Source organism: Acinetobacter sp. SWAC5 (assembly GCF_003419885.1).
Classification (GTDB): Bacteria; Pseudomonadota; Gammaproteobacteria; order Pseudomonadales; family Moraxellaceae; genus Acinetobacter; species Acinetobacter cumulans.
Genome location: NZ_QUWR01000010.1, coordinates 1 through 57,671 on the forward strand (window position 1 = coordinate 1; position 57,671 = coordinate 57,671).

Consider the following 57,671-nt stretch of genomic DNA (forward strand, 5'->3'; position numbering starts at 1 on the left):
GATAGTCTTTTTCAGATTCAATCAATAATTGAACCGCTCTTTCTCTGATTTCAGGGGTATATTTTAATTTGGTCATCGGAACATTCTCTCAGAATACTGAGTCTCCGACAAACCCGGTACGGTTCAAAATCACTTGAAACTGCTGATCATTAAAGTCAGTTTTTAGTAACTCAGCTGCATCTTTCTTGATGGCATGTGAAATATCTGTATCTCCTGTCGATTTTTCTTCTATATGAATCATGTTTTCGTCAGAAATATAATCAACAACATTCTCCAGCCACTTTATCTGTTTATTTTTATCTGTAGGCATATCTGAAGCTACAGAACGTATATGTTCAATATCCCACTTGTCTTGCTTGTATTTATTAAATTGAAAACGTGAGTTAGTTACAGGGTTAGCTAACAAGCTAGCAATATTGAACAGTAGCAAAATTGATCTTATCTTCTTGGGATCAGTCTCATAATTTAGCTCTGATAGTTCAGCTTCAATTAATACTTTAGATACCTCACTTAAGTTTTTACCAGGAAAGTTTTTTACAAATATTAGCTCTATAAGACTTTGGCGGAAAACATATTTACTTTTACAGGTTTCGCTTAAATCGAATATTGTTTCAATAGTTACCTTTTGTGCAACCAAATAGCCGATTAAATGGAACAGTGCTTTATCATTAAACCACTCTTCTAGAGTCATAAAACACATTTTTACCTTTAGCCATTCTTTGGCCACATCAACTTCACTATTTTTGCTCTGCAGCTGTTTATTAAACTGCAGAAAAACTTTGAGTTTGTCGTGTTCAAGAATCCCTTCACTATTTAGTCTTCTTGCTGCCAATGCCAATACAAACTCTATACGGTTCGAGGCGATTGGTTGATTACTCACAAAATACCAAAATGCATCATCCTGTAAGCGCTTTTCAATGGCATCCCACTCTTGAGCGATATTGAGCTGTTGCAGATGCCTTGCAGTTTGACCTTCGTGGAAGAAATTACTGGATTTTAAAAATAAGGCTTTAACTAGCTCAGCATTCACTAAAGGAATTTTTCCCATATTCAAACGGGTAAAAACATCCGTAACATTTTCTGCTTCAGCCAGTTGATACCAAATAATCTTAACTTTATTTAAGAATACCGATTCGATATCATTAATTCTATGCACCTTATCTTTAAACCATGCTCTGATATTAGAATAGGCTTCAAAGATAAAATGAAAGTCAATATTCTGATCTCTTTTATTTTCTTCTAATGAGAGCAAATATTCACGACTTTCTGGGCGTGTTTCGTATTCTAGTATATATAATTGTTTTCTAAAATCCTCGGCAAAACGGCTATTGAAATAACCCAAGATTAACAAAATTGTTGTTAATCTTTGCTGCCCATCCACAAGCTCCCATTGCTCACCTTTTTGTTTTACAACAACAGGCTGCAAACAATAAAAATCTTCCTCTACTTTAATTTTTCTATCACAAAACTCATAAACATCTTCTAATAGTTCAATAACCTGTCTTGCAGACCATCGATATCCTCTCTGATAAGCTGGAATAAAAAATGACATTGTCAACAAATCATTAATGGTTTTGAGGGTTAATTCATTATGATCAAGCATTTTTTCCCCATAAACTTCAGTTAGAAAAAGACGTTTTGTCATTATCAACAACTCACGCGTCATCATAATCTTATATGATTTTTTGCATAAACATTTAAAAATAAACTTAGTCCAAACCTTTCAAAGTTAAGGCACAATAAAAATTAGCATTTTAAAAGAAGTTCATGAATCGAGTTTTTAAAAAAAACTAAAAAACACATATAAGTGATTAAATAACATTAAAATATATTGTAATTTATTTATGAACTAGACTTTAGGTGAACATAAGTTAAATGATTTATACCTGACAATAACTTCATAACACAGTCATGGTTCAATCTTATAGTTCTACTGCAGCGATAAATACTTCCAGCGGTGCATTTCCTGCACCTGACGCCATACCTGTGCTGGCATTAATACAGGTACAGCCATGTTCTATAGAGCGCAATACTATTCGCCATGTCTAAACTTAGATTGTGGTGCGCATGCATGCCCGTTTCAGTCTTTGGCTTGATTACATCTTTCATGGATTTTTGCAGTTTTAGATTTGTAGGTTAGATCTCAGTTTTTATTCATAGTTCATGAACTTCAATTTTTAAAGCATATTGTATTTTAAATAAGTTTTTGAAAAAAAATATATTATTAAATTAATTGTGAAGTGTATTTCAAGTGAACATAAGTTAAATCTACACTTAAGGATAACTTGATCTCATTCTTACTGAAACGAAATTCAATAACTTATGAGATTTCTATTTTATGCCAATTTTTATTAAATTACATAAAATATATTAGCTATATAGCTAATAATTGATAAATAATATAATATGTTAGCTATATGGCTACTTTTGTGGTGAAATTTCTATGGCAAGTAGAGCAGAAATTGGGAAAAAAGTTCGTATCGAACGAAAAGCCCTCGGTCATACACAGCAAGAATTATCAGAATTGACTCGAATCAACAAAACCACAATCTCAGAGATTGAGAATGGTCGATTTACAGGTTCGTATGACATATTTGAGCGTGTACTTGATGCAGTAGGTTTACAGTTTGAAGTATTTCCAAAGCAACATTCACTCCCTCACTGGGATGAAATTGAAAATATGTTTGTGGATGATAGCGAATGAGTACGCCAACAAAACTTCCTGCCAAAATCACGAATATTAAGGTATGTGCTAATCAAGCTGAATTAGGCGTATTGACATATGGTTCAGTGCACCACTATCAGCCAACACAGGAAAAACAGCATGTATCACTCACGATGACTCGTAAAGGCATGGATGGTTTTTCTTCTGGTGCACTTCACCCAATATTTGCTCAGAACTTGCCTGAGGGTTTTAATCGACGATTCATTGCTGAAAAACTTGCCAGATATGCCAAAGTTAATGACATGTATTTATTGGCACTGCAAGGTAGTCAAGGAATTGGAATGCTCTCTTATAAAAGTGAGCTAGATTTACCCGAAACAGATTCTTTGAGTTTGAGTGAAATCCTATCTTACCAAAGTCATGAACCCCTTTTTCCACAGCTATTGGAAAAATATTATCTCAGAAATTCTCTGGCTGGTATGCAACCCAAGGTGAGCATACCAAATGCAAAAACTGTTCAAACAGATAGAACAGTTCAACAAAAGGATCTAATCGTAAAGTCGTTTGATTCAGAATTTCCATTACTAACCGTTAATGAATTTGTCTGTATGCAGGCTGCACGACAGTGTGGACTTAAGCCACCACACACTTACTTGTCTGAAAATTTAGAAACATATGTTGTAGAACGGTTTGATAAATCCAGTGATGGTACAAAACTAGGCTATGAAGATTTTACGACGCTCATGAAAAAGTCAAATGACCCAGATGCAAAATACTCAGGGAGCTATGAAACACTTTTGAAAGCGACATATCTTTATACTGGTAGTGTAGCTGAAGTTGAAAAAATGTATAAGTACATTGTATTTAATTGCTTAGTAGGAAATGGTGATGCGCATCTGAAAAACTTTGCTCTACAGTATTCCCCGGATATGAAAAACATTTTTGTTTCACCGCCATTTGATATTACGCATACACTTATATACGAATCAATTGATAATAAAATGGCGCTTAAACTCGCTGGAAGCAAAGCATTTCCTGAACTATCTCATCTCTTAAAATTAGCTGAAAGCGAGCATTTTAGAATTAGAAATCCAAGAGAAATCATAGAATCTTTTAGCGAAAATATATTAGATTATCTCCAAGTATCTAATGAGGTACAGCTATTTGATGGATTGCGGACATCTATAGAACAATCAATCTCAAATATTATGAAATCAAGCTCTGATTCAAAAAATTATCGACATGACAGAAAGAAGAAATTTGAATAGTTATATTAAATATGTAATTCATACACATCTATACAAGCAATGGGTCGTTGTTCTCATACGTCCATAAATACCTTCCTATCCATGGCACTTTCTGAGAAAAGTGAATTTTGAAATTGTGGTAATTTTTTTGAGTTTTATATTCTAAGCGTTAGGTCGTCATTGCCAATTCTTCTTAAAAAGTCAGCTCAACGTTATTAATTTAATATTGTTGAGCTCAGGTCATACATCTTCTTTGAAATAAAGATAAAAAAGAAAATTTAAATTTTATATGCTCGCATTAAAACATCAACTGCCCTTTCCGTTGCCGCTTCGATCCATTCTGCAGTGATGATATTTTCTAAATCAAAAGTAAAGATCTGACTAAATTCAGCATCCACTAATGCACGAAAATGTGCCTCAACGACACGTGGTTCAGCCTTCATCAAAATACCATCATTCATCGCTTTTTGAAAAACAGCGCACATCATACGTTCACCAAGCTTTGGGCCTTTTTCATAACACAACTGCCCAAGATTTTTATTCGATGCATTTGCTACCAGCATACGGCGTGTAGCAATAATATTTTTTGAATATGATACTGTAATCATTTGTTTTGCCATTATTTTTAATGCTACTGACAGTTCGTGCTTTTCAAATAAATCAAATAGTGGTGCGCCATGCTGCTGTTCCATTTCATACATCATAACATCTAAAAATAATTCTTCTTTAGATGGGAAATAATTATAAAGTGTGGCTTTGGATACGCCAGATTCATCACGGATCATATCCATGCTAGTCGAGCTATAACCTTGTTTTTTAAAGGCAGATAAAGCAGCTTTTAAAATTTTTTGCTTGGTTATTTCACTCTTTGCTCTAGCCATTCAGCCACCCCTTAAGTAATTTCAAAGCGTAGTCTAAGTTTGACAGTGTTAAACTGTCAAACTAAACTAAACCGTCTAGTTTAGTTATTGGTGCTATTTTGAATATTTCAAGTCAGACCAAGTTTGGCTGTCTGATGATTTTATTTCCTTTGCTGCATGGATGTATTGCTTCAGGAAGCTATCAAGCGCCTGCTGCAAAAGTATCGGCTCAGTGGAATTCATCACCTGATCCAACTTCAAACAGTGTTGAGTTCACTCAATTTTGGCAATCATTTCATGAGATTGCTTTAACACAATTGATTCGTACCACCCTTGAAAATAACCAAAGTTTAGTCAAGGCTTTAGCCAATATTGACGCAGCACGTGCAAATTTAACCACACAGCGTGCCAACTTATACCCTGCATTGTCTGGCAACGGCACTGTCAGCCGTGTGAAAGATACCAGCGGTCAATCTAATCAAAACTCGATTGGCTTAGATGCCAGTTGGGAAATTGATTTATGGGGAAAATATCGAAATCAAAGTGATGCAGCAGCTTCACGTTTACAAGCGCGTACCGCAGATATGCATAATATGCAGATTTCTCTGGCTGCTGAGATGGCGGATTACTATACGCAGTATTTAGCTTGTCGTTCGATACAGCGGGTGTACACAACAGAATTAAGTTCCATTCAAAAAACTGAAAAAGCCACTGCCCTTTTAGTTAAAGCGGGTTTTACAGCCCCTATGGATCACGCCCTTATTGTGGCAAATTTAGAAAACACACGCTCGAACAGCATAAATCAAAATAAACAGTGTGAAATCTTGATTAAATCAATGACGGCCTTAGCCAGTATTGATGAATCAGAATTACGTCAAATTCTTGCCCAATCATCACTTAAATTTCCGCTACAGCATGGAAGCTTTGGTATTAGCGAAGTTCCTGCCGATGTCATGCGCAACCGTCCAGATATTGCTGCTTTAGAGCGTGAAGTATTTGCAAGCTATGCCGAAATCAAAAGCGCTGAAGCAGACCGTTATCCAAATTTGAGTTTATCTGGTGTCATTAATGCTGCGTCATCTGGCGGAGCCAGCCTAAATACATGGTCAATTGGCGCAAATCTATTACAGCCGATTTTTGATGCAGGTAAACGTAAAGCTAGTGTTGAAAGCAATATTGCTAAATACAATGCTGCTGTTGCTGATTATCAGTCAGGTGTCATTAATGCTGCCGCTGAAATTGAAAAACAGCTGGTCACGATTCAAGCCCTGAAAAAACAAGAAAAAAGCGCACAAAGCAGTTATGTGCAATACCAAAAATATTTTAATGCACTTGAAATCAGTCAAAAAGCTGGCTCAGCCAACCTATTAGATTTAGAAGCTGCACGTCGTTCAGCTCTCAATGCGCAAATCAGTGTGGTGAACATTCAGCAGCAGCATACACAGAGCTGGATCAGCTTGTATAAAGCCTTAGGTGGCACATTCACGCCAAAAAAGTCAGTACATATCGCTCAAAATGGTGAAATTCAATGAAAATCTCTAAAAAAATGGCCATTTTGATCGGTGCCGTGATCATCATTTGCTTGGTCATTGCCTTAATGTTCAATAAAAAAGAAGACAAAAAATCAGAACAGAAAGCTGAAAATGCCGATCAGCAAGCATCCATGACAGTCAATATTGTCAATTTAAGTGAACAAATTTGGCCTCAAGAGTTTTTTGTGACCGGTTTAATTGCACCATACGAAGAAATTATTATCAGTCCCGAAATTAGTGGTTACCGCCTATCAGATTTGTAATACAAAGTTGGTACTTCAGTTAAACAAGGCCAGCTTTTAGCTAAACTTTCTGATCAAAATTTGAAGAAGGAATCAGCAAAACAAAAAGCAGCTGTGACACAAGCAGAAGTGAATTTAGAAAAAGCGGCTTCAGATGTACGCCGCGCAACGATTGTGGGTCAAAGTGGTGCCTTATCTGCACAGAAAATTGAAGAATATAAAATTAATCAAGAAGTTGCAAAAGCAAACTTAGATGCTGCTAAAGCTGAGTTAGATATGATTCAGCTTAAAATCAGTCAAACTTTTATTAAAGCACCTGCAAGCGGAATTATTTACAGCAAGCAAGGTGTGGTCGGCAATGTAGTGAGTGCTGGCACTGAACTGTATCACATGATTAAAAATGGCGTGATTGAATGGCGTGCAGAGGTAGATGCATCACAGTCGCATTTAATCAAAGCAGGAGATCTTGCAGAAGTGACACTGCCAGATCAAACCAAGTTAACTGGTACAGTTCGAACAGTCAGCCCTTCTGTATCCACTGATACGGCGCGCAGCATTGTATATGTAACTTTAAAAGGCAGTAAAACGGCCAATGTTGGCACTTTTGTCGACGGCAAAATTACTGTTGGTCAAAATAAAGCATACGTGCTACCTCAAACGGCAATTGTGATGCGTGACGGCCGTTCATATATCTATGTGGTCAATGATAAAAACATTGCCAATAGTCAAGTGGTTGAAACCGCACGCCGTAAGGATGGTTTTGTAGAAATTGTAAGCCCCTTGGCACTCAATTTAAAAATTGTTGAAACTGGCGGTGCATTTCTCACCAATGGTATGACCGTCAAAATTGCACAGAAAACGACCGCGCAAAATACGCAGCATGGAGTAAATGAATGAACATTTCCTCCCTGTCTATTAAAAACCCCATCCCAGCGATCGTCCTATTTATAATGTTGACGATTATGGGATTGTACGGGTTTATGAAGCTGGGCATTCAAGATATGCCCGACATGGATTTACCCACGATCACAGTCAGCGCAAGTTTAGAAGGTGCTGCACCTGAACAGCTTGAAACTGAAGTTGCACGTAAAATTGAAGACAAACTCACTTCACTGACCAAGCTTGATCACATCACCACAACCATTACTGACGGTTCTGTAAATATTTCCGTGAGTTTTGAACTGGAAAAAGACGTAGAAGTCGCTTTGTCTGAAGTCCGCAATGCGGTCGACGGAGCCAAAGCCGATTTGCCTTCAAGCATGAATTCGCCAACGGTGTCTAAAGTGACTGCGGCAGGCTCTAGCTTACTGACCTATAGCATTACTTCAGACAATCTAGATGAGCAAGACCTGTCTTGGTTTGTTGATAATGACGTCAGCAATGCCATAATGGCGGCCAATGGCGTTAATAGTGTTTCACGTGTTGGCGGTGTAGACCGAGAAGTACAAATTGACTTAAATCCGACGCTCATGGCGGGTTTAGGTGTAATGCCTTCAGATGTCTCTAAACAGCTTAAAGCTGTGCAGCAAGAAGCCTCTGGTGGTCAAGGACGCGTTGGCGGTGAACGTCAATCTATCCGTACCCTAGCAACAGTAAAAACAGCAGATGATATACGTGAAATTTCTATACCACTGCAAGATGGCCGTTATGTACGTTTAGATCAAATTGCACAAATTCACGATACTACAGCTGAACGTACTACTCGTGCTTATTTGAATGGCCAACCGATTATTGGTTTTCAGGTTGAACGCTCAAAAGGCTATTCAGATGTTGAAGTCGTCAAGCATGTCCGCGAAGCAGTCGTAGCATTTCAACAAAAAAATCCAGCCGTTAAAATTGAAGAAATCAGCAACAAAGTTGATTCCATTCAAGACAACTATGATGGCTCGATGACCATGCTGTATGAAGGTGCCTTGCTTGCAATCATCGTGGTCTTTATCTTCCTTAAGAACTGGCGCACTACGTTTATTTCGGCTGTGGCCTTGCCCTTATCGATTATTCCAGCCTTTGGGGTGATGTATTATCTCGGTTATTCGCTGAATGTCATTACCCTATTGGCGCTGTCTTTAGTTGTCGGGATTTTGGTCGATGATGCGATTGTAGAAGTCGAAAACATTGAACGGCATTTAGAGCAAGGCAAAACACCGTACCAAGCAGCTATGGAAGCTGCCGATGAAATTGGTCTTGCGGTGGTTGCAACAACACTGACACTTGTCGCGATTTTCCTGCCAACCGCATTTATGGGCGGTATTCCAGGCCTCGTGTTTAAGCAATTCGGTATTACTGCTTCGGTTGCGATTTTATTTTCTTTATTGGTTGCCCGACTGCTTACACCAATGATGGCAGCATATATGCTGAAACCAAAAAATAAGAAGGAAGAAACCAAAAAACAGCCAGATGGCTGGGTCATGCGACACTATAAAGCCATCGTAAAATTTACTTTAAATCATAGGAAAACCACGATACTCGGGGCATCTGCCTTCTTTTTTGTGACGCTATTTATTGGTATGCAAAACAGCGTCACCTTTATGCCCGCACAGGATAAATCACAGACCACGGTTACCGTTGAGCTACCTCCAGGCTCTACATTAGATCAAACATCGAAGGCTGCTGAAGAAGCCAGTAAAATCATCCAGCAAAATCCAAATGTAAAACAAGTTTTCAGTTCTGTCGGTACAGCTTCAAGCGGTTCTGGCATGGACAGCTCTTCTACTGCTGATGTGGCCTCAGCAACATTAACAGTGGAACTGACGCCGTATGATGAGCGCGATACCCGTCAAAGTGCAGTTGAGCAAGATATTCGTGAAAAATTAAAACCTTTGGCTGGCGTTAAAATCAGTGTTGGCGGCGGTAACACCGGTGAAAAACTTGATATTACCTTAGCCAGCGATAATGCAGATTTACTGACTGAAACAGCCAACAACCTTGAAGTGCAAATGCGTGGTTTAAAAGGCATTGGTAATGTCAGTTCTAGCGCTGCCATTGAACAGCCTGAAGTCCAAATCACGCCAGATTTTGCCAAGGCAGCACAGCTAGGCGTTACATCTGAAGCACTGTCTGATGCCATTCGTTATGCAACATACGGTGGCTACTCAACAACCTTGCCAAAACTGAACTTAGACCAGCGCCAAATTGCAATTCGCGTGCGTTTAGATCCATCTGTACGTAATGATTTATCATCAATTGCAGCAGTACGTGTGCAAGGAAGCAATGGTTCTGTCAGTTTAGGCAGTATCGCTGATATTCAAATTCAAGGTGGTCCTACTCAAATCAGCCGTATGGACCGTATGCGTAATGTCACATTGTCTATTGAACTAAATGGTTTAAGTATTGGTGAAGTACAAAACCAAGTGATGCAGCTTGAAGCAATGAAAAACTTACCTCAAGGCGTGAAACAGATTCAGCAAGGTGAGCTGCAAAACATGTCGGAAATGTTTAGTAGCTTTGGTTTAGCAATGTTTATTGGCATTGTCTGCGTTTATGCCGTGCTAGTGCTTCTATTCCATGACTTTTTACAGCCAGGAACGATCTTGTCTGCTTTGCCGTTGGCTTTGGGCGGTGCATTTGTTGCACTGTATATCTGCAGCATGCCGTATTCAATGCCAGTGGTCATCGGTATTCTGATGCTGATGGGGATTGTGACGAAAAACTCTATTCTCTTGGTGGATTACACCATTATTGCCCGTAATGAGCACGGTCTCAGTCGTTATGCTGCCGTAATGGATGCATGCACTAAACGTGCCCGCCCAATCATTATGACCACAATTGCAATGGCTGCCGGCATGATGCCGAATGCTTTGGGGCTTGGCGCTGAACCAAGCTTTAGACAGCCAACAGCCGTTGTTGTGATTGGCGGTTTAATTACCTCGACCGTGTTAAGCCTTGTGGTGATTCCAGTGATCTTTACTTATGTTGATGATTTACATCATTGGATTAAATCCAAGTTTAAATCTAAAGCACAAGTTTAACGATTCACTAAAAAAGGAGCTCTAGAGCTCCTTTTTTATGCATTTAAATACATCTAAATCTTAAAGTTTGGGCCATTAATATTTATAAAAATTTAACTCATCAATAAACTGCAATTTCCTATGTTCAAAAGGTTTAATTTGAAACCTTCTCATTTTTCAACTCGCTCAGGTTATAATAATGGTCTCCCAAAATATGATTGATCTAATATGAGCACCTCCAATGACCCTTTACACGGCAAAAAACTTGCTGACATTTTGGATGAATTATTGGATTACTACGGTGGTTTTGAAGGCTTAAGCCGAAAAATTGAAATTAGATGTTTTTGCATAGATCCAAGCGTTAAATCATCACTACGATTCTTACGTACTACACCTTGGGCACGTGAAAAAGTAGAAAGTTTATATTTGTATGTCTTACGCCAAAAAGCCAAACAGAAAGCGTAACGATTAATACCTACGCTCAAATAATCTTGTATAGCAGTTTATGTTTTAAGATAAAATGAAACTGCTGAATCCTTCTAGCTATTCCTTGCACGCAGTATTTTCGCCTCAGATTTAATTCGATCCATATTATGAGCAATACTTTTTCCCAGCATCCTCAAATTGGTGTAGTTACTACATTTTCTGAATTGATTCATCGTCATTTCGAAGGTCAAATGAATGCGCTCTGTTGGCAACGCAGCTTACAAGGCGACTTTAAAGAAATAGTCGAAAATCTCGAATTGATTGAAAATATAACCGAAATTTCTATAGATGATCTGATGGAATTAAAGCTCTCAGTGCAAGGTCATTTAGCTAGAGAAATCATTTTAAATGACATGCAACAATTAACAGCATTTGGTGCATCACCCTCGCTGAATTTGCTCAAATGTTATGAACGCGATGATGAATTCGATTTCATCTCAACCGATGTTTATTCTTTTCATGTCGATCGATCACCGATCGCTACCGATACCTTTTTATGTACATATTATGGTGCTTCCAGTGATATTGTGCCAAATGATCATGTCACACAAAAAATCTTAATTCCTGAAATACGAGAGCAACTCAAAGCTTTATACGATGGCCCAGAATCAAAATTTGATGATTTTTTAGCGGAATATTTTTTTGATTTACATTATCAGCTCAAAGAAAATGCTGTCCCTGTAAATCTAGGAAATGGTCATTTATGGCGTTTGGCGGTTGATCATCCTACACAGCCAGTTTTGCCTTGTGTGCACCGCGCACCTGTTGAAAATTCAGGTGAGTATCGGCTTATGCTGATTTGCTGATTTTAAATATTGATGGATCCTAAGTCCATACGATCCATTCTGTCTAATGAATGAACCGTATGGGTTAATGCAATATCGTTTTAATCTTGATTGATTAGTCTAGGTTATTTAGATCGAGCTGTATTAAGCCAGCGGTAAAGCACGGGCAATAGCACCAAGGTCAGCAAGGTGGAAGAAAGAATACCGCCAATCACCACAGTCGCTAAAGGCCGTTGTACTTCTGCACCTGTACCTGTTGCCAAAGCCATTGGTACAAAACCTAAAGAGGCAACACAGGCGGTCATGAGTACTGGGCGTAATCGAAGTACAGCGCCCTGCCATACGGCTTCATGTAATGGATATTTGTCCCTCAGCTCTTTAATAAAGGTCAGCATGACTAGACCATTTAGCACAGCAACGCCTGAGAGCGCAATAAAGCCAATACCCGCTGACATCGAAAGTGGAATATCCCTAAACCAAAGAAACAGTACACCGCCCGTTAAGGCAAAGGGTACGCCAGTAAAGACCAGCAGGCTTTCTTTCACATTATGAAATACTGCCATTAATAAAATAAAGATGGTCAGTAGTGCTAAAGGAATAACAATTTGCATTCTTGCTTTGGCAGATGCAAGGTTTTCAAATTGACCGCCATATTCAATCCAATAACCGCTTGGTAATGCATATTGTTTCAGCTGAGTCTGCATATCCGCCACAAAAGAACCTAAATCACGGCCTTCAACATTGGCAGTCACTACAATACGGCGTTTACCATTCTCACGGCTGACTTGATTGATCCCATCTACATTAGACACTGTGGCAACATTTGAGAGTACAATACTGCCACCATTTGGCAACTTTAACGGGAGTTGTGAAATCGTACTTACATTACGATCTTGATCATTTAAACGAATAACAAAATCAAAACGGCGATCGCCTTCTAAAATCTCCCCTACACTTTGTCCACCGACACTGGCTGCCACAGTATCCTGTATAGATTTAATGCTTAAACCATATTGCGCAGCCAAAGCCTTATCTATTTCAATATTTAATAAAGGTAAACCTGAAGTTTGTTCAACTTTTACGGCGCTGCTCCCCGCAACTTGCTGCATAATTTTGGCGATTTTAGTGGCTTCTGTATTGAGCACTTGCATATCATCGCCAAATATTTTAACGCCCACATCACTACGTACACCTGAGATCAGCTCATTAAAGCGCAGTTGAATCGGTTGAGAAAACTCACTGTTATTGCCAGGAATCGTAGCCACATAAGCCACCATACGGCCACGCAGTTCATCCACACTTTCTTTAGGGTTTGGCCATTCATTACGTGGCTTGAGCATAATATAACCATCGGAAATATTCGGAGGCATTACATCAGTTGCCACTTCTGCCGTACCTGTACGAGCAAATACAGCCTGAATCTCTGGAAATTTTTTCAACAGCAGTTTCTCAGCGTTTTCCTGCATTCTTAATGATTCTTCTAAACCAGTGCTAGGAGAGCGCATCAGTTGAACTGCAAAATCACCCTCACTCAGCTGAGGTGCAAACTCACTGCCAATTTTAGTGCTTAAAAGCCCAGTAATGAGCAGTAAACACAGTGCAAAAGTCATCACCACAGCCTTGTAATGAAAAGCTGTATTTAATATTCGAAGATACTGCTTTTTTAGCCAAGTCATCCAACTGCTTTCTGTTTCTTTAATTTCACCTTTTACCCAAAGCGCTACAGCAGCAGGTACAAATGTAATAGACAGAATGATCGCCGCCACAAGTGCCAATACCACAGTTAATGCCATCGGATGGAACATTTTTGCTTCTACTCCGCTTAAAGCAAAAATTGGCAAATACACCACTAAAATAATCAACTGACCAAATATCAGTGGACGGCGTGCCTGACGTGCAGCCAAAAAGACTTCTTTAAAGCGTTCATTTTGCGTTAATGGACGTTTCAAAATTTGCTGTGCATGGGCTAAACGTCGTATACAGTTTTCAACAATCACCACTGCACCATCAACAATAATACCGAAATCCAATGCGCCTAAGCTCATTAGGTTCGCGCTGATATTCTTTTGTGCCATGCCGGTTAAGGTAAACAGCATGGATAGTGGAATAACGCAGGCAGTAATTAAGGCGGCACGGATATTACCTAAAAAGATAAATAAAATGATGATGACTAGAATTGCGCCTTCAACCAAGTTCTTTTGAACGGTTTTAATCGCTTTCTCCACCAATGTGGTACGGTCATACACTGTTTCAATTTTTACCCCTTTGGGTAAGCTGGCTTGAATGTCTTTAATTTTGGAATCTACAGCTTTCGAGACAGTTCGGCTATTTTGTCCCATAGCCATCATGGCAATACCTAAAACCGTTTCTTCTCCGTTATAGGTTGCACCACCTGTGCGCAAATCATGCCCTATCGATACTTGTGCAATATCACCCACCCGAATTGGACTGCCATTAGGGCTGTCAATCATGGTGTTTTCAATATCTGAAATGGTGTTTAAGGTTCCCGGCACTCGAACTGTTAACTGCTGACCATTTTCTTCAATAAAACCTGCACCACGGTTTTCATTATTTTCCGTAAGCGCTTGCTGTAATTGTTCTAATGACAGATTCAGCTGTTGCATACGGTTTAAATCAGGTGAAACCACGTAGGTTTTATTAAAGCCACCAATGCTATTGATCTCGGCAACACCTTGTACACGCTGTAATTGCGGACGCACAATCCAATCTTGAATTTCACGCAAATCCATCGCGCTATATGCCGTGCCATCTGCTTTTTTGGCCTTGGGTTCAGCTTTAAGCACCCATTGATAAATTTCACCCAAACCTGTCGAAACGGGCGACATCGTCGGAGAAACCTGAGCAGGCAATGTCGACTGAACTTCCTGTACCCGCTGATTAATTTGCTGACGTGCCCAGTAAATATCCGTACCATCTTTAAAGACAATCGTGACTTGTGATAGCCCATAACGTGAAATTGAGCGGGTCAGCTCCAAATCTGGAATACCTGCCATTGCATTTTCAATCGGATAGGTAATCCGCTGTTCCACCTCTAATGCTGTAAAGCCATTGGCCTGCGTATTAATTTGCACTTGGGTATTGGTAATATCTGGAACTGCATCAATCGGCAGTTTTTGATAACTGTAAATCCCGACAGCAATCCATGTACAAACAAACAGCATCACCCAAATTGCATTTTGAATTGAAAACTGAATAATGCGTTCGAATAGACCTTCTGGCTTTGGCAAATTTGTGTTGGTATTCTCTGAATTAGTGTTCATGGCCAGCCTCGTCTTTTTCCAGTTCCGATTTCAGTAAAAAACTGCCTTGGGAAATATACTTTTGCCCTGCCTCAAGACCCGAAATCACTTCTAGCCATTGACCATCACTGGATGCTTGTCCAAGTTTTAGCGCTTGCGCTTTTAAATGCACTTGGCCTTTTTGCTCAGATTCAACAATAAAAATACTGTCTTTGCCCTCTATGCTTTGCACGGCGGACTTTTGCACCCGTAATGCATTCTTAGTACCTGAATCTGCCAATAGCACATTGACCATCACATTTGGGCGAAGCTCAGCAGATTGTTGTTTTAATTTGGCGCGTACCACCAAACGTCCAGTTTGTACATCTGCCTGTGAAGTCAGGCTTTGTACTTCTGCGCTATAGAGCTGATCTGAACTATTGATTTTGAAAGAGACGATTTGACCCGTTTGTAATTGTGCGGAATATTGATGAGCTAAGTTAAATTCCAGCCACAAATCTTTAAGCTGTTCGATGGTGAACAATTGGTCTGCCAATTGCACATTTTCACCCACCACAATATCTTTTTGACTAATCACGCCAGCAATGGGCGCGCGAATAATAAATCGCCCATTTTGACCGCTATTTGCGCCCAAAGCTTTCAAGCGCGATTGTGCTGACTGTACGCTAATTTGAGCCTGACGATAGGCATTTTCGGCACGCTGATAATCTTGCTTGGCAGAAATTCCTTGAGACCATAGCTTTTGCTCACGCTGATAATCTTGACGGGCTAAATCTAAATTGGCTTCAGCCATACGTAAATTGGCTTGCTGATCAATCAATTCAGGCACTGACAGCACAGCTAAGGTCTGCCCTTTTTGTACGGTTTGACCGAGTGCTACACTCACTTGTTCGACATGACCGCTGAAGTTTGGGGAAATATGTGCCTGTTGATCTGTATTCACGGCCAATTTACCTGGCAATTGAATAATATTTTCGACCAGACCATTTTCCGCAGTCGCCATTTTAATACCTTGTTCCACCATTTGTTGAGCGGTGAGTTGCAGTTCACCTTCTTCCGCATGTTCTGCTTCAGCATCATTCTTTTTGGCTTCGCTATTTTCACCTTCAGACTCAGTTTTATCGGCATTGGATTTATTTGTACTTAACCAAATAGCAGTACACAGCATCAACGTTAAGCCAATCAAAACTGCAATCATCAAAGGCTGTGAAATTTTTCCATCTTGTTTAATTTTCATGTGATTAACTGCCTTATTGTGCTGATGCGCTGTTGATGAGATTTTGGGATGCCTCAATGGCTTTTTTATTTAGTTGGCTATAAGCATCTGAACGGCTGATTTCTTCATAACTGGTTCCAATACTTAAGGCTTCAGCACTGAGTGCGCTCTGCCAAGCCTGCGCCAAAATTTGCATTTGGCTAAGTCGAAGGTCTTGGAGTTGTTTTGTGGTTTGCTGTACATCTGTAATGGCAAATTTACCTGCCTGAAAACCTTGCAAAGTTCGGTTTTGAACCTTTTCAGCCAAGCCAATCTGACTGCCTGTGGTATCAAACTGCGTACGCAGACCTTTAAGCTGGTGAACGTTGTTGGCAATATCCAAAACTTGCTGTTTTAACTCACGCTGTTGCTGATGATTTAATAAAATTTGCTGTTTTTGCGCCATTGGGATGGCATATTGCTGGCGGTTAAAAATATTGAGCGGAATATCCACACCAAGCACCAAGGCCGTATCATTGGCGTCAGTTGAAGACTTAGTACGTGACATGCCCATATTTAGGGTTGGGTTTGGACGTGCTTGAGCTTTTAAATGTTCAATTTGCTGATTTGCCTGCTGAATATTCAAGGCATACAATTTTTGTAACCAGCCTTCCGATAAATTACGCTCAACTAAACTTTGGCTCTGTTCAGGCCACGGTGTAACACTGTTATTCAACGCGATTTGCGAGGTGGTTTCACCCCATAAATTAGAAAGCTGACGCGCCGCAGTTTGCTGTTTTAAAACTGCCTGTTGATATAGACGTTGTATTTCCAAAGCTTCAATTTGAGCACGCTCCACATCCACCAAAGCTATACTGCCTGCTTGATAACGTTTTTGTGCACTGTCCAAATTAGATTTGCTGAGTTTGAGCTGTGTAGCGTAAATCGATTGCTCATTTTGAGCGATGGCTAGCTGTGACCATGCAAACTTCACAATCAGCTGACTTTGCGCATTCCAAATTTGCTGTTGCAACTGAATTTGCTGTGCAGAGGTACTCGCGAGTGCTTGATTGATTTTACGCTGACCGAATACATCCATTGGCTGGCTGATTCCGATACTGAGCTCTTGATCTTGATTTTTACCAAAACCATTTTGTTCAATCGATAGGCTTGGGTTCTGCCAGAGCTTGCTTTGGCGCATATTAAAATCAGAGATTTGCTGTTGTTGTTGCCAAATATCTGTTTGGGCTTGGTAGTTTTGTACTTTGGCAAATGCAGATTCAAAACTGCTGACATTTTCTGCAAAAGTACTTTGTAAGGCCGTCGAAATACCGACAGCTAAGCCTAGACGTATAAACGCCATAAAATATAAAGACATGATTTTTCCCACTCATTTATTAAAAAAAGTGGCGGGAATGTTTTAGGCTACCCCGCCATTAGCGGGGCATAAACAGGAGGAGGTGTTTGCAGTAATAAATCAGGGGCTTGATAAAGATTCTTCCAAACAAATTTTGGCGAATATTCAAAGGCCTGATGTGCAATAAAAAGAATCGATTGTTGATTTTGCACAATCAAATGCGTCATAGACGGCAAATGGTCTTGATGATCTTCACCGAGTTGCAAATCGTTAGCGGTATTTTTGACTGGTTTGCTACTGGATTCAGATGCTTGATGCAACGAATGCTGTAGATTTTTTTCACTGCTGACGCATAAGGTATTTTGATGATGACCAAAGTGATAGCTTTGTAAAACTGGGGTTTGCTCTTCATGCACACAGAAAGCAGCTGCCACGTTCCAAAGGCTTTGGAACATGAACAATCCGACTAAGACTGTTATCCATGTAGCAGAACGCATATTGCATCAATCAAGAAAATTTTAACGATTATAAAGCTTGGGCAAAGTCATAGGTTAAGTATTTCGTATTATTTATATTGCATTCCGCTTTGTAGTTCACTTAGACCTCCTTCAAATTAGGCAATTCAATATTAGCAATGTGCCGCGCTTCTGCTTGATCTAAGCCCAATGCACACAAAATTAGCTCGGCAGATTCAGAACCAATGTCCCGCCATGTTTTAAAGCCTTCTAGCACCAAAAACATAGATGAAAGTACCGTCCCAGCAATCATGCTCATGACTGCAAAAATTTGTTTGCCTTCTATGTTATAGCGTGCTGAATCTAAACCTTTTTGAACATCTGACAATGGCGATGATTCACCTGTCCAAAGTCCCATTAATGACTTAGAGCTAAAGGCAAATTTACATAAAAAACGCCCCCAATCAGGTTCTTCATGGGCACGGCGCATATACATACGAATACCAAAAGAAATTCGCTTGGCAGCATCTTCCTCTGCACCTAAGGTTTTGATGACACGGGCATTCATTTCATTTGAAAGCTGTGAGGCAATATCTTCAAATAAGCTGTCTGGACGTAGCCCATTATTATAAATTGTGCCACGTGCCACACCCGAAACTTCTGCCAATTCACTGACTGTAATTGCACTTGAACCTTTTTCTGCAAATAAACGTAATGCAGCACGATGGATTCTTTTTTGTGACGCAGAAATTGCCATATAGCAAACCTTTTGAACAAAAAGCTTAAATTTGAACAAATATTAGCATAGTTATTTAAAAATATATGGCATTCATACACTGAAGCGATGATTAATAAATCCATCATTTCCATGCGTGATTTCATTTATACATAGCTCTTTACCCAATGCTCACTATGTTCCCAAAGTTGTTCTGCCAATTGCATATCTTGTGCAACTGCTGAGGATTGAACCACTTTAGATTGTTCATAATACAAGCCTGATTCACCTGCGAGTTGTGCTTTAGTTGCACAGTGCAAAGAGGTTGCTGCACCTTGTTCAGGCGTCAATAAAAAGCGATTCATTACTTTATGCAAAGGTTTAGGCAAACTGCGCCATATATCTGTGGCTACAATCCCTGGGTGTACGGCGTAAACGGTTACCCCTGTACTGTATAAACGTCTAGAAAGCTCTTTCACAAATAAAACATTGGCAAGCTTAGCTGTACAATATTCTTGCATAGCACCGAGACTATTTGCAGGCTGTAATAGTTTTTCAAAATTAATATTTTTAGCATGTCGATGGGCTTTACTCGCCACCACAACCACTCGTGCAGGCGCAGATTGAATGAGTTTTTCAGTCAGTAATTTAACCAACAAAAAATGTCCGATGTGACATACACCGAAAGTATATTCAAAACCCGATTGGGTTAAACCCTTTTGCCCTGCAACACCTGCATTTGCAATCAATAGATGCAAATCTAAATTACGACTGAGAAAATTCTCAGCACAGGCTTTTACGGAGTTTAAATCACTCAGTTCTAATTGAATAAATTCCGCTTTGGCAGTTTGATCGGACAATTGATCAATTTCATCTAATACGGGTTTTGCTTTCGCAAAATTACGACAAGTGATAAAGACATGATAGCCCTGTAGTGCCAACTGTTTAGCCGTTTCTCTACCAATGCCTGAATTGGCGCCTGTAATCAATGCAACCTTGCCATTGAGTTTGACCTGACTCATTTTATTCTTCCTTTAATCTTTGATTTATGCGGTTTTATTTTTTAATAAATCCAATGCCACATCCACAATCATATCTTCTTGACCATCCACCATACGGCGTTTACCCAGTTCGACCAATATATCGACCGTATTCAGTTGATAGCGCTGCGCTGCTATTTCAGCATGACGTAAAAAACTTGAATATACGCCTGCATAGCCCAATGCCAAAGTTTCACGGTCAACACGAACAGGTCGATCTTGTAATGGACGAACCAAATCATCGGCTGCATTCATTAAAGTAAAGAGGTCTGTTCCGTGATACCAACCCATGCGTTCTGCTGCGGCAATAAACACTTCAAGCGGTGCATTCCCCGCACCTGCCCCCATGCCTGCCAAACTGGCATCAATACGGTCACAGCCTTCCTCTACTGCAACTATGGAGTTAGCTACGCCTAAACTTAAATTATGATGGGCATGAATACCCGTTTGCGTTTCAGGTTTAAGCACATCTTTGAGTGCTAAAGCGTTCACGGATGTCTTGCATGTTCATCGCACCACCAGAATCCACCACATAAATACATTCAGCCCCATAATTTTCCATCAATTTGGCTTGTTGTGCCAAAGCCTGAGGCGTAGTTAAGTGGCTCATCATTAGAAAACCCACGGTATCCATGCCTAAATGCCTTGCATATTCAATATGTTGCTTGGAAATATCAGCTTCTGTGCAATGTGTCGCGACACGTACAATTTTAGCCCCTGCTTGATGGGCGGCTTTTAAATCATGAATGGTGCCTATACCAGGTAGAAGTAAGGTTGCAATTTGTGCATGGGTTAAAACATCATGCGCAGCTTCAATCCACTCTAAATCGGTATGGGCAGCAAAACCATAATTAAAGCTCGAACCTTGTAAACCGTCGCCATGTGCTATTTCGATACTGTCGACTTTGGCATGATCTAAGGCCTTGGCAATGGCTTGCACTTGTGCAATAGAATATTGATGACGAATGGCATGACTGCCATCACGTAAGGTCACATCGGAAATATATAGCTTTTTCATGCCACTGCTCCTTGTTGCAAATGTTGTGCAATTTTTTCAGCGGTGGCCAAGGCTGCCGAGGTCATAATATCTAAATTGCCCGCGTATGTAGGTAAATAATGTGCAGCGCCTTCAACTTCTAAGAAGACTGTGGTTTTCATGCCTGAACGTAAACCTAGCCCTGCAATATTTAAAGGTCGATCTATAGGAATAATTTCAAATTGAATTTCTTGTTTTAAGCGATAACCAGGAACGTATGCGTTGACAGTCGCTACCATATCTTCAACGGCACGTTGAATTAAATCTTGATGTCTATATTCAGATAAAATATAGACTGTATCTCGCATTAACAAAGGTGGTTCAGCAGGATTCAATACAATAATTGCTTTGCCTTTTTCAGCGCCACCAATCACTTCAATGGCTTTAGATGTTGTCTCTGTAAATTCATCAATATTGGCGCGTGTACCTGGCCCTGCCGATTTACTCGAAATCGAGGCGATAATTTCCGCATAGTGCACTTTAGCAATTTTTGAAACTGCGGCAACAATTGGTATCGTGGCTTGACCGCCACAAGTGACCATATTGACATTGGTTTGTTCTAAATGCTGATCGAGATTCACTACGGGCACACATACGGCCCGATGGCTGCAGGTGTTAAATCTACCATACGAATATTGGGTTTATGCTGCCGTAAGAATGCATCATTTTGAATATGTGCCTGAGCAGAAGTCGCATCAAAAATCAGGTCAATATCTGCAAATTCAGGTAGTTGAACCAAACCCTCAATACCTTCATGTGTAGTTGCAACACCCAATCGCTGCGCACGTGCCAAACCATCGGATGCGGGATCAATCCCGACAACAGCACTGATTTCGACATGCTGGGCTTGGCGCAGAATTTTGATCATTAAATCACTGCCAATATTGCCACTGCCGATGATGGCGCTTTTAATTTTTTTCATCTTCTTGCTCTTATCGATATGTATTTTGATAGATGTTTAGTTCTGCGTTTTAGATCAATTCACAACGAACCGTGCCTAATGCACCGATCTGTGCTTCAAGCACATCGCCTTTTTGTATGCTAACCATTGGCCCTAAAGCACCCGAGAGAATCACTTCACCTGCTTTCAGGCTTTGTCCTTGTTCAGCCATGGTACAGGCCAACCACCAAGCAGCACGTAATGGATTGCCTAAACAAGCTGAACCTTGCCCAGTAGAAACTACTTCACCATTTTTAAGCAGCTGCATGGGTAATTCGACAAAATTGACATCCGTCAGTGCAATGGGTTGCTGAGACAAGACATACAACCCACAGGAAGCATTATCAGCAATGGTATCTGCCAAGCTGATATTCCAATTCTCAATCACACTGTCGACAATTTCGATGGCGGCTAAAGCATGCCCCATACAACTCAAAAATTCAGTCCATGATGGGCGATGTACTGGCAAGTCTTTGGCTACAATAAAGGCCACTTCTGCTTCTGCCTTGGGTTGAAGCAGCCGAGCACTTGGAATTTGGTCTTGATCCAGATATTTCATATCATCGAAAAGCATGCCGAAATCAGGTTGATCTACACCGAGTTGGGTCTGTACGGCTTTTGAAGTCAGACCAATTTTTTTGCCTACGATGCGTTTGCCATTGGCGATATTCGTTTCCGTATTCAGCCAAGCCACAGCATATGCTTCTTGCATATTTCGAATGTTAAAGTTTTCCGAAATACGGGCAATCGCTTGTCCTGTTTCACGTGCCTGTCGAATGGCTTGGGCAGCTACATAAAATTTATTGTCCGTCATGCCAATAACTCCTGCTTTGGCATTTGGGCTGCTTTTTGCGTCGGTATATCCAGCTGTAATTTCAACTGCTGAACCGCCATATTCAATTGTTCAGGTGATACCAGTGCAAAAACAAAATGATCAGGCCGGAGCAGCACAATACTTTGATCCTTGTGTGATGCTGATTTTTTCATCCACTGGGCAAAAGCTTGCTCAATATCTTCGACTTCCTGCAAATCTTGATTAAAATTACGCACAGTTAAGCCTTGTGGACGGGTGGCGTAGCTATAAATCAGTAGTGATTTGGTATTCAAATCTGCAAGGATTTTTTTCGCATCGGCAGACAGGCTTGCCGTTGGATCGCAATTGAGTCCAATCAAGGCATAACGATTATCTAAAATATCATCCAGCAAGACTCGCTTGCCGTGGGTATCTCGTACTGTAGGCTGTGGCGCTAAACTCCCTTCAGGTGAATAACGCTTCGGACGCGCCAAACCTAAATATTGACCTTTGGCATAGACAGGAGTTGGTTTAAACGCGCCATTGTCCATCCATTGCCTTAATGCAGGCACCGCTTGTACGGTTTTCATCACCGTATCACGCAGTTTAGATTTAATTGGATGGGTCATCGAGACGATATCTTTTAAAAATACCGATGAATCAATCATGGCTTTGGCATGCAAACGGCGTTCGCTTTCATAACTATCGAGTAAATGATCACTTGCATGACCATTTAACACTTCACTGAGTTTCCAACCCAAATTATGTGCATCTCGAATGCCTGAACTTGCGCCTTGTCCCATAAATTGTGGCGTCATGTGTGCAGCATCACCCGCAAGGAAGACACGTCCTGCACGCCATTGATTTGCCACCAAAGCATTGAAGGTATAAACCAGTTTACGCTTCACTTCAAAATCATCTGGATTGACATATTTCGTGAGCAATTCACGTACGGTTTCAGGCCGCTCCATATATTCAGCAGTTTGACCCTTTTTAAGCATAAATTCGAAGCGATGAAAACCGTCTGGCTGTACACAGCTCACCACAGGTAAATCTGGATCGACCACAAAATTAAAATAAGGCAAATGTCTGAGACCTTTATTGCGGTCTTTTTGCTGTAAATCGACCACCAACCACGGTTCAGGGAAATTCTTTCCAGTCATTTCAATGGCAAGTTTAGCGCGTACCGTACTGCGTCCACCATCAGCACCAATCAAATAGCGTGCTGTCAGTTCTTGCAGATCTAAATCACCTTCTGCTTCGGCTTTTCCGCCATGACTGTCACTAAAGCGATATTGCTGTGTGGCTTGGTGAGTCACACGCACATGATCTGCAGTTTGGCTAAAATTAATCAGTTCACGACCACGGCAAATTTGCACATTTGGATATTTTTCTAAACCTTTGGTCAGCGAAGTTTCCAAATAAGGCTGATAAAAAAAGTTAATGATCGGCCAACCATTTGGGCGCTGCAGCGGTTTATATTGCGACATCACCGTACCATCAGGGCGGGTTAACTGCACAGGTGTATCCACCAGCATGTCTTTATGCACTTCATCTGCCATGCCAATCGACTGGAAAATACGCATGCATTCATCATCGGTATAAACGGCACGAGCATTGCCGTAAAACACGGGCTCACGTTCTAGCACCAGCACTTGGTGACCACGTTGTCCTAAAATATGCGCCAAAACCAAACCTGTTGGGCCGAGTCCTGAAATCACCACATCAATCATTTTATCGGCTATTTTTTTTGTCGTTTTCATTGTATTTACCTTTTTTCAGGCGGAGTTTTCCTAGGAAAAGTCTTGTTCAAACTTTTCCGATTTTTTTGAAGCTCAGTTTTAAGACTTAAATCGGTGAATATTCGTCACGTTTTAAGGATTTTAAGCCACGTTGCACATTGCCAAATTCATGCAAAATGCCATGTATGGGCGTGGCTTTACGTGGTTTATGCCCCCACACACTAATCGAGGTGTGTTTGGTCGGTTTCCATGTTTGTTCATTAATCTTGATGGGGTTCCACCCCAGTTCAATTTCAAAGTCGGATGGACTTGCCACATAAAATGAAATTTCACGATCATTGGTATGTAGTCCGACATCCCAAACCACATTAAAGCCATAGTCCTTACAGCGTTGGTAAGATGCATTGACATCTTCTAATTCCAATACCTGAAAATTGACATGCTGAACACGGGTGCGGATTGGATCGAGCTGTACATTGCCTCGTGTACGTGCCACCGCCACAGAATGATGACGTTCATTTAAACGCAGGAAGCTGACATCTAAAATCACCCCATTGATTTTTTGTTCAACGCTGTCGGTTAAACGTGCATCAAAAAATTCCTGCCAAAACCGAATCATTTTTTCAGGCTTACGTGTGGTCAGTGCAACATGCCCCATTCCGCTGGCATCGGTATAAAAACCGCTGACTTTGGTGTCTAAAGGCGCATCACTACGAATTTCATCTACAAAAATTTCAAGTTGAATCTCTTTAGGGCCACGGATAAACCAATAGGCTTTGACACCACGAAATGCTGCATCCTCAGCACTGCCTTGCTGATAGCGAATGCCTCGCGTATCAAAACGCTGTAATACTTCATTCAGTACGGCGTCATCTGCAAGCTGTACACCCAAATGCGTCACATCTTCCTGTGCGCCTTTGACAATCATCAGGCGTTTTTGATAATCATCAATACGAAAACTCAAATGCTGTTCAGTACGTTCAGACAAGGCTAATCCTAAACATTTTTGAGCAAAATCAATCCACTCATCGAACTTATTCGATTCTGCAATCAAATAGCCAATTTTGACCTGACCAAAGATATTCATATCAAGCTCCTGAGAATGTGCTTGGGGTCTGTATTTGCAAATAACTACAGGTCACCGCATTAAACTGTTCGGCACGTTCCCACTGCACCCAATGTCCTGTTTGTGCAAAATAGTACAGATCACAATTTTTCATGGTTTGACGTAAAGTTTCGCCACCGCTTGGCCGATTCACTTTGTCATCTGAGCCCCACAGCACCAAGGTCGGTGTATTACAGCGTTTTAAACGTGGGTCACGGGTGAAATCCATACGGATTGCGCCTTTTAAACCATTCGGACGCTGTAAAGGTGGTGATGCAATCACTTCAGGGTCAATACTGGCTTGGTAGCGCAGTTCAATTAAGTCTTCCGATACTTGTGAACCGTCATAAACCAAATATTCACGAATAAAGGTTCTTAACTTTTCACGCGATGGTCCTTCACCACCGTAATAATTTAATAAGTGCTGTATACCTTTGGTGGGTAATCCACGTGTGGTATTAATGCCACCCGGCCCCATAAGAACCAAAGCAGTCACACGTTCAGGCGCTTCTAATGCCATGCGTAAAGCACATGCACCACCAAGTGAATTACCGATAATATGAATCTGCGGAATTTTCAGTTGATCGAGCAAACCCAGCATCACTTCGGCCAAATCACCAAAAGGATCTGAACGTTTTACGCCTTTCGTAGACTGACCATAACCTTGCATATCCGGCACAATGACACGGAAATGCTGAGCTAAATATTCAATATTTTTTGAATAATTAGATAAGCCTGTAGCACCTGCACCACCACCATGCAGCATCAAAATGGGGAAGCCTTCACCTACTTCACTGACAAACACTTTACGTGTGCCAAATTCCACAAAATAACTTTTAAGACCTTTTATTGTTTGTAAATCCATCTTGTTGTGACCTTGAATCGTTTAATTTACAAACATATTGAACAATAGTGTTCAATTTTTCAATAAGTGTTATTTAAAATATTTTGTAAATTTTAATTGATCGTTTGATTTATATTTTATACATTGGTGTTCAATAAGGATGCAAAAAGTATAAAAAATGGCTCTCAATATCGTTCGTTATATGCATAAAAATGTAAGCTTTTGGGGCGTGCAAGTAGACAGCGCTTACTTTGCCTTAAAGCCTGAATTACAACAAATCTCTAGCACAGGTGATTTAATCAAATTGGGTTTAGATCATATTCGTACTCACATCGACATGGCTGCACCAATTGACCCATCGGCTGTGCAATGGCTTAGTCCAATCACCTCCAATCAAAAAATTATTTGCCAAGGTGCAAACTACCGTCAGCACATGATTGATTCAGGCATGGACCCCGATGCCAAAAAATTTAATATGTTTTTCACCAAATCCAGTGCCTCAATTCATGTGCCTACAGGTGAAATTATTAAGCCCAAACATGTACAGCTTTTGGACTATGAAATCGAACTGTGCTTGGTGCTGAAACAAGACATCAGCACAGAAATTAACGTGAATGCGTATAACTTGCATGACTTTGTGGCAGGTATCTGTATTGGCAATGACATTTCTGCACGGGATGTGCAAATTCCAGAAACCCAATTTTACAAAGGCAAAAGCTATCGCACGTTCTGCCCGCTTGGGCCTGTGCTGTGCTTATTAGCGCCAGATGAAATGCATTACTTAGACCAGCTTGAGCTAAGTTTAAAAGTCAATCAGCAGACTCGTCAGCAGGATTCCACCCGCAATATGGTGTTCAAACCTGCTGAAACCTTGTCAGAAATGTCGCAGTTTGTGAACTTTAATGCCGGTGATGTGCTGATGACTGGTACGCCTTCAGGCTGTGCGCTGTCAATACCTTCACCGCTTTTAGTCAAAGTTTCTGCTCTTCTGCCTGAACAAAAGAAATGGCAAATTTTTATTCAAAAACAAAAAACTAATGGCCGATACCTGTGCATTGGCGATGAAGTTGAATCATCGATTCAAAGCGCAGATGGCAAGATTAATTTAGGACAGCAAAAGCATCGTATTGCCTAGAAAAACGCACAAGACTTTAAACATAACTCATTGAAAATTCGATGTTGAAATTTTAAGGAACTTTATTTTTTAACAGCATCACATCAAGGAAAACATAATGGATTATTTTTTCACAATTGAGTCTGAACTGCGTGATGTCGATATCACGCAGGCCAAGCAAAAATTTAAAAGCCCTGATTTTCACGAAGATATTTGTCAGCGCATTCCCTGTACTGAATTGGACATTCAGCTTTCAGAAATTTCTGGGCAAAACTATCGCTTAGAACGTGCTTACAATTTGGATTTAGACATCCCTGACATCATTCACAAGCTGTTAAAAGGTGCATTTCGTTTACAGCGCAATGACCTTTGGGATTTGGAAAAACTCAGTTCTGAGTCTTCACTCAAAGCCAATCTTCCAGGGATTGTCACTTTTAAGACCAAACTGCTTGAAGCACAGAACAACATCAAAATTCAGCAAGAATGGAAATTAGATATATCTGTGCCACTGATTCATAAAGTCATTGCGAAATTTGCCGAAACGGAAATTCGAAAATTTCATGCAATTGAGGTTGGCATCATCCAAAAACAATTAAGCGTTTGAAGATGGACTGAATACGCTCAAAAGCTCCATGAATAAAAAGATTTAAACAATAAGCAAAAAAATATGTATCACTCAACGGAAAGAGAATAAGGAAATAAAATGATGAAAAACATGAATAAAACATCGCTCTCGATTGCAATCTTATGTGCGGGTATTTCGACAGTACATGCGGCAGCGCTGGATCGTGCAGGACAATCTATCAGTGCCTTTTTACAAGACGGAAACTATGCAGAAGCCTCCATTGCTGTACTAGATGCAGATGTTTCAGGAAAAGTTCGCCCGATGTATGCCATTCCAGGGACAGATTCGGAGACAGGACAATTTACCAATTCAAGCACCTACTATAATGCGGCGCTGAAATTACAGCTCACTCCGCAGTTTTCTTTTGGTCTGATTTATGATCAGCCTTTTGGGGCAGATATTGGCTATCCGCAACGTGCGAATGGCACATTTAGCGGGCCAAATGGCGGTACCTCAGCGGAAGTTAAAACTCAGAATTTATCCTTCTTATTTGGATATCAGCCCAATCAAAACTGGAATTTTTACGCCGCACCTGTTTACCAAACCATTAAGGGAAATGTGGAATTACACGGCAACGCATTTAGTACACTGCAAGGTTATAAGCAAAGCACCAGTGAAGACCATGCAATTGGTTGGTTAGCAGGTGCGGCTTATCGTATTCCAGAAATACATTTTTTAGCTTCCCTGACTTACCGCTCTGAAATTGAACATAAAACGCAATCCGTTGAAGAATTTCCAGCGACTGTTCCTCTGGCACTAATTGCTTTGGTCGGTCAACAGCAAAGTGAAACTTCCACACCGCAATCGGTCAATTTAGATATTCGTACGGGCATTAATCCAAATACAGTCATTTATGCCAACACGCGTTGGGTCAATTGGAAAAAATTTGATATTCAGTCCTATCAATTTGGTGCGGTGACTGCGCTTGCAATGGGTCATGACTTGAAGTTGGTGCAATACGATAAAGACCAAATTTCTGTCGATGTCGGCCTTGCACGAAAATTTAATGATCAATGGTCAGGCGTTGTGAATGCTGCATGGGACAGCGGCGCAGGTAATCCAGCATCCCTGCTTGGACCGATTGAAGGCTACACGGCTGTCGGATTAGGACTGCAATTCAATCCAGCACCGAATTACTTTTTACAAGGTGGTGTGAAATATTTCTGGCTTGGTGATGCTATTGGTCATTCATCTTCTTTCGTTATTCCGGGGATGGAAGAAATTGCCAAAGTTGCTGATTACTCCGATAACACCGCAATTGGCTATATGCTGAAAATGGGCTATCGCTTCTAAAAAATTATAATTAAGGATGTGCTTGTAGTTTCACTGCAACACATCCTCTTTTATTTCTATCGTATTCAAAACGAAATTAAAAATGCCTACACAGTTGCAATCAAAAAGATAAGGACATCCAATGTCAAAAATACCTGAACATAATTTGAATATTGACGTGCATCATCATGTGATCCCGCCTGCTTTTGCCGCAGCTATGCAAAAACATGGCATCGATAAAGTCGCGGGTGCACCTTTACCGCCTTGGAATGCAGAACGTTCATTGGAGGCAATGGACTTGATTGGGACACAAACAGCAATCACCTCTTTGTCCGCATCTGGGGTGTATTTTGGCAACCTTGATGAAGCATGTGATCTTGCCCGTGCTTGTAATGAATTTTCTGCAGAACTTAAAGCAAAATACCCGAGCCGTTTTGGTTCATTTACAACCTTACCAATGCCTTTTACCGAGCAATCTTGCAAAGAAGCTGAATATGCCTTAGATGTGCTAAAAGCTGATGGTATTGTGCTTTTGGGCAGTACTGAAGGTGTTTTTTTGGGGAATGCACAACTTGAAGAGTTGATGCATGTGCTGAATGAACGCAGTGCGACGGTATTTATTCACCCCAATATTCATGATTCGAGTAATCAAGTCAATTTGAATATTCCCGGTTTTATTTTAGAATTTTTATGCGACACCACACGTGCTTCGGTCAATCTGGTTGCTTCTGGCGTATTAGAACGCTTTCCAAAAATTAATTGGATCTTGGCACACGCTGGCGGTTTCCTACCTTATGTGGCTTGGCGCGTCTCACTTTGCAATATGATGCCGGAAATGGCGGAAAAGACCCCACAAGGCTTTTTACACTATATCCGCCGTTTTTATTTTGATACGGCGCTGTCACCATCACCTTATGCTATGGCAGCACTGAGTGAGTTGGTCGACCCAAGTCATATTCTTTTTGGCAGTGATTTTCCTTTTGCACCTAAGCAATTGTCGATCATTCAAAAACAAAATTTTGATGAGCTGAAAGTATTTGATGCAGATATGAAACATCAAATACTGCGTAATAATGCATTGAGTTTATTTCCGCAATTTAAAATTGGGCAGGAACAAAACATTCCTGAATTAAAACAATTTTCATCAGCAAATTTTGCCACCCGCTTTAAACACAGCATGATGAAACCTGTACTGAAAATGGGTGAAAATATACGAAAAAAATAAAAATATGGATTTATTTCAATCACACATTGCGTTAAATGTTGTGGTCTATGACTCAATGTGTGATTTGCTGTTGTCGCTTAAGCGAGAAGTTTATTTATTTCTATGAACAGGTTGTGTTAATCATCCATAACATGCATCATTATATTAGCGATGTATAATTTGTCGACTAAAATGTCTGCGATATTCAACAGGTGTTAACCCCGTCTTTTTTCTAAATAATCGTCTAAATGAGCTGGCATCGCTGTAGCCGACGTGTTGCATTATTTGCTCTATAGAATGTTGTGTTTCCTCAAGGTATTTACGTGCAGCTTCTATCCGTAAAGCCAATAAGTACTGATGTGGAGAAAGCCCAAGTGCCGTATTAAAGTGACGAATCAAGGTACGGTTGGTCACATTAAACTTCATTGCAACGTCATCAAAGTTGAGTTCTTGTTTTAAATGATCAGACAAATAAATTTGTACTTTTTTAACCAACTGATCTTGATGCGCTTTGGCAATATTGAGTAAAGAATAAGAAGTTTGCAAAGCGTCTCGATGGTAAACAAAAGCCTTTGCTGTCTGTATCGCTGTTTCTATTCCATAAAAACGCTCAGTTAAATGTAAGGCTAAATCAAACCAAGCTAAGCCCCCGCCTGCACAATAAATTTCACCATCTCGGCTAATAAGTAAGTTCCTATTTAAATGGACTAAAGGATAACGATGGCTAAAAAACTCAGCATAGCCCCAATGGGTGGTCGCAGTTTTCCCATCCAGTAAGCCTGCTTCTGCCAGAAAAAAATTGCCTGTGCAGTTGGCAGCAATACTTTTTTGAGGTGTTGGAATGTTTTTTAAATACGTTATGAGCGCCGTATTGGCTTCTAGGGTTTGGATAATTTCTCGGCCAATGGTTGGTACAATAAATACATCCGCATCCATCACATCGGCATAACTATGTTTAACCGCAATGTGCATACCATTAATGCAATCCAAGGGTTGCCCATTGGGGCTAGAAATTTTCACCTGAAATAAAGAATGTACAGGGATATTTTGTATTCTTTGCCAACTTACACCGACTAAGCCCAGCATATCAACAATGCCTGTAATGGCTGATGCCAAGGCGCCATTAAATCCTAATACGGCTATTTTGATCATATCTTGTCGTTTTTTCATCCATAGATGTCAATATTGACAATCCTCAAATTAAAATTCAACTGCTAATCTTTGTATATACAATACGATTCAGGATGATGCACATGGGGCCTTTAATTCAGCTTAAAGATTTGGACTTTCTTTTATATCAGGTATTTAATGCCGAGCAATTAACAGAATTTCCGCGCTATCAAGACCATGATAGAAGCTCTTTTAACAGTATATTAGATACAGCACATGGTATCGCCTTAGACTTTTTTGCACCACATAACGCAAAAGCAGACCATCATGAACCCACATTTGATGGTAAAAAAGTCACGACAATTGATGAAGTTAAAATTGCATGGAAACAATTTGCCGATGCGGGCTTATTATGCGCACAACATGATTATGCTGATGGTGGTATGCAGTTACCTACGCTTTTAAACATGACCTGTAATGCTTTTTTTATGTCAGCTAACCCTTCGACTGTGGCCTATTGCTTTTTAACTTCGGCGGCGGCCAATGTAATTCATGCCTTTGCAACAGAAGAACAAAAAGCAATGTTTTTACCCTCCATGCTGAATGGTCGTTTTTCAGGCACCATGGCGCTCACTGAGCCCGATGTAGGTTCTTCTTTAGGTGATTTAAGCACCAAAGCCATTCCACAGGAAGATGGTACCTTTAAAATTAAAGGTCAAAAAATGTTTATCTCTGGTGGAGATCAAGACATTACTGAAAATATAGTGCACCTCGTACTTGCACGTATTCAAGATGCACCTAGTGGGACCAAAGGCATTTCTCTATTTATTGTGCCAAAAATTCGCACACATGCCGATGGCACATTAGCCGAAGCCAATGATGTTAATTTAGCAGGCTTACTGCATAAAATGGGCTACCGTGGCACAACTTCAACCGTATTAAGTTTTGGTGAAAATGATGATTGTGTTGGCTATTTAATTGGTGAGGCTGGCCATGGCCTTAAGTACATGTTCAAAATGATGAATGAAGCCCGAGTCGGTGTTGCACTTGGCGCATCCATGATTGGTTATCGTGGTTATTTAGAATCTTTAACCTATGCTAAAAATCGACCGCAAGGACGCTTACCTACAGATAAAACTAGCCACTCAAAACCAGTTAATATTATTGAACATGCGGATGTAAAGCGTATGCTATTGGCCCAAAAGAGCTATGTTGAAGGCTCGCTTGCGCTGTGTTTATTTGCTGCACGTTTAATTGATGAACACCAAGCCAATGGCAATGAAGACAGTGCCATTTTATTAGACCTGATTACACCAGTAGTCAAATCGTTTCCTTCTGCATACGGGCCAAAAGCCAATGATTTAGCCATTCAAGTGCTGGGTGGTGCAGGCTATACTCGTGAATACCCTGTAGAGCAGTGCTATCGAGATAATCGTCTCAATCCGATTCATGAAGGCACTTTTGGTATACAGTCTTTAGATTTATTGGGCCGAAAACTTTGGCAACATCATCGTCTTGGCCTAGAGTTATTGCTTCAACGTATTCAGCAAACTTTGGAGGCATCTACCTCTGAAGAAGTTGCACTTTTGGCCAAAATATTCAAAGTGCATTTAAATACGCTACAACAAACAATTGCTGTTTTGGGGCAATCTTTACACGAAGGCAAAGTGAATGAAACATTGGCAAACTCAGCACTATTTTTAGAAATAATGGGCCGAGTGATTGTGGCATGGCTTTGGTTAGAAATGAGTAATAAGGCACTTATGACTTATGGACAATCTGAAAATCATGAAGATATTAGCTTCCTTAAGGGTAAGTTACAGGCTGCACAATATTATATACAGTGGGAATTACCAGAAATTGAGCATTATGCAAAATTACTCATGCAGTTTGATATGACTTGTTCAAATATGCAGATTGATTGGTTCTAATGTAGATATTTGCAGTGGATTTTTGCCACTTCGTATATGTAAATGCATTGAGTTAAATGAAAAATTAGGATCATGAGATCCTTATTTTTATTTGAGATACGGCGTTTAAATACCAATACACATATATTTAATTTCTAAGTAGTCTTCAATGCCGTACTTAGAACCTTCACGGCCAGTCCCCGATTCTTTAATACCACCAAAAGGCGCAACTTCCGTAGAAATGAGGCCTTCATTAATTCCAACCATTCCATACTCTAGCGCTTCTGAAATATTCCACGCTCGGCTTAAGTTATTGGTATAAATATAAGAAGCTAAACCATATTCGGTATCATTTGCCATCTGAATCGCTTCTGCATCTGTACTAAATTTAAATACTGGAGCCAGTGGCGCAAAAGTTTCATCTTTGGCAACCAACATCGCTTGAGTCACACCAGATAAAATTGTAGGTTCAAAGAAGGTATGACCTAAAGCATGGCGCTGACCGCCAGTCACTACCGTTGCACCTTTTGCGACAGCATCGGCAATGTGTTGTTCAATTTTTTCCACTGATTTTTCATTAATCAATGGCCCTTGCTCTGCACCTGCTTCAAATGCTGGAGCAACTTTTAATTGATTTACAGCAGTAGTTAATTTTGCAAGAAAGGCATCATGAATGCTGTCTTGAACCAAAATACGGTTGGTACATACACAGGTTTGGCCTGAATTACGGAATTTAGACGCCATTGCACCTTGCACCGCCTTATCAAGATCAGCATCATCAAATACGATAAATGGTGCATTCCCCCCGAGTTCCATGCTCACTTTTTTCATGGTGGTTGCACATTGTGCCATTAATAACTTACCAACCGCTGTTGAACCAGTAAATGAAACTTTTTTGATGGCTGGATGTGAACTCAGCACGGCACCAATATCTCGTGAGCTACCTGTAACCACGTTCACTACACCTTTTGGAATTCCAGCACGTTCTGCGAGTGCAACCAAGGCCAATGCAGATAGTGGTGTTTCAGAGGCAGGTTTAATGACAACAGTACATCCTGCAGCCAATGCAGGACCGACTTTACGTGTGATCATGGCATTGGGAAAGTTCCAAGGGGTAATGGCTGCAACAACACCAATCGGTTGTTTAATAACAACCAAACGACGGCCTTGTTTGTCGTGTGGAATCACATCGCCGTAGGTGCGTTTTGCTTCTTCGGCAAACCATTCTATAAAACTTGCGCCATACGCAATTTCGCCACGACTTTCGCTCAGTGGTTTACCTTGTTCTGTACTTAAAATGACAGCCAAATCTTCTTGATGCGCCATCATTAAATCAAACCAATTGCGCAGTAAAGTGGAGCGTTCTTTGGCAGTCGTTTGTTTCCATGAAACTAAAGCTGTTTCTGCAGCTTCTACCGCTTGTTCTACTTGTTCAGTACTGGCACTTGGCACGCGTGCAATTTCTTCACCAGTGGCTGGATTGATCACAGCAAAATTTTGACCATCAGATGCATTGCACCATTCGCCATTAATATAAATTTGTGTTTTAAGCAGTTCAGAATTTTTAAGCTGCATCCATGTTCTCCTTAATTGACGCTAGGTGTCGCATTCATTGGAGATGAGACCCTATTCAAATTTGTTGTTCTTCAGATGAAATGAAGAAAGCAGATGGTAGTCTACACCCCATCTGCTCAATTCAATGTTTAATAATTTTATTTACATCGCACCAAATTGCTGATGAGACATATTTTAAATACTTAAATTAACGAAGTTAAAAGTTCACAGTCCACGATAACTGCGCTGTACGTGGTGTGCCTAAAAATAAGTAATCATCGCCAAAGTATGCTCCAGCATCACGCCAGTATTTTTTATTTAAAACGTTCTCTACATTTAAGCGTACCGAATGTGCATAGTCATTGGTTTTAAACTGATATATCGCGCCTAAATCAAATAAGGTATAGCTTGGCACAGATACATTGCCCAGCTTATTGGCATTTTTTCGACCGCTGTATTGCATGCCCGCCAAAAGCTTTAAACCTTCAACTTGCGCTACGCGATATGTCAAATGGTTAGCAAAGCGTAATTTAGGTACGTTCTGAGCTTGATGGCCTTCATTTTCTAAGGTATTCGTGCCTTTTAAACGTGCGCGGGTAATGGCTACACTGGATGCCAACTCTAAATTAGGTGAAACATTGCCTTGCAAGCCCAGCTCAAGCCCAAGATTATGTTGTTCACCCTGCGTGACAAAATCCAAAGCAGTATTGGTATATTGATGGTCTTGGGTTAAGTCAAACAGTGCAGCAGTGAAAAGTAATGTTTGCCATTGTTGCTTTAGACCTAACTCATATTGCGTGGAATAAATTGGGGCTAATGTTTCAAAATTATTGTTGGCAAACCATGGCGCTTGGCCACCATCACTTAAACCTTTAGCATAAGATGCATAAATATGTGTGCCTTGCCAAGGTTGATACATCAATGCCAGCTGAGGCAAGAATCGATTGATGTCTGTATCACGTAATTGGGTTTGTGTTACATCAAATGCTTGTTCATTTAAATGAAGCAGTTTTCCGCCAGCAAGTACGGACCATTCTGCATTTAAATCAATGAGATCAGAAATATTTAACGAAGTTTGTTTGCTATCTAAAGATTTATAATGATTGCCTAAGCTAACGGTTGTAGGTGTAACATCCCCCACATTTTGATGAATATTTCCCGTACCAATCCATTCATTAACTGCATCATATTGTGCATGTCTTTTGTAGGTATGTGTCAGCTCTACATTTAACTGATGTTGCCAATCGCCCGTCGCAAATTGACCATTTAAGCCAGTCTTAAATTGATTACTTAAATAGCTATCGTTCGGGCTATGGTAATCATAAAGATCATAGTAACCATTTTGGTCAAAGGTATTGCCAAAGCCTGTACTTTGGCATATTGCATCATAACATCCCCATGGAAAAGCCGAATAATCATCCACTACAGTACGACTTTGTGATGCATTGGCATAAGCATTCCATAAATCATTAATTTGATGACTAAATTTTAAATTACTGTTTAAACTGGTATTGGTTACGGGATTAGTCCAGCTTTGATAACCCAATAAACGATCCCAACTCACATCACTAGGGACAGTCGCATTGTCCAAAAGCTGATATCCCGGTACGGAGCGTTGACGCTGACGTTGTGATTCGATATCGAACTCAAGTTTTGAGCGGTCAGAAACCTTCCAATCAAGAGCCAATGAACCAAACAGGCGTTGACCAATAGCATGTTCTACATTGGGATGCATTTGTTCTTTGGCAAGGTTTAAACGGTAACCAAACTGCTGTTCTGTACCAAAAAAATCTCCCATATCTGCTGCAATGCGGTGACCACCATAGCTATCTGCATCTAAAGTCAGTGCACGTATATGCTCAGGGCGTTTAGTTACATAATTAACCACACCGCCCGGTGTAGACATACCACTTTGTATTGCACTAATCCCTTTGAGTATTTCGACTTGCTGTTTATTTTCAAGTGCAATATTTTGCTCGCCACGCAGTAAATTGCCATTCATTAAATAGCTAGAGCCAAGATTAAGGTAAAAACCACGCATGACAAAATTGGCATAGTAACCAATGGGCGCATAACCCTCACCTACAGCAGCGTCATTTTTTACCACATCTGCCAGTGTTTTAGCTTGTTGATTTGCAATAGTTTCGGCACTAATACGACTTATGGATGCTGGGATGTCAATCAGATTTTCTTGATGAAATCCTGTTAAATTTATGCTTTCTTTAAGCACTGGATTAGTTGGTGCACTAATATGAATCGTGTCTAACTGTTGTGGCTGCTCTTCATTTGCATGTGTTAGTGTAGTACTCAGTCCTAGACTTGAAAGTGCGCCTACGGCCAATAATGCTTTTTGTAATTGAGATAATGAAAAATGATACGCTTTCACAACTTGACCCGACCTTAAACTGTAGTGGTTTAATAAAGTTTTAAGACTGAAATTTAGGGCGTGAGTATTGACAATTTTATGGCGCATAACAAGTGCATTTTCGGTCAATTGGTCGAGTTTTTTAAATCTTCACTCAATCAATTTTGACATATTGAACATTGGCCTTGGTTATGTGCATCAATATACGCTTTATGAGCAAGAATCTAGCGCCTTGCTAATCGTTTAAACCGCTTTTGAAGTGAAAAGCATGTCTATTGCCTAATAACAGTACAACCGAAATGTCAGTCAAACTATGCTTAGGCAAACAAACAGTTTTAAAGTCTTACAGCTGTTTCAATTGATGCTACCAATTGAGTTGTTCGCGTAAGTTGACAACTTCACCAATGATCGTAAGTGTGGGTGCTTGAATTTCATGCTCAAGCACTTTAGCGTTAATATCGGCTAATGTTCCGACCACTACCTTTTGCTCAGGTGTGGTGCCTTTTGAAATGAGCGCCACTGGCATATCAGCACGTTGACCATGCGCAATAAGTTTTTGGCAAATGGTTTCTAGCCCCATTAAACCCATATACAGTACCAGTGTTTGATTTTCATACACCAATTCAGACCACGGCAACTCGGGAGAGCCTTCTTTTAAATGTCCTGTTAAGAAGCGAACACTCTGTGCATAATCACGATGCGTTAAGGGAATACCTGCATAAGCAGAACAACCTGAGGCTGCGGTAATACCAGGTACCACTTGAAAGTGAATATTTGCCTCGCAAAGCTCTTGTAATTCTTCTCCACCACGACCAAAAATAAAGGGGTCGCCCCCCTTCAGCCGGCAAACACGTTTGCCTTCTAAAGCATATTTTACCAATAAAGCATTAATTCCTTCTTGCGGTACACTATGGTTAGAGCGCGCTTTCCCGACATAGATTTTTTCTGCATCGCGTCGGCATAGTTCTAATATGGGTGCAGAAACCAGCCGATCATAAATAATCACATCCGCTTGTTGCATTAAACGTAAGGCTTTGAGTGTTAATAGCTCTGGGTCACCTGGCCCAGCACCTACTAAATAGACTTCCCCTTTCGGTTTTTGCCAATGTTTTAAAGCTTCAGTAATCAGTTGATCTGCTTGAGCAATATTGCCACTAAAAACCTGTTCTCGTAGAGGACTAGCATACAAGTTTTCCCAAAAGATACGGCGTTCATCTGCGGTGTTTATTTTATCTTTTACAGCACTACGCCATTTTCCAGAAAATTCTGCTAAACGCCCAAGCTCATGCGGTATTGTTGATTCAAGTTGAGTGCGTATTTGTCGGGTGAGTACTGGGGAAGTCCCATTACTGGCCACTGCAATCATTAAAGGTGAGCGATCAATAATTGCAGGTAACATAAAGCGGCAATGTGGAACGTCATCCACGCTGTTAACCAACACATTTTGGCATTCACTTAAGGCATATATTTCTGCATTTAATGCATGCAAGTTCGTGGCAGCAATCACCAACCGATATTTTGTAAGCGCAATATCGGCTTGAAATTCACGGGCAATATATTGACCTTTAGACGCGACTACTAATGCCAAGAAATCATCATGTATCGTTGGTGCAATTACTGTAATAATTGCCCCAGCTTTCACCAAAAGTTGTGCCTTACGGTATGCAATGGCCCCGCCACCGACAATTAAACAAGGTTGATGTTGCAGTTTGAGTGAAATTGGTAAAAAGTCCATGTGTATCTGTCCAATTTTGAAATATTGATGTGTCTTAAGTTATTTTTCCGTGATCCATATACATCACCTGTGCATCCAAATAGCTGAGTTCTTCTAAATGGTGTGTGACATAAATCATTGGCAAGTTCGTTTGCGCTTTAATATTTTTTAAAAATGGTAAAATTTGGTCTTTTAATTTACGGTCTAAACCTGTTAACGGCTCATCAAGCAAAAGTAAATCTGGTGAAGATAGTAGCGCTCGTCCGATTGAAATTCGCTGTGCTTCTCCGCCAGAGAGCTGATTGACACGTCGCTTAAGGAGTGGCTTTATTTCGAGGAGTTCAACCACTTCATCAAAACTAAATTTGCATACGGCAGTGTTTTGAAAACGCAGTGAATATTGTAAATTTTGCATTACGTTAAGGTGCGGAAAGAGACACGCTTTTTGAAAAATTAACGCAATACGGCGTTGGTGCATGGGCACATGTAATTGGGTCTGTGCATCATCTAACAGATGTTCATTCAATTGAATAAAGCCCTCTTTGGGCTGTAATAATCCCACTATATTTTTTAAGAAAGTCGATTTTCCACTTCCCGACGGCCCCGAAATGCCCAGCAGTTGTGTTTGCATGTCTATTTGAGCGTGTAGATCAAAAGTTGCATATTGAAAATGGAAGTCACATCGAAGCATGCTAGGCTCCTAACTTTCGTTGAAAGCGTTGTAAAATATAATAATTTGCAATTAAGGCAGACATGGCAATACAAACAGAAAGCACCACTAAACGCATGGCAGCTTGCTCACCATTGGGCTGTTGAATAAGTGAATAAATGGCAATTGGTATGGTGCGTGTTTCATCTGGAATATTGCCCACAAAGGTAATTGTTGCACCAAATTCACCTAAGCTACGGCTAAATCCTAAAATGCTACCCATCAAAATACCTGGTAAGGCCAAAGCCAAGCTAATGCTTTGAAAGACTTGTCTTGGATTTGCCCCTAACGAACCTGCGACTTGCTCTAATTCTTGGTTGATCATTTGAAAAGACAAACGAATAGGTTGCACAATTAAAGGAAATGCAACAATCATGGAGGCCAAAACAGCACCCTTCCAATTAAAGACCAACTGAATCCCCCAGTGCTGAAGCAGTTGCCCAACCCAGCCATTTGCACCAAATACAATCAGCAACATATAACCCAGCACCACAGGGGGTAAAACCATTGGTAACTGCAATAAAGCTTCAACTAAAAATTTGCAATAAAAGTCATGCCGAGCAAGTACCCAAGCCAAGGCTATGGCAAAAGGCAGACAAAAAAGCGTTGCACACATAGCCACTTTGGCAGATAAATATAAGGCGCTCCACTCTTCAGGACTTAGCATTACATCACCCTAGCCTTTAAAGCTTAAAACCGTATTGTTTAAAAATATGTTTTGAGGTTTCTTGTGTTTTTAAATAGTGATAAAACGCTACAGCATCTTTGTTTTGTATACCTTGTAGGGTTAAAGCGACAGGATACTCAATCGGATGGTGGCTATTCGCTGGAAACACACTAAGTATTTTCACTTTCTTGCTAATCATGGCATCTGTTCGATAGACAATACCCACCGTACATTCCCCACGCTCTACAAATGCCAATGCAGAACGTACATCATCTGTACCCACAATTCGGCCAGCCAAACTATTGAGCCAATTTAATTTAATTAAACTTTGTTTGGCATATTTGCCAACTGGCACAGATTCCATTTGACCTGTACATAGATGTCCCTGAAATGATTGTGAAAATGCAAACTCTGGTACAGTTTTGATTTTGAGCGTGCTTGTGCGTGGGCCAATTAAAACCAAATCATTAGATAAGAGCGTGTGAATGGAGTTTGCCTGTATTTTCTGTTTTTTGAGTAAATAACTCATCCAGTCTTGGTCTGCAGAAAAATAAATATCGCTAGGCGCACCTGCTTCAATTTGCTTGGCTAATGCAGAAGATGCCCCAAACACAGGAACAATTTTCACATCACTGTGCTTGGCTTGATACTGTGTTGCAATATCTGTAATTGCATTACTTAAACTTGCAGCAGCATATATTTTTACAGTTTCAGCGTGTGTGATATTCCACAGTACACACAACCCTATGATGAGAGTAGAAGGTAAACGCATTGGTAATTCCTATAGGATGAGTGAGCCCTTATACATAGCCATGATGTATTTAGAAATTAAATAAAAATGCCATTTAGACATTGCCCAATCTGTATGCTCTGGTTGGCAGGTACACGTACCAAACAATTGGCATGCATTAGATTGCTTAGCATATGTGATTGTTGCTTTGTTAAATTGCTTAAACGAAGGATGCCTTGTTCAAATTGAACAGACATACGTAAAAAACGCTCACGTGCATCAGGTTTTAGCGCATGGGTCATTTGCCCACTAAACCAGTTTGGTTGTTGTTGTTGATTTTGTAGCGCATTGAGTAAAGTGGATGCATAAATTTGCATGCCTACATAAACTGCAGCAGGGTTTCCGGGTAGACCGAGCAAGTAGCAATGATGTAAATTGCGCTCTGTATATTGCGCAAAAAACATGGGTTTGCCAGGTTTTTGCTTAATTTTCCAAAAGATTTGTTCAAAACCAACCTTTAGGGCCACAGGACGGACAAAGTCATAATCACCTACTGATACACCACCAGTCGTAATGATCAGGTCATATTGGTTTTTAAGTTGGTCGAATAAAGCTGAAACTGCGCCTTCATCGTCTGCTACATGAAATATGCTGACCTTTTGATTACGTGCTTTAAACCATGCTTGAATGAGTGGTGCATTGGCATCAAAGATTTTACCCGTAGCTAAATCGCTGGCCTCCATTGCAATTTCATCACCTGTAATCACCACTGCAACTTTCGGATAACGGTAAACCTGTACATGCCTAACCCCCGCCATGCTTAAGGCTGCGATAGCACCGACGCTCAGCTGTTGACCGTGTTCTGCCAATCGCTGACCTTGTGCAATTTCTTCACCTATATCTCGAATATCAGCATGTGTGGCTAAATCATGGCTTAGCACAATTTTGTCTGCATAGGCTTGTACAATTTCTTGCCGTGCAACAGTCGTTGTGTGCTGTGGAATTGCTGCACCCGTAAATATCCTTACAGCTTGACCCTCACGCAGGGAAATATTTGCCAATTGACCTGCGCGTAGTTCACCGACTAGTTCAAATTCAGTGTGTGCATGTACATCGCCTGTCGCACAAATTGCATAGCCATCGACAGCACTTTGTGAAAACATGGGTAAGTTAAGACTTGAATATACAGCTTCCGCGAGAAAATGGTTTAAGGCATCAGAAAGAGCGACCGTTTCTGTACCTAGGCTTTGCACATTCTTAAAAATAAGTGCCAAGGCTTGATCAATTGAAATTAATCCAGCTTCCGCACCACAGGCTAAATGTCCGACCGATTGATTCATTGATATCCTCCTGCATGAGGGATATTTTTTTGCACATCAAATAAGTGAACCAAGGCGGGTAAAATGGCAATTAAAGATTCTTTAGCACCTTGACGGCTCCCTGGTAAGGTAATGACAAGGCTTTGATCAATATAGCCTGCAATACCTCGACTTAAAGCCGCATAAGGCGTCCGCTTTTGTCCAAAACTTCGCGAAGCCTCCATTAAGCCGGGAATTTCACGCTGTAACAGAGGCTGAAGTGTTTCAACAGTTAAATCTTTCGGGCCTAAGCCTGTACCACCCACAGTTAAAATTAGTGGATATTGCGCTTTATGCTGTTCTACCAAAGCCAAAAGTTGTTCAGGGCTATCTGATATAACTTGATAGCTGATGTTGCTAAAATTTGCTTCTTCTAAAATTTCTAAAACATTCTGCCCCGCTGTATCTGGTTTTTTACCTGCAGCAACAGTATCTGAAAGCACAATAATAGATGCGGACAAAGCTTCTTTAAGCACACGACTAAAGTGAGATTTTCCACCTTTTTTCTTCTGCAGCTTTACCTGATCCAAACATAAGTCTTCTGGTTCACAGTGCGGTTTGAGCATGTCATATAAAGTCAAACCTGCAAGGCTTACCGCAGTCAAGGCTTCCATTTCAACCCCAGTTGGGCCAATGGTTTCGACCACTGCACTAATTTCGACATGCGCCTCAAATAGTTGATATTCGACATCTGCACGGTAAATGGGCAATGGATGACACAACGGAATTAGTTCATCAGTACGTTTTGCCCCTAAAATACCTGCAATCCGTGCAGTTTTTAGCGCATCGCCTTTTTCAGTATTGCCATTTCTTAATAATTCAATGCAATGTGCCGGTGCATGAAGTATCCCTGTGGCAATTGCAGTACGATAGCTTTCAGCTTTCATCCCGACATTTTTCATTGCATTTCCTCAATCTAGTTTTTTAAATATATTTAAAATTTTTATAAATTTATAAAGGCCATTGATAGAAAACAGGCACTTTGGCTGATTCATCAATATCTTGGCTTAAATGGTGTTCATCATGCTGATGTGAGCAGTGTGTATGTGTCGCTGTGATTAAAGATCCTGTATGCGCGTTGGGGTCATGGTCTTTACGAATACAGCAACCTTCTACATATTGGCTACTGCCATCCATATAGAATTCTTCTTTCCACACGGGCACTTCATGCTTTACACGTTCTACTGCTTCTTCACAGGCTTGAAAAGCTTCACGACGATGCGCTGAATAGGCCATGGCAATAATTGCTGTATCGCCTATATCTAAAGCCCCAACTCGATGAACCACTCTTACATAAGACACGCCGTATTTTGTTTGAATGTCATGCTCAATTTGGCGAATCATTTTTTCGGCAACAGGTGCATAAGCGGTATATTTCAATGCTTTTACCGCTTTGCCATCATGATGATTACGTACAGTTCCAATAAATACTCCCACACCACCACATTCTGGAAAAGCATGGATTGTGTCAAATAGCGCTTGGTTAAATAATTCACTTTGAATACGCGAAAAATCTTTGAGCATGAGTTTTAACCTCCTGCGACAGGTGACAACAACACAACAGTGCTATTTTGCGTTAAATGTTGCTGTCTAGAGATAATGTCTTCGCCGATTGCACAGGCACAGCGCTCTAGCATTGCTTCAACTTGCGGATAGGTCTGCACGATCATATTTAAGACCTCTGCAACTGTGGCATTAAACTCACACTCAAAAGTCAGTTCTTGAGGAAGTTGTTTTTCGATTGCACCAAAAGCTTCTATACAGATGTTTATGCTATGCATCGGCTTAGCCTCCAATCATGTGCATGCTAATTTTACGAAGACCGCTTGACTGATTTTGTGCCATTAAGCTATGAAAGCCTTGTTCTTTTTGCCAAATATAAGAGGCCAATTTACTATTTAAAAGTGTGCCATTTTGCTGAGGATAAAAACTTAATGCCTCAATATCCTGCTTGATATTCAACCCTTGCAGTGAAAATAAACAATTATAAAATTCGCCTTGCGCATTTAGTCTCAAACGGTCACAGCGACCACAAAAGGAGTTTGTAATGGTGGAAATAATCCCCAAAGCTTGACCATTCACTAAGTATTGACGCGCAGGCTGTGCGCCTTGTCCTTCTAAAATCTGTACGTTAAATTGGCTGCTTAAGATTTCTAATATGTATTGTTCGGACACGACCTCTTGTTGAGTCCATTTTTTATCGCCATCTAAGGGCATAAACTCAATAAAACGTAATTCAACGTGTTGTTGCAAGGCCCATTGCACTAAGGAAATAATTTGATTGCTATTAAAACTCTGCATCAGCACAGTATTAATTTTGAGCTTCAATCCTACTTTTTTTGCTTCAGCAATGCCTTCTAGCACTGGAGCAAGTTTTCTTTGAGTGAGTTGCTGAAATTGTGTTGCATCTAAGCTATCTAAACTAATATTTAAGTCATCTAAGCCTGCTTGTTTTAAGGCCTGTGCATATTGCTTTAAATAATGACCATTAGTGGTCATAGAGATTCGTTTTAAACCTAAAGTTCTTAGTGCTTGTAGTTGTTGTACAAAATGAACAACTCCCTGACGCATGAGTGGTTCACCACCAGTAATACGAATTTGCTCAATACCGCGTTGTACCATAAATTTGCAAAATGCGTATAAAGCTTCAAAGCTGAGTAAATTATGTTTATGCATCCATTCAGGGTGCTCAGGCATGCAATACACACATTTAAAATTACACCGATCTGTCACCGATATACGCAATTTACGCTTGTACCGCCCAAATTGATCTTGGAACGGAGTCGCTTGTAATTTTGTGATGCTATGCATACGTCTAATCCATTGCATTCAAATGCGCTGTAGATGAACAGCTCATTTGAGATGCCCTATTTTATTGCAAGTTATTTAGCAAAAAGTGTTCCAACTTTGAGTGTTGTTTCTAAATTTTAAAAAATAAATTTTTATTGTTTAAAAACAGGGATATATTTTTGTAATTTTTGAAATGAGTACACTTCAAAACACTTTTGAAACAATGTCCCTTTTATTTTTAGCTACACACTATTCACATTAGTCATTACATGAGGGTGAGTGCTTAAATATCGTAATTACAATCAAGTGAATTGCACAGAAAATGTGCGTAATTTAATCACTTGTATTTAATGTTTATAAAAAATTGAGCTGCTGATGTTGTTGTAACTCATCAAATGAATTAATGCTGTGAAAAAATAGTGCATGATTTTTAAAACGTGCCAATTGCATGTGCATTTCTGCAAAACAATGCTTTAAACTGCGCTGATTTTGTTCTAAATGCATGCATATTTTAGGCAAACTGCTACGTTTTAATAAGCAAAATGGAAATAATGCCTTGCCGTTAATTTCAACAACCGCAACTTCGCATAAAGGATGGCGTTGCATGGCCTGATGTAAGCGTGAAATGACTTTTTTAGGAATATAAGTCACATCACAGGGTACAAATAATACATAGTCAGCTTGTACGTATTGCCATGCACTTTTCATCCCCATCAAAGGCCCATGAAATCCAGCTTCATCATCTTTAAAAAACTGAATGGATGGAATTAAGCGTTCATAAATCGAATGATCGCGATGACTATTGACCCAAACTTGACCAACACGACTTTTTAAATGTTGATGAATTTTGATTAATTGAATTTCATCGTCAAATTTATGTAAGAGTTTATTAATCCCGTTCATGCGTCGGGCTTGACCTCCAGCCAAAATAACTAAGTCCGTTTGCGGGTATGTAACCTGTTTAAATATTTTCTTTTTCATTCTGCATACTCCATCTGACAGGCTTTAATGAGCCCTCGAATTTCTGCTAAACATGAACCACAGTTACCGCCTGCTTTTAAACAAGCTGTGACTTGTTTTTCATGACTAATATTTTTTTCTTTGATGGTTTCGATAATGATATTTTTGCCGACTTTGAAACAGCTGCACACCAAAGGTCCTGCACTGTTACTCATACTCATTGGCTGTCCTGCAAGCAGCGCCTTACGGTGCATGGCGCTTAAACGCTCACGTTTAAACAACCCCGCAATCCAATCGCGATCAGGCAATAAAGCTTGAGGTGCTATATAAAGACTAGCAATAAGCTGGCCATCTTTAAGTACTATGCTATGACTCAAGTGAGCTGTTTGATCTTGTAAATTAAGCCACTCAAAACTTTCATCGGTAAAAGGCAGAAGTTCCTTCAAGTGTTCAACCGTGGCGCTAAATTTTTGACGGTCTGCAAGTTCATAGCGTGTTGCTTTTGCTGTAGTGACTTTAGTCCACCAAATCGTGTTTTGAATGGTAGATTGCACAATGTGTTCAAAGCCCTGACGCACGTACAGCACGCCTTGCCACTGTGTATAGAATGGCTGCACAAAAACAGGTGTATGTTTAAACTCAGGTTCGCCTGAAAGCGCATCAACCACAGGGTTAACCACTTTACCAATTCTCGCATCGGACGCTACCTGATCATTCCAATGAATAGGCGCAAAAACTTGTCCACGGCGTATATTGCTGCTGACTTGCGCACGTAAGATGCACAGTCCCCAATTGGATTTAACTTCAACCAATTCGCCATCTTTAACACCAAACTTCAAGGCATCTTGCGGATGAATTTCACAATACGGCTCTGCACGATGCGTACTTAAGTTTGCCGATAAACCCGTACGGCTCATGGTATGCCATTGGTCGCGAATACGGCCAGTATTTAAAATTAATGGATATTCGCCACAGACCTGATGTACAGGGTTAATTGCGGCTGTCGCCACAAATTTAGCTTTGGCATCTGCATGGCTGAATTGGCCTTGGGCAAACAAACGACTAACAGCATCAACGGCTTGATCAGCTTGCCATACAGGCCACTGAGTCGGTGCAAATTGGTTATAGTCTTCTAAGCTTAATTCAGTTAAACCGTGCAAGTTAAAATAACGGAAATGTTCTGCTGCAGCTCTTTGCCACAAAGGCGCATTTTTATACACAGATAATTTCGCATGTTCAATGAATATTTCATGAGCATTATTAAAGTTAAAACCTGAAAAGCCCATTTTTTTCGCCACTTGCGCGACTGCCCACCAGTCTGCTTTTGCTTCCACTGGTGCATCTAAAAAAGCAGATTGGCGTGAGATACGGCGTTCAGAATTGGTTACTGTGCCGTCTTTTTCACCCCAGCCCAATGCAGGCAGCAACACATCTGCATATTGTGTGGTATCTGTGTCTTTACAAATATCAGAGACAACTACAAATTCACATTGCTCAAGCGCACGTTTGACTTGATCTGCATCTGGCAAACTCACGACAGGATTTGTCGCCATAATCCAAATAGCTTTGATTTTCCCGCTTTCGACAGCTTGAAATAAATCTACTGCTTTTAACCCAGCCTTGTTGGCAATATATGGACTTTGCCAGAACTCTTGCACCAAAGACTGATGCGCTGCGTTATCTAGGTCTAAATGCGCTGCCAGCATATTGGCTAAGCCACCAACTTCACGGCCACCCATGGCATTCGGCTGTCCTGTCATTGAAAACGGCGCTGCGCCTAATTTGCCAATTTTTCCAGTCAGCAAATGACAATTGATAATGCTATTGGCTTTGTCCACACCACGTGAAGACTGATTGACGCCCATAGAAAATAGGCTCATGACCTTTTCTGTTTTGGCAAACTTTTCAAAGAAAATATTTAATTTTTCTAATGAAATACCTGTGCGTTCTGCAACAGCTTCGATAGATGCTTCTGATTCACTTTGCTGCAAAGCCTGAGCTAAACCTTGTGTATGATTCGCTATAAACTCAAGATCGCTATAATTATTTTTAACTAAGTACTGAAGTAAGCCGTTAAACAATGCAACGTCTTGACCAGGTAAAATTGGCAAATGCAAATCTGCAGCTTCACATGTACTGGTAAAACGCGGATCAATCACGACAACAAATAAATCGCGTTCTTCTTTGGCCTTCATTAAGCGCTGATACAGCACAGGATGGCACCAAGCAGTATTTGAACCCACCAAAACAACCATGTCAGTGTGTTCAAAGTCTTCATAGCTTGCTGGCACAAGATCTTCACCAAAAGCACGTTTATGTGCAGCAACTGCAGATGACATACAAAGCCGTGAATTGGTGTCAATATTTGCTGTACCTAAATAGCCTTTTACAAACTTATTGACCGCATAATAATCTTCTGTCAGCAGCTGGCCAGACACATAAAATGCGATGCTATCGCGACCATATTGATCAATATATTGTTGAAATTTATTTGCAATTGCATCAATAGACTCATCCCATGTACGCACTTTACGCTCAGTTTTACGCCCCATCATTGGGTAAAGCACACGAGTTTCTAAGCCGAGCGTATCTGCTAAGTTGCTGCCTTTAATACAGAGCTTGCCATAGTTTGAAGGATGGCTGACATCTCCAATTACGCTAACTTTTTGTCCTAAAGCAGTCTGCTCAACTGTTGTGCTCACGCCGCAGCCTACGCCGCAGTAAGGGCAAGTGGTTTGCGTTGTTTTAATTTTGTTTTCTGTGGAGCTTGGCAGTTCCACCATCGGGATACTATTCACTTCTGCTGGCTCCTAATTTCCAAACTCAATAAATTGGGTGTTACGGCCAATTTTAAAATATGACTAAAATATTAAAATTTAAGATAATATCAATTATCGTGTGGTGGCATGGATGCCACCGTTGGGCGGGGTATAGGATGTACCCTTCGCCCAACAAAGGATTTTTGTCACTTTTGATCCTTCAAAAGTGAAGCAATACCTACGCAAATACAATTTACTTAAAATGAAATTGCGCGGTCGTGACTCTATTATTTGATTAATAATGAATCACCCTGCTTTCTTTAATGCAAAATTCTTACCAAACAATAGTTTGTTCCGGATTGAACTGATTGGTGTTTCATCTGCAATCAATTCTGCATACCAAGTGCCGTCTTCTGTATCACCAAAAAGAACTGCACCAATGACTTTATCTTTTTGAATAATAATGCGTTTATATATTTGACGCTTTTCATCATTCAAAATGATGTCTTCAAAATCATCCTGCGGTTCAAAGTTGCCAGCTGAAAATACGTCACATCCGCTTACTTTTAATTGTGTAGGCACTGTTGGCGCTTTAAAAGTTAAACTGCCATGTTCAGCCAAATGTGATGCACAAATGAAAGCCTGCCCCCAAAGCGGTTCAACCAGACCAAATGTTTGACTGCGGTGTTCAATACATTCCCCAACGGCATATATACTTGGGTCAAAGGTTTGCATAGTGTCATTCACCATTACACCGCGTCCGCAGCGAAGGCCTGCACTTTGTGCCAATGCAATATTTGGACGAATACCAACTGCAAACACAACAAGATCTGCATCTAATACCGTGCCATCCTGCAAACGTAATTGTGTCACATGACCATCTTGCCCAAGCAACTCTTGGGTATTCGCTGCAGTCAAAATACGAATGCCTTTTTGCTCAATCGCTGATTTCAGCATCAGGCTGGCTTTTTCATCCAGCTGACGGTCCATAATACGGTCCATCAAATGCAGTACAGTAACGTTCATGCCACGCTGTTTCAGACCATAAGCTGCTTCTAGCCCTAATAAACCGCCGCCAATCACCACTGCATTTTTCTTGGTTTTGCAGTAGTCGAGCATTTTGTTGACATCATAAATATCACGGAAGCTTAAAACGCCTTTTAAGTCAGTACCCGGTATTGGCGGAATAAACGGTTTAGAACCTGTCGCTAAAATCAGTCGGTCATAATCAATGACTAAACTTTTTTCTGTGTATACCTGCTTACGCGGACGGTCTATGCGTACCGCAGCATCACCTGCAACAAAACGGATGTTTTTACCTTCATACCATGCATGAGGATGCAGCATAATATCTTCAATCGTCTTATCACCGGATAGTACTGGCGAAAGCATAATACGGTTGTAGTTCCCCCATGGCTCTTCACCAATGACCGTAATTTCATACCGATCAGGTGCCATGTCCAGCAAATCTTCTAAGCAGCGCATACCGGCTAAACCATTACCAACCAAAACCAATTTCATCAGCTGGGACGATGGCGCATTATTGGTAATATAGGTTTTTTGAGCAGTTGGGCTGATCAGCACACGGCCATTTTCAATTTTGCTTGGAAAAACCAGTAATTTTTGGTCTTTGTCTTCTAAGCAGCGGCCCGTTGCAAGGCTAAAATGCTGTTTATAAATAGGTGATGCAACTACACGTTCACCTTGCAAGTCGCCAATGATACCGCGCGACATGACATAAGCTTGACTAAACGGGTCTTGATTGCTCAGCGCATAAACTCGCTTTTCAGCACCTACTCGGAAAATCGCAATTTGCTGATCGCCAATTAAAGCACCTACACCTGTATTTGGCGTAATGTCATCTAAGGCACAAACATCAAACCACTCTAGATCATTCATTTCTTTTAAAATTGTCATATTCTTTATCCTTCCTGAACTTTTATTCCAAACCTTAGAAATGGCTGTAAATGAAATAAAAGTTCCAATACCTAAATTTGTCATGCTTCTACAACTGGGATACGGTTTACATCGCGCTCAGATTCTGTTTTTGGGCGAATTTGACCGCGTACAGAAGCAAACTGAATATGCGGGTCTTGCTGTGCCTCAGCCTTAGCATTAATGAAGGTTTTAAAGCGTTTACGTACTTCTGGGTCTTCCACTGCAGTACGCCATTCATCTTGGTAAGTACCAACCACATGGTTCATACGGCGCTCAAGTTCAGAAGCTAAGCCAAGTGAGTCATTCACAACGACATCTTTCAGATAATCCAAGCCACCTTCCATATTGTCACGCCATACCGAAGTACGCTGTAAACGGTCTGCTGTCTGAATGTAGAACATAAAGAAACGGTCGATATACTTAATCAATGTTTGCGTGTCTAAGTCAGAAGCCAGCAATTCTGCATGACGCGGTTTCATACCGCCGTTACCGCAGACATATAAATTCCAGCCTTTTTCTGTCGCAATGACTCCGACATCTTTACTTTGCGCTTCAGCACATTCACGGGTGCAGCCTGATACTGCCATTTTCAATTTATGCGGTGAACGCAGGCCTTTGTAGCGGTTTTCTAGGAAGATCGCCAAACCAACAGAGTCGTCTACGCCATAGCGGCACCAAGTACTGCCGACACAAGATTTCACTGTACGCAATGATTTACCGTATGCATGACCAGACTCAAAACCAGCAGCAATCAATTTTTCCCAAATTTCAGGCAGCTGATGCACTTGTGCACCAAACATATCAACACGCTGACCGCCTGTCAGTTTGGTATATAGACCATATTCTTTCGCAATTTGACCAACAGCAATTAAACCATCAGGAGTAACTTCACCGCCCGCCATACGCGGCACGACTGAATAAGAGCCGTCTTTTTGTATGTTGCCTAGGTAGTAGTCATTACTGTCTTGCAAGCCTGCATGGCTTGGTTTAAGTACAAAGTCATTCCAGCAAGACGCTAAAATATTGGCAGCTGTCGGTTTGCAGATATCACAGCCCAAACCATGACCATGCTGCTGAATTAAATCATCAAAGGTTTTAATTTCATTCACACGTACCAAGTGATACAGCTCTTGGCGAGAGTAAGCAAAATGTTCACAAATATGATTATTTACAGTCACACCTTGACGCTGCAGCTCAGACTTAAGCACTTGCGTCACCAATGGTGCACAGCCGCCACATGCAGTTGCAGCTTTCGTACATTTTTTAAGTGCGCCTAAAGAAGTCGAACCATCCGCAATTGCAGAACAGATATCCGCTTTAGATACGTTGTTGCATGAGCAAATCGTTGCGCTGTCTGGCAGCAGATCTACACCGCTGCCGCCCGCTTTACCTGAAGCTTCTGCAAAGCCCGGCATAATCAGGCTTTCTGGGCTTTCTGGTACATCCAGATCATTCAGCATCATTTGCAAAAGATCGTTATATTCTTTTGCACAGCCCACTAGAACCGCACCTAGCAGTTTAGTTTTTTCAGCATTCACCACAATCTTTTTATAGACTTGCGCCGCTTCGTCTGCATAAAAATAGCTTAAAGCATTTGGTGTCATTGCATGCGCATCACCAACTGATGCAACATCCACACCCATCAGTTTCAACTTGGTGCTCATGTCTGCACCAGCAAATGCGTTACAGCTTTCATCCATAACGTGCTTTGCAGCTATACGCGCCATGTCATAGCCCGGTGCAACTAAGCCATAAATTTTATTCTGCCAAAGCGCACATTCACCAATGGCATAAATGTCTGGGTTTGAGGTTTGGCAATGATCATTAATCACAATACCGCCACGCTCGCCTATGGCTAAACCGCTTTGACGCGCTAATTCATCACGTGGACGAATACCAGCAGAAAATAAAATGATGTCGGTTTCAAGTTCAGAACCATCACCAAACTTCATGACGTGTTTAGCTTCCGCGCCATCTTCAATACAAGACGTTGCTTTTTGGGTGTGTACTTTTACACCTAAATTTTCAATTTTAGTACGCAGTACTTTGCCGCCTAAATCATCAATTTGCACTGCCATTAAACGTGGTGCAAATTCCACAACATGCGTTTCTAAGTTTAAATCACGCAGCGCTTTCGCTGCTTCTAACCCCAACAAACCACCACCAATCACCACACCTGATTTTGCATTCAAGCTTGCAGCACGGATAGCATCTAGGTCGTCAATGGTACGGTACACAAAACAGTTTTCACGTTCATTGCCTGGAATTGGCGGTACAAAAGCGTATGAACCTGTAGCCAGTACTAATTTGTCATAAGAAAGAATATCGCCATGATTCGTCGTCACCGTTTTATTGCGCTGATCAATTTCAACTGCTTTGGTGCTTAGGCGTAAATCTATGCCATATGCATCAGCAAAGTCACTACGGCAAAGGGTTAAGTCTTTTACAGATTTTCCGCTGAAATATTCAGTTAAGTGCACACGGTCGTAAGCTAGACGCGGCTCTTCAGCTAAAATGGTTAATTCAACATCATCACCTGCGTGTTCCAGTACAGATTCAATAAACTTGTGGCCTACCATGCCATGACCAATCATGATGATTTTCATATTCTTTCTCCGCAATATTTTCTTTTGCGCAGCCTAAGCCTCTATACGCTTAGGCTGCTATTTGTATTAGTTTTGAGCTTCAGCTAGATTTCTTTCATTCACAGCTTGTTCAAACAGACGCTGTTCTTTTTCTTTATGCTCTACAGAGAAGCGGATCATCAGCACACAGCTTGCAGCAATAACCACTAGACCGCCCAACACCATAAGCGTGGTTTGAATATCCAGCATGCCTTTAAGCAAGAAACCTGCAGCCACTGCACCTACGTTACCGCCTGCACCGATAATGCCTGCCACACCACCTAAAGCATCACGGTCAATGAATGGCACCAGTGCGTAGGTAGCACCGCAAGCCATGTGGGTGAAGAGTGCGAATACTGTCATTGCAAGAATGGCGAATATTGGTGTGCTCATTTGCGAGAACAGAATTAAAAACAGGCCTTCAAGTAGAATCATGGCAAACAGAACTTTGGTACGGCCATCTAAGCCTTTGGTGGTCGCGACTTTGTCTGAAACAATGCCGCCGAGCGCGCGGGCAAACAGTGCCAACAAACCAAAGATCCCTGCTGCCATGCCGGCTTCTTTTAATCCGAATTGGAAGTTGTCGACGTAATACAGCGCAATAATGTTGTGAATAAAGATTTCAATGCCAAAGCATGCTGCGTAAGCGCCAAATAAAATCCATACGCGATAATTGCGCGCAGCGTGCATAAGAATGGCCACACCGCCTTTTTTATCTGAACCAACAGCAACGCCTTGTTCACGTAGTTCTTTAAAGTCACCTTGTGGGCAGTCTTGGGTAAATTTCCAGTACATTGCACCCACGATCAGCATCATCACACCAGGTACAATCAGTGCAATACGCCAGCCCATCGCTTGCTCTACACCAAACATAACGAGTGCACCAAGCAGTAATGGCATTAAAGCTTGTGTTGCACCACCGCCTGAATTACCCCAGCCTGCGGTTGCCGCATTGGCTGTACCCACCACATTAGGCGCAAACATAATGCTTGTATGGTATTGCGTGATGACAAAGCTTGCGCCGATCGCACCGATTAGCAAGCGGAAGAAAAGAAAAGATTCATAGCTATTCGCAGAAGCAACACCAAAGACTGGGATGCTGCCGACAATTAATAATGCTGTGTAGGTCTTACGCGGGCCATATTTATCACATAAAGGCCCAACGATCAGGCGGACTAAAATCGTGATCGCAACCGCGGCAATATTAATATTGGCAATTTGATCTTTCGTGAGGTGAAATTCGCCTGCAATCACTGGCATCAAAGGCGCACAGGCAAACCATGCAAAGAAGCAAACAAAGAATGCGAGCCAACTCATGTGGAAGGCCCGCATTGCTGATGAAGAAAAATTAAATAGACTTATTTTTGTGGCTTTTTTGGCATTTAAATTTGAAGACATAGCTTCCAACTCCTGAACTGAACGTATACAAGTTGCTGATATGTAGTGACATAGCAGAAACGATCAGAACGGACATCGTTGGCCGTCTTACAAATTTTATTTAAGTCGTCTTTGACTTTCTTGAGTATATGCACTCATCATGCCAAGTTTGGCTTTGTAATTTTAAGTTACTGTTAAATATTAATTTATTTTTAACTATGTGTGTAAGTGTTTTGATAAAACTTAATTACAATATGTAATTTTGCATTTTCCCCCAAATTAACATTTGCTCAAATAGCTTAATCTTGATGCATCATTGCATTATAAAGGTGCAGGCATGTATAAGCTGTGGCATAAAAGCTTTGAAAATTCATATAATTTTCAGTTTGTTCTGACTTTTATCACTTGGCATTTAAATTGCTTGTCTTATTAAATTTCATTTCAGGACGGCCCTGAGTTTTTGCATGCCAAAACTAAAAATAGCACTCATCGATGATGATGTAGAACGTGCATCTTTTATTAAGTCCTCTTTAATCGAACATAGTTTCGAAGTTGTGGCTTGCCTGATGATTGATCATTTGAATACTACAGATCTACAGACCTTACATGCCGATGTCATTCTTTTAGATATGGATCACCCACAGCGTGACATTATTGAAAGTTGCGTAAGTCAGTTTGATTTACCCACTGTGCTTTTTACCAAAAATTCGCATAAGGACACCATTAAAAATGCCATTGAAGCTGGCGTAACTGCTTATATTGTAGATGGCATTGATCCAGTAAAATTAGACAGTATTTTAGAAATTTCAATTGAGCAATTTAAAAAGCATAAAAAACTACTCAAAGATTTAAATGAAACAAAATGCAAATTGGCTGACCGTAAAGACATTGAAAAAGCCAAAGTGATGCTGATGCAAATCCATCACATTGAAGAAGATAAAGCATTTGCTTTGCTCAGAAAAAATGCCATGAGCCAACGTATGACCATGGGTGAAATGGCACGTCGATTAATCGATGCACAGGCCTTACTTCAAACTCAATTTAAGGACTAAAGATCGATCATGAATGATTTAGAAAAAACAGATATTCAGCTCGGCTATATACCTTTACTGGATTGCACTGCAATACTTTGGGCACAGCATCAGGGCTATTTTAGCGAGCAAGGTCTCGAAGTAACTTTGGTTAAAGAAGCATCATGGGCCAGTCTACGTGATCGTATGGCATTTGGCTTATTGGATGTGACACATTGTTTGTCGGCCATGCTTCCTGCAGCTGCAACAGGAGATGATCATTTAGGTATTCCGCTACAAACTTCACTGGTGTTAAGTACAACACGTGCTTTTATTAGTTTAAGTCAGCAGTTGTGTTATGAGTTGAATATCGCATCTACAGACACACCTGCAGATTCTGCCAACAAAATTAGCCAAGCCATTCAGGACGGTAAAAAAATACAATTGGCACATGTATTTAAGCAGTCTATTCATCATTATTGCTTACGTGAATGGCTAGCTCTGGCCAATACTGAATTGGCCCAAAACTATCGCTTAGCGACTTTACCACCGCCGTATATGGTTGAAGCCATTGCCGCACAGTTAGTTGATGGTTTTTGCGTTGGCGAACCGTGGAATATTCAGGCACAGATTCAGGGCTATAGCCAAATTATTGCGGAAAGTCGCCAGATTATTCCCGAAGTTGCCGATAAGGTTCTTGCCACAACACAAGAATGGGCGTTGCAACATCCCAACACACTTATAGCTGTGAAGAAAGCAATACAGAAAGCACAGCACGATTTAACGCATTTAGATCGACTGGACGAGGTATGGAAAATGCTCGAAGCCAGTGAAATTATTCGTTTTAGTTGCTCTGATCATTTGCATGTTGAAAGTTTTTATAAGATTCAAAATATTATTCGTAGCTTTGGTGTGCAAAAAGCACCTCAAGTTGATAATTTTAAATGGATTGTGCAACAAATGTGCAAATGGGAACAATTAGAATTAAGTATGGCAGACATAGAGCAGATTGCTCAGCAGTGCGTGGGTCTAACTAATGCGTAGAACTGTCAAATTCTCAATTCGCCTATGGTTTTTGTCATTATAGAATGCAAATTTCCAAAATTGCTTTCTCATTTTTAGAATTAAATTCGAATAAACCATTCAAAAAACTCAACATGGCACAAAAATCGCTTATGTATCATTAGCCCTGTACAGAGCGTATAGATGATCCTAAGCGATATGCCAAGTGCATGAATTTTGAGACTGATTTTTATGTCGATTACTTTTTCAAGGTTTTCTGAATATTTTATAGCTGTTGCGAAGTCTGGAAGCTTACGAAAAGCAGCAGAACAACTTTTTATCTCCGTTTCAGCAGTACATCGACAAATTGTATTGGCTGAAGAAGAACTAGGCGTCGCATTATTTGAAAGACTGCCACAGGGTTTAAAGCTTACGCTTGCAGGTGAACTACTCTATGCAGACCTACTTAAATGGCAAAAGGAATTTCAATTAACACGGATACGTTTTGATGAAATTCAAGGTTTGAATCGGGGTAATATTCATATTGGTTTTATTTCTGCGCTCAACGACAGTTTTGTATTGGACAGTATCCAAGATTTAACTCAAATGTATCCATGGATTAACATGAACATT

General features: G+C 40.7%; 44 protein-coding genes and 4 pseudogenes (1 of these 48 running past the window's edge). 16 read left to right on the forward strand and 32 right to left on the reverse strand.

All coding sequences use genetic code 11. The features are described from left to right. Positions 1-88: 88 nt before the first annotated feature. Both DYI81_RS08640 and DYI81_RS18100 read right to left on the reverse strand, forming a co-directional pair. Positions 89-1,645 (reverse strand): DUF262 domain-containing protein, encoded by a 1,557-nt coding sequence (locus DYI81_RS08640; RefSeq protein ID WP_205669740.1) that lies wholly within the window; start codon positions 1,643-1,645, stop codon positions 89-91. A gap of 283 nt (positions 1,646-1,928) precedes the next feature. Continuing rightward, positions 1,929-2,115, reverse strand: a pseudogene (locus DYI81_RS18100) (4-hydroxy-2-oxovalerate aldolase); the annotation flags it as partial. Positions 2,116-2,443: 328 nt separating this feature from the next. On the opposite strand from DYI81_RS18100, the gene DYI81_RS08650 reads away from it, so the two are divergent. Both DYI81_RS08650 and DYI81_RS08655 read left to right on the forward strand, forming a co-directional pair. Beyond that, complete coding sequence (locus DYI81_RS08650; RefSeq protein ID WP_106984310.1) at positions 2,444-2,704, forward strand: helix-turn-helix transcriptional regulator; 261 nt, start codon at positions 2,444-2,446, stop codon at positions 2,702-2,704. Then, positions 2,701-3,933, forward strand: a complete 1,233-nt coding sequence (locus DYI81_RS08655; protein WP_106984311.1) for a type II toxin-antitoxin system HipA family toxin — start codon at positions 2,701-2,703, stop codon at positions 3,931-3,933. The genes DYI81_RS08650 and DYI81_RS08655 overlap by 4 nt, the downstream gene beginning before the upstream one ends. 257 nt (positions 3,934-4,190) lie before the next feature. Here the strand turns inward: DYI81_RS08655 and DYI81_RS08660 are convergent, their stop codons facing one another. Then, positions 4,191-4,793 (reverse strand): TetR/AcrR family transcriptional regulator, encoded by a 603-nt coding sequence (locus DYI81_RS08660; RefSeq protein ID WP_117007312.1) that lies wholly within the window; start codon positions 4,791-4,793, stop codon positions 4,191-4,193. Positions 4,794-4,891: 98 nt separating this feature from the next. Between DYI81_RS08660 and DYI81_RS08665 the strand changes: the two genes are divergently transcribed. The 6 genes and pseudogenes from DYI81_RS08665 to DYI81_RS08690 all read left to right on the forward strand — a co-directional run bounded on the left by DYI81_RS08665 (position 4,892) and on the right by DYI81_RS08690 (position 11,785). Continuing rightward, a complete protein-coding gene (locus DYI81_RS08665) occupies positions 4,892-6,304 on the forward strand; it encodes an efflux transporter outer membrane subunit (RefSeq protein WP_147316030.1) in 1,413 nt (470 codons plus the stop codon). Then, on the forward strand, positions 6,301-6,567 hold the full coding sequence (locus tag DYI81_RS08670; RefSeq protein ID WP_117007314.1) for a hypothetical protein: 267 nt from the start codon (positions 6,301-6,303) through the stop codon (positions 6,565-6,567). The genes DYI81_RS08665 and DYI81_RS08670 overlap by 4 nt, the downstream gene beginning before the upstream one ends. 15 nt (positions 6,568-6,582) lie before the next feature. Next, positions 6,583-7,443, forward strand: a pseudogene (locus DYI81_RS08675) (efflux RND transporter periplasmic adaptor subunit); the annotation flags it as partial. After that, positions 7,440-10,514 carry an efflux RND transporter permease subunit gene (locus tag DYI81_RS08680; protein WP_117007316.1) on the forward strand — a complete coding sequence of 1,025 codons (3,075 nt, stop codon included), beginning with the start codon at positions 7,440-7,442 and terminating at the stop codon, positions 10,512-10,514. The pseudogene DYI81_RS08675 and the gene DYI81_RS08680, both read left to right, overlap by 4 nt. A gap of 207 nt (positions 10,515-10,721) precedes the next feature. Next, positions 10,722-10,958 carry a VF530 family protein gene (locus tag DYI81_RS08685; protein WP_078193741.1) on the forward strand — a complete coding sequence of 79 codons (237 nt, stop codon included), beginning with the start codon at positions 10,722-10,724 and terminating at the stop codon, positions 10,956-10,958. Between the two features lie 128 nt (positions 10,959-11,086). Next, entirely contained in the window at positions 11,087-11,785 is a 699-nt protein-coding gene (locus DYI81_RS08690) for a DUF1826 domain-containing protein (protein WP_117007317.1), read from the forward strand. A 104-nt stretch (positions 11,786-11,889) separates the two neighbouring features. Here the strand turns inward: DYI81_RS08690 and DYI81_RS08695 are convergent, their stop codons facing one another. The 12 genes and pseudogenes from DYI81_RS08695 to DYI81_RS08750 form a co-directional block, all read right to left on the reverse strand. Continuing rightward, positions 11,890-15,045, reverse strand: a complete 3,156-nt coding sequence (locus DYI81_RS08695; RefSeq protein ID WP_117007318.1) for a CusA/CzcA family heavy metal efflux RND transporter — start codon at positions 15,043-15,045, stop codon at positions 11,890-11,892. Next, positions 15,035-16,261, reverse strand: a complete 1,227-nt coding sequence (locus DYI81_RS08700; RefSeq protein ID WP_117007319.1) for an efflux RND transporter periplasmic adaptor subunit — start codon at positions 16,259-16,261, stop codon at positions 15,035-15,037. Before DYI81_RS08700 ends, DYI81_RS08695 begins: the two co-directional genes overlap by 11 nt. A 13-nt stretch (positions 16,262-16,274) precedes the next feature. Beyond that, positions 16,275-17,597, reverse strand: a complete 1,323-nt coding sequence (locus DYI81_RS08705) for a TolC family protein (RefSeq protein ID WP_117007320.1) — start codon at positions 17,595-17,597, stop codon at positions 16,275-16,277. A 47-nt stretch (positions 17,598-17,644) separates the two neighbouring features. Next, positions 17,645-18,073: a cation efflux protein, CzcI-like gene (locus DYI81_RS08710; RefSeq protein WP_205669741.1), complete on the reverse strand. Its 429-nt coding sequence runs from the start codon at positions 18,071-18,073 to the stop codon at positions 17,645-17,647. Positions 18,074-18,173: 100 nt separating this feature from the next. Beyond that, positions 18,174-18,788 carry a TetR/AcrR family transcriptional regulator gene (locus DYI81_RS08715; protein ID WP_117007322.1) on the reverse strand — a complete coding sequence of 205 codons (615 nt, stop codon included), beginning with the start codon at positions 18,786-18,788 and terminating at the stop codon, positions 18,174-18,176. Between the two features lie 125 nt (positions 18,789-18,913). Beyond that, entirely contained in the window at positions 18,914-19,768 is an 855-nt protein-coding gene (locus DYI81_RS08720; protein ID WP_117007323.1) for an SDR family oxidoreductase, read from the reverse strand. A gap of 24 nt (positions 19,769-19,792) precedes the next feature. Beyond that, positions 19,793-20,804: pseudogene (gene dmpG / locus DYI81_RS08725) on the reverse strand (4-hydroxy-2-oxovalerate aldolase). Next, positions 20,801-21,744: pseudogene (locus tag DYI81_RS08730) on the reverse strand (acetaldehyde dehydrogenase (acetylating)). The pseudogenes dmpG and DYI81_RS08730 overlap by 4 nt, the downstream one beginning before the upstream one ends. Positions 21,745-21,793: 49 nt before the next feature. Further along, the gene (locus DYI81_RS08735) at positions 21,794-22,576 is read right to left on the reverse strand and encodes a fumarylacetoacetate hydrolase family protein (protein WP_117007324.1); all 783 of its coding nucleotides are present in this window, start codon (positions 22,574-22,576) and stop codon (positions 21,794-21,796) included. Beyond that, on the reverse strand, positions 22,573-24,318 hold the full coding sequence (locus DYI81_RS08740; RefSeq protein ID WP_117007325.1) for a bifunctional 3-(3-hydroxy-phenyl)propionate/3-hydroxycinnamic acid hydroxylase: 1,746 nt from the start codon (positions 24,316-24,318) through the stop codon (positions 22,573-22,575). The genes DYI81_RS08735 and DYI81_RS08740 overlap by 4 nt, the downstream gene beginning before the upstream one ends. 85 nt (positions 24,319-24,403) lie before the next feature. Then, entirely contained in the window at positions 24,404-25,384 is a 981-nt protein-coding gene (locus tag DYI81_RS08745; protein ID WP_117007326.1) for a VOC family protein, read from the reverse strand. A gap of 1 nt (position 25,385) precedes the next feature. Then, positions 25,386-26,267, reverse strand: a complete 882-nt coding sequence (locus DYI81_RS08750; RefSeq protein ID WP_117007327.1) for an alpha/beta fold hydrolase — start codon at positions 26,265-26,267, stop codon at positions 25,386-25,388. 157 nt (positions 26,268-26,424) lie between these two features. Here DYI81_RS08750 and DYI81_RS08755 point away from each other — a divergent pair, with 157 nt between their 5' ends. The 4 genes from DYI81_RS08755 to DYI81_RS08770 all read left to right on the forward strand — a co-directional run bounded on the left by DYI81_RS08755 (position 26,425) and on the right by DYI81_RS08770 (position 30,482). Then, positions 26,425-27,381, forward strand: a complete 957-nt coding sequence (locus DYI81_RS08755) for a fumarylacetoacetate hydrolase family protein (RefSeq protein ID WP_117007328.1) — start codon at positions 26,425-26,427, stop codon at positions 27,379-27,381. A gap of 97 nt (positions 27,382-27,478) precedes the next feature. Beyond that, positions 27,479-27,964, forward strand: a complete 486-nt coding sequence (locus tag DYI81_RS08760) for a hypothetical protein (RefSeq protein WP_117007329.1) — start codon at positions 27,479-27,481, stop codon at positions 27,962-27,964. A gap of 99 nt (positions 27,965-28,063) precedes the next feature. Next, positions 28,064-29,278, forward strand: coding sequence for an outer membrane protein transport protein (locus DYI81_RS08765; RefSeq protein WP_117007330.1), 1,215 nt, complete (start codon positions 28,064-28,066; stop codon positions 29,276-29,278). Positions 29,279-29,399: 121 nt separating this feature from the next. Continuing rightward, entirely contained in the window at positions 29,400-30,482 is a 1,083-nt protein-coding gene (locus DYI81_RS08770) for an amidohydrolase family protein (protein ID WP_117007331.1), read from the forward strand. A 144-nt stretch (positions 30,483-30,626) separates the two neighbouring features. Here DYI81_RS08770 and DYI81_RS08775 read toward each other — a convergent pair whose 3' ends face one another. Then, positions 30,627-31,613 carry a helix-turn-helix domain-containing protein gene (locus DYI81_RS08775; RefSeq protein WP_117007394.1) on the reverse strand — a complete coding sequence of 329 codons (987 nt, stop codon included), beginning with the start codon at positions 31,611-31,613 and terminating at the stop codon, positions 30,627-30,629. A gap of 101 nt (positions 31,614-31,714) precedes the next feature. Here DYI81_RS08775 and DYI81_RS08780 point away from each other — a divergent pair, with 101 nt between their 5' ends. After that, the gene (locus DYI81_RS08780) at positions 31,715-33,502 is read left to right on the forward strand and encodes an acyl-CoA dehydrogenase (RefSeq protein ID WP_117007332.1); all 1,788 of its coding nucleotides are present in this window, start codon (positions 31,715-31,717) and stop codon (positions 33,500-33,502) included. A 105-nt stretch (positions 33,503-33,607) separates the two neighbouring features. Here DYI81_RS08780 and DYI81_RS08785 read toward each other — a convergent pair whose 3' ends face one another. The 16 genes from DYI81_RS08785 to DYI81_RS08860 form a co-directional block, all read right to left on the reverse strand. Beyond that, complete coding sequence (locus tag DYI81_RS08785) at positions 33,608-35,056, reverse strand: NAD-dependent succinate-semialdehyde dehydrogenase (RefSeq protein WP_117007333.1); 1,449 nt, start codon at positions 35,054-35,056, stop codon at positions 33,608-33,610. A gap of 196 nt (positions 35,057-35,252) precedes the next feature. After that, complete coding sequence (locus DYI81_RS08790) at positions 35,253-37,421, reverse strand: TonB-dependent siderophore receptor (RefSeq protein ID WP_117007395.1); 2,169 nt, start codon at positions 37,419-37,421, stop codon at positions 35,253-35,255. Positions 37,422-37,764: 343 nt separating this feature from the next. Then, positions 37,765-39,135, reverse strand: a complete 1,371-nt coding sequence (gene cysG / locus DYI81_RS08795) for a siroheme synthase CysG (protein WP_117007334.1) — start codon at positions 39,133-39,135, stop codon at positions 37,765-37,767. A 34-nt stretch (positions 39,136-39,169) separates the two neighbouring features. Then, positions 39,170-39,805 (reverse strand): ATP-binding cassette domain-containing protein, encoded by a 636-nt coding sequence (locus DYI81_RS08800; RefSeq protein WP_117007335.1) that lies wholly within the window; start codon positions 39,803-39,805, stop codon positions 39,170-39,172. 1 nt (position 39,806) lies between these two features. Further along, positions 39,807-40,490 carry a molybdate ABC transporter permease subunit gene (gene modB, locus DYI81_RS08805; RefSeq protein WP_106984336.1) on the reverse strand — a complete coding sequence of 228 codons (684 nt, stop codon included), beginning with the start codon at positions 40,488-40,490 and terminating at the stop codon, positions 39,807-39,809. A 16-nt stretch (positions 40,491-40,506) separates the two neighbouring features. Beyond that, positions 40,507-41,262 carry a molybdate ABC transporter substrate-binding protein gene (gene modA / locus DYI81_RS08810; protein WP_117007336.1) on the reverse strand — a complete coding sequence of 252 codons (756 nt, stop codon included), beginning with the start codon at positions 41,260-41,262 and terminating at the stop codon, positions 40,507-40,509. A gap of 56 nt (positions 41,263-41,318) precedes the next feature. Further along, positions 41,319-42,560 carry a molybdopterin molybdotransferase MoeA gene (locus tag DYI81_RS08815; RefSeq protein ID WP_117007337.1) on the reverse strand — a complete coding sequence of 414 codons (1,242 nt, stop codon included), beginning with the start codon at positions 42,558-42,560 and terminating at the stop codon, positions 41,319-41,321. Beyond that, positions 42,557-43,480 carry a bifunctional molybdenum cofactor biosynthesis protein MoaC/MoaB gene (gene moaCB, locus DYI81_RS08820; protein WP_106984339.1) on the reverse strand — a complete coding sequence of 308 codons (924 nt, stop codon included), beginning with the start codon at positions 43,478-43,480 and terminating at the stop codon, positions 42,557-42,559. Before moaCB ends, DYI81_RS08815 begins: the two co-directional genes overlap by 4 nt. Positions 43,481-43,529: 49 nt before the next feature. Further along, positions 43,530-44,102 carry a molybdenum cofactor biosynthesis protein MoaE gene (locus DYI81_RS08825; RefSeq protein ID WP_117007338.1) on the reverse strand — a complete coding sequence of 191 codons (573 nt, stop codon included), beginning with the start codon at positions 44,100-44,102 and terminating at the stop codon, positions 43,530-43,532. Between the two features lie 5 nt (positions 44,103-44,107). Beyond that, complete coding sequence (locus DYI81_RS08830; protein WP_117007339.1) at positions 44,108-44,359, reverse strand: MoaD/ThiS family protein; 252 nt, start codon at positions 44,357-44,359, stop codon at positions 44,108-44,110. A 4-nt stretch (positions 44,360-44,363) separates the two neighbouring features. Next, positions 44,364-45,389, reverse strand: a complete 1,026-nt coding sequence (moaA, locus tag DYI81_RS08835; protein WP_117007340.1) for a GTP 3',8-cyclase MoaA — start codon at positions 45,387-45,389, stop codon at positions 44,364-44,366. Between the two features lie 333 nt (positions 45,390-45,722). Further along, a complete protein-coding gene (locus DYI81_RS08840) occupies positions 45,723-46,349 on the reverse strand; it encodes an NTP transferase domain-containing protein (protein WP_106984343.1) in 627 nt (208 codons plus the stop codon). After that, a complete protein-coding gene (locus tag DYI81_RS08845) occupies positions 46,346-49,126 on the reverse strand; it encodes a nitrate reductase (protein WP_117007341.1) in 2,781 nt (926 codons plus the stop codon). The genes DYI81_RS08840 and DYI81_RS08845 overlap by 4 nt, the downstream gene beginning before the upstream one ends. 267 nt (positions 49,127-49,393) lie before the next feature. Then, the gene (gene nirD / locus DYI81_RS08850) at positions 49,394-51,004 is read right to left on the reverse strand and encodes a nitrite reductase small subunit NirD (RefSeq protein WP_117007342.1); all 1,611 of its coding nucleotides are present in this window, start codon (positions 51,002-51,004) and stop codon (positions 49,394-49,396) included. 80 nt (positions 51,005-51,084) lie between these two features. After that, entirely contained in the window at positions 51,085-53,631 is a 2,547-nt protein-coding gene (gene nirB / locus DYI81_RS08855) for a nitrite reductase large subunit NirB (protein WP_117007343.1), read from the reverse strand. 66 nt (positions 53,632-53,697) lie between these two features. Then, positions 53,698-55,047, reverse strand: a complete 1,350-nt coding sequence (locus DYI81_RS08860; RefSeq protein WP_117007344.1) for an MFS transporter — start codon at positions 55,045-55,047, stop codon at positions 53,698-53,700. 443 nt (positions 55,048-55,490) lie between these two features. Between DYI81_RS08860 and DYI81_RS08865 the strand changes: the two genes are divergently transcribed. The 3 genes from DYI81_RS08865 to DYI81_RS08875 all read left to right on the forward strand — a co-directional run. Continuing rightward, a complete protein-coding gene (locus DYI81_RS08865) occupies positions 55,491-56,078 on the forward strand; it encodes an ANTAR domain-containing protein (protein ID WP_106984347.1) in 588 nt (195 codons plus the stop codon). A 9-nt stretch (positions 56,079-56,087) separates the two neighbouring features. Continuing rightward, positions 56,088-57,080 carry an ABC transporter substrate-binding protein gene (locus DYI81_RS08870; RefSeq protein WP_117007345.1) on the forward strand — a complete coding sequence of 331 codons (993 nt, stop codon included), beginning with the start codon at positions 56,088-56,090 and terminating at the stop codon, positions 57,078-57,080. A gap of 210 nt (positions 57,081-57,290) precedes the next feature. Next, on the forward strand, positions 57,291-57,671 hold the start of the coding sequence (locus tag DYI81_RS08875; RefSeq protein WP_117007346.1) for a LysR family transcriptional regulator. It continues 543 nt past the right edge of the window; the window shows 381 of its 924 coding nt (coding positions 1-381); its start codon is at positions 57,291-57,293; its stop codon lies off the right edge, out of view.

Excerpts from the sequence above, each read along its gene's own strand:
- DYI81_RS08640 (WP_205669740.1), bottom strand. The coding sequence starts at position 1,645 with ATGACAAAACGTCTTTTTCTAACTGAAGTTTATGGGGAAAAAATGCTT.
- DYI81_RS08650 (WP_106984310.1), top strand. The coding sequence starts at position 2,444 with ATGGCAAGTAGAGCAGAAATTGGGAAAAAAGTTCGTATCGAACGAAAA.
- DYI81_RS08655 (WP_106984311.1), top strand. The coding sequence starts at position 2,701 with ATGAGTACGCCAACAAAACTTCCTGCCAAAATCACGAATATTAAGGTA.
- DYI81_RS08660 (WP_117007312.1), bottom strand. The coding sequence starts at position 4,793 with ATGGCTAGAGCAAAGAGTGAAATAACCAAGCAAAAAATTTTAAAAGCT.
- DYI81_RS08670 (WP_117007314.1), top strand. The coding sequence starts at position 6,301 with ATGAAAATCTCTAAAAAAATGGCCATTTTGATCGGTGCCGTGATCATC.
- DYI81_RS08680 (WP_117007316.1), top strand. The coding sequence starts at position 7,440 with ATGAACATTTCCTCCCTGTCTATTAAAAACCCCATCCCAGCGATCGTC.
- DYI81_RS08685 (WP_078193741.1), top strand. The coding sequence starts at position 10,722 with ATGAGCACCTCCAATGACCCTTTACACGGCAAAAAACTTGCTGACATT.
- DYI81_RS08690 (WP_117007317.1), top strand. The coding sequence starts at position 11,087 with ATGAGCAATACTTTTTCCCAGCATCCTCAAATTGGTGTAGTTACTACA.
- DYI81_RS08695 (WP_117007318.1), bottom strand. The coding sequence starts at position 15,045 with ATGAACACTAATTCAGAGAATACCAACACAAATTTGCCAAAGCCAGAA.
- DYI81_RS08700 (WP_117007319.1), bottom strand. The coding sequence starts at position 16,261 with ATGAAAATTAAACAAGATGGAAAAATTTCACAGCCTTTGATGATTGCA.
- DYI81_RS08705 (WP_117007320.1), bottom strand. The coding sequence starts at position 17,597 with ATGTCTTTATATTTTATGGCGTTTATACGTCTAGGCTTAGCTGTCGGT.
- DYI81_RS08710 (WP_205669741.1), bottom strand. The coding sequence starts at position 18,073 with ATGCGTTCTGCTACATGGATAACAGTCTTAGTCGGATTGTTCATGTTC.
- DYI81_RS08715 (WP_117007322.1), bottom strand. The coding sequence starts at position 18,788 with ATGGCAATTTCTGCGTCACAAAAAAGAATCCATCGTGCTGCATTACGT.
- DYI81_RS08720 (WP_117007323.1), bottom strand. The coding sequence starts at position 19,768 with ATGAGTCAGGTCAAACTCAATGGCAAGGTTGCATTGATTACAGGCGCC.
- DYI81_RS08735 (WP_117007324.1), bottom strand. The coding sequence starts at position 22,576 with ATGACGGACAATAAATTTTATGTAGCTGCCCAAGCCATTCGACAGGCA.
- DYI81_RS08740 (WP_117007325.1), bottom strand. The coding sequence starts at position 24,318 with ATGAAAACGACAAAAAAAATAGCCGATAAAATGATTGATGTGGTGATT.
- DYI81_RS08745 (WP_117007326.1), bottom strand. The coding sequence starts at position 25,384 with ATGAATATCTTTGGTCAGGTCAAAATTGGCTATTTGATTGCAGAATCG.
- DYI81_RS08750 (WP_117007327.1), bottom strand. The coding sequence starts at position 26,267 with ATGGATTTACAAACAATAAAAGGTCTTAAAAGTTATTTTGTGGAATTT.
- DYI81_RS08755 (WP_117007328.1), top strand. The coding sequence starts at position 26,425 with ATGGCTCTCAATATCGTTCGTTATATGCATAAAAATGTAAGCTTTTGG.
- DYI81_RS08760 (WP_117007329.1), top strand. The coding sequence starts at position 27,479 with ATGGATTATTTTTTCACAATTGAGTCTGAACTGCGTGATGTCGATATC.
- DYI81_RS08765 (WP_117007330.1), top strand. The coding sequence starts at position 28,064 with ATGATGAAAAACATGAATAAAACATCGCTCTCGATTGCAATCTTATGT.
- DYI81_RS08770 (WP_117007331.1), top strand. The coding sequence starts at position 29,400 with ATGTCAAAAATACCTGAACATAATTTGAATATTGACGTGCATCATCAT.
- DYI81_RS08775 (WP_117007394.1), bottom strand. The coding sequence starts at position 31,613 with ATGATCAAAATAGCCGTATTAGGATTTAATGGCGCCTTGGCATCAGCC.
- DYI81_RS08780 (WP_117007332.1), top strand. The coding sequence starts at position 31,715 with ATGGGGCCTTTAATTCAGCTTAAAGATTTGGACTTTCTTTTATATCAG.
- DYI81_RS08785 (WP_117007333.1), bottom strand. The coding sequence starts at position 35,056 with ATGCAGCTTAAAAATTCTGAACTGCTTAAAACACAAATTTATATTAAT.
- cysG (WP_117007334.1), bottom strand. The coding sequence starts at position 39,135 with ATGGACTTTTTACCAATTTCACTCAAACTGCAACATCAACCTTGTTTA.
- DYI81_RS08800 (WP_117007335.1), bottom strand. The coding sequence starts at position 39,805 with ATGCTTCGATGTGACTTCCATTTTCAATATGCAACTTTTGATCTACAC.
- modB (WP_106984336.1), bottom strand. The coding sequence starts at position 40,490 with ATGCTAAGTCCTGAAGAGTGGAGCGCCTTATATTTATCTGCCAAAGTG.
- modA (WP_117007336.1), bottom strand. The coding sequence starts at position 41,262 with ATGCGTTTACCTTCTACTCTCATCATAGGGTTGTGTGTACTGTGGAAT.
- DYI81_RS08815 (WP_117007337.1), bottom strand. The coding sequence starts at position 42,560 with ATGAATCAATCGGTCGGACATTTAGCCTGTGGTGCGGAAGCTGGATTA.
- moaCB (WP_106984339.1), bottom strand. The coding sequence starts at position 43,480 with ATGAAAAATGTCGGGATGAAAGCTGAAAGCTATCGTACTGCAATTGCC.
- DYI81_RS08825 (WP_117007338.1), bottom strand. The coding sequence starts at position 44,102 with ATGCTCAAAGATTTTTCGCGTATTCAAAGTGAATTATTTAACCAAGCG.
- DYI81_RS08830 (WP_117007339.1), bottom strand. The coding sequence starts at position 44,359 with ATGCATAGCATAAACATCTGTATAGAAGCTTTTGGTGCAATCGAAAAA.
- moaA (WP_117007340.1), bottom strand. The coding sequence starts at position 45,389 with ATGCATAGCATCACAAAATTACAAGCGACTCCGTTCCAAGATCAATTT.
- DYI81_RS08840 (WP_106984343.1), bottom strand. The coding sequence starts at position 46,349 with ATGAAAAAGAAAATATTTAAACAGGTTACATACCCGCAAACGGACTTA.
- nirD (WP_117007342.1), bottom strand. The coding sequence starts at position 51,004 with ATGACAATTTTAAAAGAAATGAATGATCTAGAGTGGTTTGATGTTTGT.
- nirB (WP_117007343.1), bottom strand. The coding sequence starts at position 53,631 with ATGAAAATCATCATGATTGGTCATGGCATGGTAGGCCACAAGTTTATT.
- DYI81_RS08860 (WP_117007344.1), bottom strand. The coding sequence starts at position 55,047 with ATGTCTTCAAATTTAAATGCCAAAAAAGCCACAAAAATAAGTCTATTT.
- DYI81_RS08865 (WP_106984347.1), top strand. The coding sequence starts at position 55,491 with ATGCCAAAACTAAAAATAGCACTCATCGATGATGATGTAGAACGTGCA.
- DYI81_RS08870 (WP_117007345.1), top strand. The coding sequence starts at position 56,088 with ATGAATGATTTAGAAAAAACAGATATTCAGCTCGGCTATATACCTTTA.